The sequence below is a fragment of the Alloalcanivorax profundimaris genome (assembly GCF_015265435.1).
Classification (GTDB): domain Bacteria; phylum Pseudomonadota; class Gammaproteobacteria; order Pseudomonadales; family Alcanivoracaceae; genus Alloalcanivorax; species Alloalcanivorax profundimaris.
In genome coordinates, this window is the sequence record NZ_JABJWH010000033.1 from 6,313 (window position 1) to 63,983 (window position 57,671).

Sequence of the window (57,671 nt, forward strand, 5' to 3'; positions counted from 1 at the left end):
GACACCCAATCCCAGAACCTCATCTTTTCCCACCACCCAATCCCAGAAACCCCTCCACCCCAACCACACGACAAACACCCCCCACATCCGCTACAGTCCCCCCAACCACCAACAAACCCCAACCCAACCCACCCAACCCAAGAGCCATCAATGACCCTCACCACCCCGGCGCTCCTCTTCCCCGCCATCTCCCTTCTCCTCCTGGCCTACACCAACCGCTTTCTGGTCCTCTCCCAGATCATCCGCAAGCTCGCCGACGAGGAGAAAACCCATCACCAGGAGGTCGCCACCCGCCAGATCGAACTCCTGCACAAGCGCGTGGTGCTGACCAAATACATGCAGGTGGCCGGCGTGCTCAGCTTCCTGCTGTGCACCCTGTCCATGTTCGGGCTCTACCTGCATCTGGAGCTGGCCGGGGTGGTGCTGTTCGGCGCCAGCCTGATCTCGCTGTCCCTGTCGCTGATCTTCTCGCTGTGGGAGGTGCTGATCTCCACCAATGCGCTGAACGTGCAGGTGGCGGCGCTGGGCCAGAAGGGTGGCAATGAAGACGGCGCCGGGCGGAAGCCGCCGGGCGCCGGCTAAGGGCGTCGGAGAGGAGGCGTCAGGACAGCAGGGCGCTGCCCTCCGGCAGGGCCAGGTGCAGGGCCTTGGGCAGGACCTTCAGTTCAAAGCGGGTATCCTTGAGCGGCTCGCCGTCCAGGTTCAGGTGCATGGCCTCCGGCGTGTGGATGGTGAGCCGGTCCAGGCGGGCGCGCTCGAACAAACCCTCCTTGCCGCCGTTCTCGCCGCTGCGGAACAGGCCGCGCACGCCGCCGAGCAGATCCACCTCGGAGGGCAGGATGGCCACGTCCATGAGGCCGTCGTCGATCAGCGCCTCCGGGCACAGGCGCTGGCCGCCGCCGGCCTGGCGGCTGTTGCCGATGCCCAGGGCAAGGAATTCGCCTTTCCAGTGGAAGTCCGGGCCCTCGAATTCCCCCTCCGCGGGGCGAACCTCGGCGAAGCGGGTCAGGCCGGTGAGCAGATAGGCGGCCCCGCCGAGCAGTTCCTTGAGGTCCTCGGAGGTCTGGGTGGTGACCTCGGTGCCGAAGCCGCCGGTGGCCATGTTCAGAAAATAGCTGTCGTTAACCTGGATGACGTCCACCGGCGCCGCGGGCCGCTCCAGCAGAGCCAGAGCGTCCGCCGGCGCTTCCGGAATCCCGGCGGCGGTGGCCAGGTCGTTGGCCGTGCCCAGGGGGATTACCGCCAGGGTCAGGTCCGGCTCTCCGGAGGCCATCAGCGCCTGGGTGATGTCGCGCACCGAGCCATCGCCGCCGCCGGCGATCACCGTGCGGTAGCCCCGTTCCAGCGCCTCGCGGACATAGCGCTCGGCGTCGCCGCCTTCCCAGGTGACGCGCACGGCCAGATCCCAGCCGTCCTCCCGCCGTTGCATCACGGCCTTGCGCACCGCTTCGTTGGTGGCTTGCTTGCCGTGCAGAATCAAAAGCGCTTTACGGTCCATGTTCCGTCCTTTTCTCAGGGGCGGGCCGTCCGCCGCCGACCGGCTCAGAGTACGGATAAGCCGTGGCCGGCGCACCCTCGGAATCCGGCGGCTTTACAACAATTAACCGGCCCGGCGCCAGAATAGGGCGATCCTATCGAAAAAATAGTCCTCGAACGGCTTTACCTATTTGTGAGAATGGATATCATTTACCTATTCCCTGGTGGCCCACACAACGAGGAGGTGCCCCATGATCAAGACACTCAGTTTCGGCGTTATGCACATCAGCGTGGCTTTCCTGGTGGTCTGGGCGATGACCGGTGACTGGCGCATCGGCGGTGCCACCGCGCTGGTGGAGCCCTGCGTGAACACCGTGGCCTACCACTTCCACGAGAAGGTCTGGAAGCGTCTGGTGAACCGCAAACGCGGGCGGGACGGTTCCGACGGTGGGGCCCTGGCGGTTTGATAAACTCCTTGTTTACGCCCCGGGCGGGCTTGGTTAAGCTAGCGCCCGGGTAAACAAAACCAGGGGATAAGTAACGTGCAACGCGGAATGGACGATCTCGACGCCATACGCCAGGTGGTCAATCAGGTGCTCGAAGCCCACGCGGAAGAAGAGGGCGGACAGCGCTCCCAGGCCCGTGCCGAGATCCTTATTCATTCCATGCACGTGTTCGCCCAGCGTGGGTTGGGCCGCACCACCGTGCAGCACCTCCTGGACGCGGCCCAGGTCTCACGCCGCACTTTCTATAAGTACTTCCGCAACAAAATGGATGTGCTGGAAAGCATCTATCGCATTTTCATCGACAACATGCTGCTGCATTTCCATCAGGAAATGCGCCAGTCCCGCTCCGCCAAGGAGATCATCCGCAACACCACCAAGGTGTATTTCGATTACCACGTGAGCATGGGGCCGGTGATCAAGCTGATGATGGAGGAGGCGCGCGCCTCCAGCTCGGCGTTGGCGCCGCACCGGGTGCGGGCGCAACGGATCGCCGCGGAGGAGCTTACCGCCGAGATCAGCCGGCTCACCGGCCGCGACCTGGACCCGTTGGTAATGCGCACCATGCTGTGGATCCTGGAGAATTACTCCCTGTACATCTTCGAGGACGGTGAGTTTTCCGCCCAGCGGCTGGAGCAATGCGAGCGCGCCATGGTGGGCATTTCCGAGGCGGTACTGTTGGGCGGCAACGCCACCGCGGCGCTGCTGGAGCGTCAGGACGAGGAATAGCCCGGGTCAGGAGGCGCGCAGGCCGCGCACCAGCACAGCCATGTAGGCCAGGGCCTGCTGCTCCAGTTCCCCTTCCCCGGTGAGTACCCAGGTGTAGGTGGTGCCCACCAGCAGATTGACCATCATCAACAGGGTGTCCCGGGTGGGCAGGGCCACGAAATAGCCTTCCCGGCGCAGTTCCTCGAAGAAGGCATCCGCCACCGGCAGATTGTCGTCCACCAACCGCAGATAGCGCTCCTGGATCGGCCCCAGGAATTCTCCGGCCTCCTGGATGAGCAACCGGGAGAAGTCCCGCTCCCGTTCCAGGAAGCGCGCCACCGCCCGGCACACGTTCTCCAGGCGGGTCAGCGGCGGCGCCCCGGAAAGCAGCTCCCGCAGCACCAGATCGCGCACCGTGGTCAGATTTTCCTCCACCACGGTGAGCAGCAAGGCGTCCTTGGAGTCGAAGAAGCGGTAGATGGTCGCCTTGCCCACGCCGGCGGCGGAGGCGATGGTCTTCACCTCCGCCCGGCGGAACCCTTCCCGGGCGAACACGTCCCGGGCGGTGGCCAGAATGCGCGCGCGGCGCGGGTCGCTGGCGTCCATGGCGGCCTCACAGATACTTGATCTTCTCCAGCTGCTCTTCCAGACGGGCCAGTTGGGAGCGGTGGTCGTCGAGTTTTTCGCGTTCCTTGTTGACCACCGCCTCCGGCGCCTTGTCCACGAAGTTGGGGTTGCGCAGCTTGCCCTCGCCGCGTCCCACTTCCTTGCGCAGCTTGTCGATTTCCTTGCCGAGGCGCTCGATCTCGGCATTCTTGTCGATCAGCCCGGCCATGGGCACCAGGATCTCCATGTCGCCCACCAGGCCGGTGGCGGACGCCGGCGCGGAATCCTCCGGCGCCAGCCAGGTGATGGATTCCAGCCTCGCCAGGCGGCACAGGAAGTTGTGGTTGGCGTCCAGCCGGGCCCGGTCGCTGTCCTTGCCGTTGTGCAGATAGACTTCCAGGGCCTTGCCCGGGGGGATGCGCATCTCGCCGCGAATGTTGCGCACCGCGGTGATCACCGCCTTGATCCAGTCGATGTCGTGTTCCGCCTCGGGGTCGAGCAGGCCGGTGTCGGCGGCCGGGTAGGGCTGGCGCATTATGGTGTCGCCGGCGCGGCCGGCCAGAGGCGCCGCCTTCTGCCAGATTTCCTCGGTGATGAACGGCATGAAGGGGTGCGCCATGCGCAGAATCGCTTCCAGCACCCGCACCAGGGTACGGCGGGTACCGCGCTTCTCGGCGTCGCTGTAGTCGTCGCCGTACAGCACCGGCTTGGACAGCTCCAGGTACCAGTCGCAGTACTCATTCCAGATGAACTCGTAGGCGGCCTGGGAGGCCACGTCGAAGCGGAACTGGTCCAGCGCCTCGCCCACTTCCTGCTCGGCCCGTTGCAGGGCGCTGATGATCCAGCGATCCGCCAGGGACAGGGTCACCTCGCCACCGTTGTCGTCCAGGCCGCAATCCTGGCCTTCGGTGTTCATCAGCACGTAGCGGGCCGCGTTCCAGATCTTGTTGCAGAAATTGCGGTAGCCCTCGATGCGGCCCATGTCCCACTTGATATCGCGGCCGGTGGACGCCAGCGACAGGAAGGTGAAGCGCAGCGCGTCGGTGCCGTAGGCGTTGATACCGTCCGGGTATTCCTTGTGGGTGCGCTTGGCGATCTGCTTTTCCTTCTGCGGCTGCATCAGCCCGCGGGTGCGCTTGTCCACCAGGTTGTCCAGGTCGATGCCGTCGATCAGGTCCAGGGGGTCGAGCACGTTGCCCTTGGACTTGGACATCTTCTGGCCCTCGGAGTCGCGCACCAGCCCGTGCACGTAGACGGTCTTGAAGGGCACCTCGTCCATGAACTTGAGGGTCATCATGATCATCCGGGCGACCCAGAAGAAGATGATGTCGAAGCCGGTCACCAGCACGTCGGTGGGGTGAAAGGTCCTGAGATCCTCGGTCTGTTCCGGCCAGCCCTGGGTGGCGAAGGTCCACAGCGCGGAGCTGAACCAGGTGTCGAGCACGTCCTCGTCCTGGCTCAGCGGCGTGTCGCCCAGATTGTTCTCGGCGCGCACCTCGGCCTCGTCGCGGCCCACGTAGATATTGCCCTCGGCGTCGTACCAGGCGGGGATGCGATGCCCCCACCACAGCTGCCGGGAGATGCACCAGTCCTGAAGGTCGCGCATCCAGGAGAAGTACATGTTCTCGTAGTTTTTCGGCACGAACTGGATGGAGCCGTTCTCCACCGCCTCGATGGCGGGTTTGGCCAGGCTCTCCACGGCCACGAACCACTGGTCGGTGAGGTAGGGCTCGATGACCACGCCGGAGCGGTCGCCGCGGGGCACCTGCAGGGTGTGATCCTCCACCTTTTCCAGCAGGCCCAGGGCGTCCAGATCGTCCACCACCCGCTTGCGGGCCTCGAAACGCTCCAGGCCCCGGTAGGCCTCGGGCACCTCGTCGTTGAGGTGGGCGTCGTCGGTGAGCAGGTTGATCATCGGCAGATCGTGCCGCTTGCCCATCTCGTAGTCGTTGAAGTCGTGGGCCGGGGTGATCTTCACGCAGCCGGAGCCGAAGTCCGGATCCACGTAATCGTCGGCGATGATGGGAATGTCCCGGTCCGCCAGCGGCAGCCGGATCATCTGCCCGACCAGATCCTTGTAGCGCGGATCCTCCGGGTGCACCGCCACGGCGGTGTCGCCGAGCATGGTTTCCGGCCGGGTGGTGGCCACCACCAGATGGCCGGAGCCATCCGCCAGGGGGTAGCGGAAGTGCCACAGGTGGCCCTGCTCCTCCCGGTTTTCCACCTCCAGGTCGGAGATCGCGGTGTGCAGCGCCGGGTCCCAGTTGACCAGCCGCTTGCCCCGGTAGATCAGGTCTTCCTTGTGCAGACGCACGAACACCTCGCGCACCGCCCGGGAGAAGCCCTCGTCCATGGTGAAGCACTCGCGGCTCCAGTCCACGCTGGCGCCCATGCGCCGCAGCTGGCGGGTGATGGTGCCGCCGGACTCGCCCTTCCATTCCCAGACCTTTTCCAGGAATTTTTCGCGGCCCAGCTCGTGGCGGTTGGTGCCTTCGCCGGCCAGGCGCCGCTCCACCACCATCTGGGTGGCGATGCCGGCATGGTCGGTGCCCACCTGCCACAGGGTGTTGCGGCCCTGCATGCGCCGGTAGCGCACCAGGGTATCCATGATGGTGTCCTGGAAGGCGTGGCCCATGTGCAGGCTGCCGGTCACGTTGGGCGGCGGAATCACCATGGCAAAGGATTCGCCCTCGCCGGAGGGACGAAAATGCCCCGCCTCTTCCCAGGTCTTGTACCAGGCCTGCTCGATGCGCTCGGGTTGGTAGGTCTTGTCCATGATCTCCGCTGTCTTCACCGTCAAAAACGAAGGGCGAATTATAGCGAAGAGGGCGCGCCCCGTCGCCCATTGCGGGCAGCCGGGGCGCGGCTCACAGGCGGTGGCTCTGAATATCGAAGCCGCGGTCCCGGTAGAAGCGGAACCGGGCCCGGCCCGCCTCGCGCAAATCCGGGTCGCCGGTGATCATCTCCGCCACGCGCTGGAAGCGGGTGGCGAAGTCCGGCACCGCCGGTGCCAGGTTGATCAGCACGTCATGGTGGTCGCCGGGATCGTCGCCGTGGCCCACCACCACCGGGGAGGCGGCATCGGGCCCGGCGGGTTCGTGGGGCAGGAAGCCGGTGGCGGGCCGGCGCCAGAACGCCTCGTCCACCGCCCGCGCGTGCTCGGCGTCGCCGCAATGGATGTAGATCCGGTGGGACTGGCGCCATGCCTTGTCGGCGATGCGCCAGGCGAGGGCGGTTTGCACGCCCTCGCCGGCCCGGTCGGTGATGTAGAAGAGGATTTCGGTCAAGGCCTCAGCCCTTCTTCTTGCCGTCCGCCAGATTCATCAGGTAGCGGGTCAGCATGGGCACCGGCCGGCCGGTGCCGCCCTTGTCCTTGCCGCCGCTGACCCAGGCGGTGCCGGCGATGTCCAGGTGGGCCCACTTCACATCCCGGGCGAAGCGGTGCAGGAAGCAGGCGGCGGTGATGGAGCCGGCCTTGGGGCCGCCAATGTTTTGCATATCGGCGAAGGGGCTGTCCAACTGGCTCTGGTAGTCCTCCCACAGCGGCATGGGCCAGCCCCGGTCGCCGGTGTCCTGGCCCGCGTCCAGCAGCGCCGCGCTGAGATCGTCGTCGTTGGCGTACACCGCCTGGGCGTGGGCGCCCAGGGCCACCACGCAGGCGCCGGTGAGGGTGGCGATGTCGATCACCGTGTGCGGCTTGTGCTTCTGCTGCACGTAGGTGAGGGCGTCGCACAGCACCAGGCGGCCCTCGGCGTCGGTGTTGAGGATTTCCACGGTCTGGCCGGACAGCGTCTTGACGATGTCACCGGGGCGGGTGGCCTCGCCGTCGGGCATGTTCTCGGCGGCGGCCACCACCGCCACCAGATGGATCGGCAGGCCCAGCTCGCAAACCGTCTTGACGCTGCCGAACACGCTGGCCGCGCCGCCCATGTCGTACTTCATTTCATCCATGGTGGCGCCGGGCTTCAGGGAGATACCGCCGGTGTCGAAGGTAATGCCCTTGCCCACCAGGGACACCGGCTTGCCGGCGGCGCCCTTGTAGTCCATCACGATCAGGCAGCCCTTGCGGGCGCTGCCCCGGGCCACGGCGCAGAAGGCGCCCATGCCCATTTTCTCGGCCTGGGCGTAGCTGATCACCTTCACGGACAGCTTCTCGTATTGCTTGCCCAGGTCCCGGGCGCGCTGGGCCAGGTAGTCCGGGTGGCAATCGTTGGGCGCCATGTTGCCCAGGTCCTTGGCCAGGGCGGTGCCCTCGGCCACCGCCTTGCCGGTGGTGGCGGCCTTCTTCAGACCGTTGTTGCGCTCCGCCAGCCAGAACGTCCATTTCTTGAGTTTGGACGCCTTGGGCGGTTTGCTGCGATAGTGGTCGAACCGGTAGGCGGCTTCCTCGGCCACCCGGGTGCCCTCGCGCACCTGCCAATCCAGGTCGCGGTCCACGGTGACGCTGTCCAGTATCCAGGCGGCGTGTTTCACCGGGCCGCTTTGCAGGCTCCGGCTCACCTGGCCGACCACCTTCAGAAAGCCGCGACCGTCCAGCGGTTTGTCGCCGGCGCCCACCAGCAGCAGGCGCGCCGCCGCCAGGCCGGCGGGCTGGTGCAGCCATGCCATCTGGCCCTTGTCGCCGGAAAAATCACCGGCCTTGATGAACGCCTTCACCGCCTCGCGGGTCTCATCGGGCAGGCTCTCGGGCACGGTGGCGTCGCTGCCGAGAGGTAAAATCAGGCAATCCACCCGTAATTTGGGCAAGGCCGAATGGCCGATGGCGTACTCCATGCTGTCTCCTGAGTTACAATGCCGCACTCAATGCGTGCAGGACAGGGCCAACGTTGATACTACACCGCTATATCAATCGTCAGATCTTCATGACCACGGTACTGGTCACCTTCATTCTTGTGATGGTGCTGGTCAGTGGCCGCTTTATCAAGTACTTAGCCGAGGCCGCCGCCGGGCAGATCGCCGCCGACGCCCTGTTTCTGGTGATGGCGTTCCGGTTGCCGGAATTCCTGCAGATGATCCTGCCGCTGAGCCTGTACATCGCCATTCTACTGGTGCTCGGGCGCATGCACATGGACAACGAGATGGTGGTGCTGCGCGCCGGGGGCCAGGGCGATGGCCGGGTGGCACGCTCCATCATCGCGCCGGTGCTGGTGGCCATGGGCGTGATTGCCTTGTTCGCGCTCTATGTGACGCCCAACGGCGACGCCGAGGTGAACCGCATCTTCGAGGAACAGAAGGGGCGCTCCGCCCTGGAGCTGCTCACGCCGGGCCGCTTCCACGTCAAGGGCGACGGCGACGCCCAGCGCGCCACCTACGCGGAGAGCCTTAACCGCGAGGAAGGCGTGCTGGAAAACGTGTTCGTGGCCGACGCCAGCTTCGCCGACCAGGAGGCCGGGCGTCTGCTCACCGTGTGGGCGCGCAGCGGCCGTCTGGAACAGCAGGACGGCATCAGCTATTTGCTGCTGGAAGACGGTTACCAGTACCAGGGCAAGCCCGGCGAGGCGGATTACCGCGAGATCGCCTTCGAACAGGCCCGGGTGCGCATCGGCGAGGAGCGCTCCAGCAGCCGCCCGCCGGAAGTGCGCGGGCGCACCACCCTGGAGCTGCTCGACGAAGGCACCAACCAGGCCTGGGCGGAGCTGCAATGGCGTATCTCCCTGGTACTCACGGTGCCCATCATGTGCCTGGCGGCGATTCCGCTGGCCCGGGTCAATCCGCGCCAGGGCCGCTTTCTGCGCATGATCCCGGCGGTGCTCGGCTACATGCTCTACGTGGGCCTGCTGCTCACCATGCGCAGCTGGATGGCCGCCGTGCCCGGTAGCGAGCGGCCCTGGTTCTATTCCATGGTGTGGATACACGTGATCGCGTTGCTCGCCGTCTTCATGCTGTATTTCGGTGGCCGCCTGTTTTCCCGGAGGGCCCGTTCATGAAGCTGCTCAACGGCTATTTCTGGCGGGCGGTGCTGATTCCGTCCCTGGCCATCGTCGCCATCATCGTCGGCCTGGACTGCCTGTTCGGGTTCATCTACGAGCTGGAATTCCTGCGCGGCGACTACCAGATCCTGCAGGCGCTGCAGTTCATCCTCACCACCGTGCCGCGCCGGGTGCATGAGTACATGCCCATGGCGATCCTGCTGGGCACCCTGATCGGGCTCGGGTTGATGGCCAACAGCGGCGAGCTGTCGGTGATCCGCGCCGCCGGCGTGTCCACCCTGCAGGTGAGCTGGATGGTGCTGCGCCCGGTGATTTTCCTGATGCTGCTGTCGGTTCCGGTCGGTGAGTACCTGGCCCCGTATACCGAGCAGGTGGCGCAGAGCAACCGCTCCCTGCAGGAGGGCGGCGGCGAGGCGCTGCGCAGCGAATACGGCTTCTGGCACCGGGAAGGCGACGAATTCATCCACATTAATACGGTGCAGCCCAACGGGGTGCTCTACGGCCTCACCCGATACCGCTTCAACGACGATCACCAGCTGGAAGAGAGCCAGTTCGTGGAAAGGGCGATCTACCAGGGTGACCACTGGACGCTGCAGAACATCCAGGGCACCCGCTTCGGCGACGACCGCACCGAAACCTACACCGAAGGCGGCGGCCGCTGGGACACCAGCCTGACCCCGCAACTGCTGAGTATCGTGGTCCTGGAGCCCCGGCGGCTGGCCATGGCCAAGCTGTGGAACTACACCCGCTATATGAAAGAGCAGGGGCTGCAAAGCGCGGACTACATGCTGGCGTTCTGGCAGAAACTGCTGATGCCGGTGGCCACCATCGGCATGGTGCTGATCGCGATTTCCTTTATTTTCGGCCCCTTGCGTGAAGTCACCATGGGGCTGCGCATGGCCGCCGGCATCGTCGCCGGGCTGGCCTTCAACTACGGTCAGCAGTTTTTTGGACATCTGTCCCTGGTGTTCCGCACCGAGCCGCTGCTGGCGGCCGGATTGCCGCCACTGCTGTGCCTGGTGCTGGGTATCTGGCTGCTGCTGCGGGTGCGCTGAACGGCTGGCAATGTTGGCCGGGCTTGGTATACTCGCCGCCCGAGACAGCGGGTTCGCTGTCCAGCGGTAAGCCAAAGCCAGAGTGGTGGAATTGGTAGACACGACGGATTCAAAATCCGTTGCCCGCGAGGGCGTGCCGGTTCAAGTCCGGCCTCTGGTACCAAACATTATGTCGGGAATGGACTTCCGACGCAGCGTCGTCACTGGTGTTTCCCTTTCCGGTTTCGCTAGGGCGCCCCGTTCAAATTTCTCCTTCGACTAGCCAGTTGGGGCTGCTGCAAACATCCCCCGCTTCATCTGGCTGCAAGCCGGGCAGCCCTAATCGGTGGTTGCCCTCTCTCTTCCCTTGAACCGCGCGACTACCTTGTCAAACGAAGAATCTGATTCCGCGGAGGTTTCGGCGCCCCACCGTGTGCGCTGCTGCTTCAAAGGGCAGTGTCCTGTCTCGGCAAAGATAAAGTGGCTTTAAGAAAAAGTTCTTATTGAGTTTTGGTTGGTTAACCAATAGCATCTTTGTAAACGTATACTTTATGCTGTAGTTCTCTAGAGGAGGTTCTGATGAGTGCAGTCTCAATTCAGCCCCGTAAAGTAGATTTTGATGTGTCCTCTGTGCCGCGCCACTGGAATGGCGGTGATCCTGTGGTAACCCGTTTTTTTGACGCCTTGTCGGTGCATTTTCCCGAGGGGGAGCGGTTTTTTATCCAGTCGGTGCGCCATTTCCAGGATCAGGTGACGGACCAGCGCTTGCGTGAAGATATCCGCCATTTCATTCGTCAGGAGGGCCAGCACGGTATCGTCCATGATCGTTTCAATGACGTGATGGAGGCGCAGGGAGTCGATGTCGATCAGATTACCCGCAACCTGCGTCGTTTTATTCGTACGACACAGAAATACATGCCGGAAAAGTATCAACTGGCGATGACCGCGGCTTTCGAGCATTTTACCGCCACTCTGGGCGAGGCGATGCTCAAGGATGAAACGGATATGTTCCGAGATGCGGATCCGGTAATGCGGGCGATGTTTCTCTGGCATGGTGTGGAAGAGGTTGAGCACAAGGCAGTGGCGTACGATGTATACCGAACCGCGGCAGGCGGGGGTTATTTGACTCGCGCTTCGGCACTGGTGGTTGCCATGCTGATGGTGCACCTGGTCGTCGGACCGGTGTTCGTGAATATGTTGCGTCTTGATGGTGCGATGCGACGGCCGACGGTAGTGCTGCGTGGTCTAAACCGGCTCTACGGTCGTCGCGGTATTCTGACCCGCATGTTGCCCGAGTTTGTTGCGTGGTTCCGTCCGGGATTCCACCCCTGGGAAACGGGCATGCCGGAGAAAGTCGCGGCATGGTTGAAGGAGTACGGAGAGCATGGTGATCCGATGCGGGCATCGGCCGCCGTATATGAAACCGAGCCGGTGAGCGAGGCCGCCTGAATGGTCGGCGGAGAAGTGTCTGAAACAGCTGTAAGGCCAAAGATCGGGGCGCGTCACTGCCACAGGCCGGGCAGGCACTGTGGCAGTTCGGCCATCCGTGACTTGCTTGAGTTCCACGGCTTGGTGATGAGCGAGGCTTGCTGTTTTGGTCTTGGGGCCGGACTCGGCATTACCTATGTGGAGACTGCAGCCTCCAATACCCCTTTCATCGTGCATGTGCGTTCAATGGAATTCGAGGAAAAGGTATTCAATACTTTGGATGTTCCCTTTTCCTGGCGCAGCTATCGCGACCAACGGTCCGCTAATACGGATCTCAAACGGGTGCTGAATGAAAATCGACCGGCACTGTTGTTAACTGACATTTTCCATTTGCCCTACTTCCAAAGCAGCACACATTTTGCAGGGCACGCCATCGTGGCATGGTTATATGACGAGGAGCGGGACGAGGTGCTGGTCAGTGATACTGAACGCCCGGGATTGATCGCGGTATCTACGGCTAATTTGGCCGACGCACGCTTCTCCACCGCACCCCCTTTCATTCATAACGGAAACCTGTTTGCCCCCGAAGCTATCAAAGCCAGCATAACTCCGGAACGTATTCGGAGGGCCATCTTTGACAATGCCTATGCTCTGGCGAATGGCGATCGTTTTAGCGGTCTCGCGGCGCTGGATACTTGGATTGACGGGCTGTCACATTGGGCGGCTGACGAAAACTGGCGCTGGTCGTTGCGTTTTGCTTACCAGGTGATCGAAAAGCGCGGTACTGGGGGAGCCGGATTTCGCACCCTTTACGCCGACTTTTTGGAAGAGGCCAGTGCACGGCTTGCCGTGGTTAGAGATGCGAAGTTAGTGGAGCTCATGCGAGGCGCGGCAGCGGCTTGGTCCGGCTTGGCGGCTGTTTTGAAAATGGCTTCCGAGGCAACGACATTTCCTTCCGCCGATATTGAGTTGGCTATTAATCGGGTTAAATCACACGAGTCGCGTTATGTGAAGCGTGCACTAGATGCTCTGGGCTGATTAGACAAAAGCGAGCGGACCCGGAGCGAGACACTGGCTCTGAGTGAGCCGGGCCAATGAAAAGGGGGAAGCGATTCGATGTCAGATCGTTATTTAACCATGGCCAAGACCTTCTTTGGCACATCCCATCCCTTGTTCAACGCCTTCGGCGTGGAAGTGGAGGAAGTTGGCAAAGGGCGTGCCGCCATGAGTCTCTCGTGCCGTCCAGCGCTTTGCGATCGACACGGGGGGCTTCACCGAGGAGTTGTTGTCACGCTATTGGATACCAATTGCGGGTTGGCAATATTTTCCCGACTCGGTGACATGCGCCCGATTGCGACCATCGATCTGCGTGTGGATTTCATTCGGCCTGTACCCGCGGGGGAGGGAATCTACAGCGAGGTGGAGTGTTACGCGGTACGAGGTGATATCGCCTATGTGCGCGGACAAGGTTGCGCTTATTCCGATCATAACTTGCTGGCAACGGTATTCGGTTCGTTTGCCGTCGGTACTCTCGGGCCTGCATTCGATTCAGCCATGAAAGGGGGAGGGTAAAGTATGAAAGAGCGATCGCTTTTAAATCGCCAGATGACGGGTTGGCTGACATGGCTCTGAATAAAGCGCAAAAAGAAATGCTTGAAAATACTCCATTTGTGGAGTTTCTAGGTCTTGAGGCGCTGACCTCTGATGAGGGGTTCTCTTGCCGGTTGTGCTTTCGAGAACAGCATATCGGTAACCCTCTGTTGCGTACCTTTCATGGCGGAATCCTCGCCAGTTTTGCCGAAATAACGGCAGCTCTCTATTTGATGGAATCGCTTGATCTGGTCGAAGAGCCGTCATGCAGTAGTATGACCTTTGATTATTTACGGCCCGCGTTTGCGGGCACGATTCGTGCCGAGCCTTGTATTGTCCGTGCAGGAAGACGTTTCGTAGTCGTTTCCGTCGACGTTTATCTGGATAAAACGCTTGTGTCAATCGGGCGCTTTATCTATAGCCGCTAAGTATTTTCAACTGGGGGCTGATGATTTTTGAGCGACTTGGGAGAATACCTTGATCATATCGCAAACATTACGTCGTGCGGTCCAGCAAAATCCTGACGGCATCGCCACGATTTACAAGGATAGAAGGCGGTCATGGCGCGCTTTTGAGAATCGTGTTGCGCGCCTGGCCGCGGGCCTTCGCGCCTTGGGAGCGGAAAGCGGGAATCGCGTCGCGATCTTGTCACTCAATAGCGACCGCTACCTAGAATATTTTTACGCCGTGCCATGGGCCGGCGCGGCTCTTAATCCCGTCAATATCCGCCTGGCACCGCCAGAGATCGCGTACAGTCTGAACGATTCCGCATCGTCCATCCTGTTTGTCGATGATGCATTCAGCGACATGCTGTCAAAACTACGGCCGCTGCTTGAGACCGTTCAACATGTGGTTTTCATGGGCGACGGTAGTTTACCGGACGGGTGTGTCGACTATGAGTCGCTTATCGCTGAATCAGATCCGATGCGGGATATCAGCGAAGGAGGGAGCGAGCTTGCCGGATTGTTCTATACCGGGGGGACCACCGGGCGGTCGAAAGGCGTGATGCTGAGCCATGACAACCTTGTCTTCAATGCGCTTAATGTGGTGCCGGAAATGGATTATGCGTCCGGCACGATCTACATGCATGCGGCTCCGATGTTTCATTTGGCCGATATGGCAAGCACTTTTGCCGTGACGCTAGCTGGTGGCACGCACGGCATCGTACCTCGTTTCGATGTAGACGATGTGCTCTCTTTTATTGAGCGTGAAAGAGTTACACATGCCCTGCTCGTGCCAACGATGATCAATCTGCTGGTGTCCTCCGGAAAAATAAAGGAATTCGACGTAAGTAGCGTCAAGCGCATGCTCTATGGAGCGTCGGCCATGCCTGAGTCAGTATTGATCAGCGCCATGAAGCAGATGCCGGACGCTCTGTTCGCTCAAGGGTATGGACAGACGGAGGCGTCACCCATCATCACCGCCTTGCCACCCGATTTCCATGTGCCTGGAGGCGACAAGCTTCGAAGCGCGGGCAGGGCCGCGCTGGGAGTCGAGGTTGCCATTTTTGACAAGGATGATACCGAGCGGCCGAGATGCGAAGTTGGCGAGATCTGCGCCAGAGGTCCGAACGTCATGCTGGGTTATTGGGGAATGGAGGAAGCCTCCGCTGAGGCCCTGCGTAACGGCTGGTTGCATACCGGTGATCTCGGTTATATGGATGAAGACGGGTTTGTCTTCATCGTCGATCGCGTCAAGGACATGATCATCAGTGGTGGGGAGAATATATTTTCGGTCGAAGTTGAGAGTGCTATCTATAGTCATCCCGCGGTACAGGAATGCGCGGTGGTGGGGATTCCCCACGATGAATGGGTTGAAACGGTGCATGCAATCGTCGTGCCTCGCCAAGGCCATGTGCTCACGGAAGAAGAGCTGTTGAGCCATTGCCGGGAGTTGATTGCCGGCTACAAACTTCCCCGTAGTATCGAGTTCCGTAGTGAACCATTGCCGATAAGTGGCGCCGGCAAGATTCTCAAGAATGAGCTGCGTGCACCCTACTGGGGCCGGATGGGGCGATCGGTTACCTGATTTATCATTCTCGTCAAAACCACTTGCTTGGATGAGGAAAATTATGAATTTGCAATTTACGCAGGAAGAGCAGGAGTTTCAAAAGACGATACGCGCATGGATGCGGAAAAATATTCCTGAAGAGATTAGTCGTATTTCCGCGCTTGGCGAAATGCCGGAAAAATCGCAGCAACAGCGATGGGAGAAACGGCTCGGTAAACAGGGTTGGCTGGCGGTAACTTGGCCTGAACAATACGGAGGTCCGGGATGGACCGCCACACAACGTTATCTTTTTGATCTTGAAAGGGCCATGGCTGGGGCGCCTCCGGTAAGTCCCTTCGGTGTCGCCATGGTAGGCCCTGTGATCTACACGTTCGGATCCGCGCAACAAAAAGAGCGATGGCTGCCCGGGATAGCGAGCGGCGAGACGCTTTGGTGCCAGGGTTATTCCGAGCCCAATGCCGGATCGGACCTCGCATCCCTTAAAACCCGCGCCGAGCGCAAACGGGACCACTACCTGGTCAATGGCCAGAAGATTTGGACCACCCAAGCGCATTGGGCGGACATGATGTTTTGTCTTGTTAGAACCGACCCCGATGCCAAGAAGCAACAGGGTATCTCTTTCCTGCTAATAGATATGAACACGCCGGGTATCGAGGTTCGTCCCATTTATACCATTGATGGGCACCATCACCTCAACGAAGTGTATTTCACCGATGTCAAGGTGCCGCTGGACAATCTGGTGGGGAAGGAGGGTATGGGGTGGACGATCGCCAAGTTTTTGTTAACGCATGAACGCACAACGATCGCCGGCGTTGCCGACAGTCACTATGCATTGGCTCGCATGAAGAGGGCTATTGACGAAGCTCCTTATTACATCGATAAGAAACAGGCGCGACGACGTGTGGCCGAGTTGGAAGTCGAACTGACGGCGTTGGAGTACACCAACTTTAGGACCGTCGCCGCGACAGACGAGGGCAGACCTTTTGGACCGGAGTCTTCCGGTCTCAAGATCAAGGGTACCGAGCTACAGCAGAAAATGTCCCAAGCGATGGTCGAGATGGGCGGGTTGATGTCGCTTGTCTGGGATAGTTCATCAGCGGTGGGTAATGAAAGCTTTAATCATTCCCCTCGTCGGTACAATTTTCTTCGTGCCTGCACGATTTATGGCGGATCGAACGAGATTCAGAAGAACGTGCTTGCCAAGATGCTGTTAGGTTTATGAGAGGTCATAATGGAATTCAATCTTTCCGACAACACGACCATGGTTGCCGATACGGCACGGCGGTATCTCAAGGATCACTATGGTTTTGATACCTACATACAACAACTCAACCAACTCAATCATTGCGATCCATCACGATGGGATTTGATGCGCGAGCTAGGCTGGTTTGGTCTGCCGTTTCCTGAGTCGGTCGGAGGCTATGGCGGCGATCTGATCGACGTGGCGATGATTGTTAGGGAGGCTGGCGCCGTCTTATGTCTGGACCCCTATGTCGATCTGGTGATCGGTCCTGGAAAACTTCTCGAGTATCTGGGTACTGAGCGGGCATTGAAGGTATTGCAATCCATTGTCGATGATGATGAGAGGGTGGCATGCGCGCTCTATGACTATCACGCCGGATACAATATTTTGAAGCCATCCCTGTCGATTAACAGTGGCAAACTGTCTGGACGGAAGAATTTCGTTCCTGATGGTGGCTGCGCGAATAAGGTGCTGACGACGGCGATGCTTGGCGATGAGCTGACCTTGGTCCTTGTGCCGCTTGAAGGCTGCGAGGTGACCCGCTATCGGGGCTTGGACGGTAGCCGGCTTGCCGATGTGCTGTTCGATGACGTGGTTATTGACGAGGAGATGATTCTTTCTCGTGGCGTGAAGGTGGAGCGCGCCGTCAGCAAGGCGGTCGCCTGGCTGCAGGCGCTCGATTGCGCGCGTATGTATGGCGCCGCCAGTGCGCTTTATCAGCGCACTCTTGATTACGCAAAGACGCGGAAGCAGTTCGGTGCGCCGATCGGCAGCTTCCAGGTAATTCAACACTACCTCGTGGATATGTTCACGGATCTTCAACAGTTGGAGTCAATGCTGTTCATGGTTTCCGTCAAAGCGGATCTAGACGATACGCTTGAGCGGGAACACGCTTGTTCGACGACCAAGGCGTATTATGCCGACAAGGGGGTGAAGATCGCGCAACAGGCGATCCAGATTCACGGCGGTATCGGGGTCACCGAAGAGCTTGATATAGGCCATTACTTTCGTCTCATGACGCACTGCTCCCTAACACACGGCCATGGTGACTACCATCTTGATCGTGTCGCCGCCCTCGGAGAGGAGTTCGATCGTGGATGAATATGATTTCATCGTAGTCGGAGCGGGATCCGCCGGTTGTGTTCTGGCCAACCGACTAAGCGAGTCCGGCCGATTCTCTGTTTGCTTGCTGGAGGCGGGTCCGCACGACAACAGCGGGTTTGTCAACGTGCCGTTCGGGATGATCGGTTTGATCCGGGAGGGCAAGCGTAACTGGGGCTATCAAACAGTGGTTCAACGAGCGCTTGACAGTAGGCGGCTCTATTGGCCCCGTGGAAAAACTCTCGGTGGTAGTAGCTCGATCAACGCCATGGTTTATATTCGTGGACAACCTGAGGATTACGATGCTTGGCGGGACAGCGGGCTGAAGGGTTGGGGGTGGGATGATGTCCGGCCCATCTTCAACGCGCATGAGCACAATGAGGAGTATCCGCCTGACGCCTGGCACGGTAACGGAGGACCGCTGAACGTCACTGGGGTCAGGGATCCTAATCCGCTGACTGAGTTGTTCATTCGCGCCGGGGAAGAACTAGGCGAAAAGCGTAACGATGATTTCAATGGTGAATCGCAGCGCGGCTTCGGCCAATTCCAAGTGACGCAAAAAGATGGGCGACGCTGGAGCGCCGCGAGGGCGTTTCTTGATCCGGCGAGGAGCCGCGGTAATTTGACCATTCTGACTAATGCAATGGTTTCCCGGGTAGTGATCGAAAATGGACGTGCGGTAGCCGTCGAGTATAGCGATACGGCCGGCACATCTCACACCGTTCGGGCAAATCGAGAAGTCGTACTTTCGGGTGGGGCAATCAACTCGCCCCATTTGCTGATGCTTTCAGGCATTGGTGACCGTGACCATTTACAAAGTGTTGGCGTTGATTGTCTGGTCGACCGGCCAGAGGTGGGGTGTAATCTTCAAGACCACCTGGACATGACTATTTCGATTCACGATCGTAGCAAACAGTCAATTGGCTTCTCCCCTTACTTTCTACCGCGTTTGATGCGAGCGTTTTATGAGTACTTCCGCCATCGGCGCGGCTTTCTAGCCAGCAATGCGGCTGAGGCGGGTGCGTTTATTAATGTCGGCGAAGGGACGCGCCCGAATGTGCAGATGCATTTTCTGCCCGCATTTTTGCGCGATCATGGCAGGGAATTCACGTCAGGCTTTGGCTGCACCATTCATGTATGCCAGTTGCGGCCTAAAAGCCGCGGTTGGATTCGTCTCGCCGATAGCAACCCTCTCAGCGCCCCGCTCATCGATCCCTGTTATCTTTCCGATGCTGACGATCTTGGCGTCCTGAGAGAGGGCGTCAAACTGGCTCGGCGGGTGTTCCAGACAAAAGCTTTCGCCGAGGTTTTTGGAGGAGAAGATCTACCGGCGAGCGATGTGGTAACCGATACCCAAATTGAGGACGATATCAGGCAGCGCGCTGAAACTATTTATCATCCGGTGGGCACTTGCCGTATGGGGGTGGATGATCTGGCCGTAGTGGATGATCGGTTAAGAGTCAGGGGCGTGTTAGGATTGCGCGTTGCTGATGCGTCCGTCATGCCTTCTTTGATCAGTGGCAACACTAACGCGGCAAGCATGATGATCGGCGAGAAAGCGGCTGGTTATATCATTCAGGATCAACGATGAGACGACATTAGCGCCACCAAACGGTAGTGCTAATGTCGTCCCCAGGTCTTTTGGGGCGGCGGAATTCGGATATTAGGCCATCTTGACTTGGTCGCTCTCGGGACGGTTTCTGTAAGCTCGGTATAGTGATCCGTTTTCAGCGAACAGGCGTTGTCGCCACGTATCTTCCAGTGCCCGCGTGTCGTGATTGTCAGGATGGTAACGTCGATCAACGAACTCCGGAAGGCGGCGCATAATCCCGGAGACAAATCCCTTTGGACCGAACAGTACGTTCAATCCAATGGCATTGTCCTTGACGCTGCCCAGCTTCCCGTCCTTGGCGAGCATCCATGCCCAAGTGATCCCCAACATCGGCAAGAGCACAACCAGGGATGCCGCCGTCGCTGCGATCCGCTCACCGTGACTATTGCCGATGATTTCGTAAACGTTATAAGCAACAGATTTGTGTTCAAGCTCCTCAAGAGCATGCCATTGCCATATCTTTATCATCTCCGGGTCGGCCAGACTTTGAAACGTCTCGTCTTCCAATAGCTGCTCCGCAAGCAAGGCGGTAAAATGTTCCATGAAAGTAGTGGCGGCAAGCTGGGTTCTCTTCGGTAACATTTTCAGAATGCGGAGGCCGAATTTTACGAAGCGGTCCGGAGTGTCCATGTCGAAGCCGCTCTCGGCAAGCAATTCGTTAAGGCGGTCATGCTCGCGACCATGAATGGCTTCTTGCCCCATGAATCCGGAAATGGCCGCTCGCTGCTGCTTGTCGGTGACACGGTTTCGAAAATAACGCACCGAATCCATGAAGTAGCGCTCACCGGGTGGAAAGAACCCGGACAGCATGGCAAAGAATGTGGTTGCCGTAGCGTTGTCCGCATAGAAGTACTTTGGTGTTGTGTCCGGAAACTGGAAGTCTATGTGACGGGGTGGGATGCCCACTGACGCACCGTTCAGGACATTGGACGTCTTTGCACTAGTTCTCTTCTTTAAAGCCATGACTCGGCCCTCTTTTTGAAGTTTGATCCTGCTTATTGCGATGATTGACTAGACATTTTTTGCCGCCCCTGTCGCATTCGAAAGAACGCTTCGAGGGGCCGCTGATAGCCCGCCGGCGTCAGGTGTTGGCCGGCGTCCAGTATCGTTGCGTCATTACCTATCAAAACGCGACGTCGGTTCTTGCGAACCGCGTGGAGGATAGCGTTGGCAGCCTGTTCCGGCGTGGACCGGGCGATGCGATCGAAAAGTTCCGTAATTTCTTCCTTGCTGCCCGGGCTATGTCTTCCATATCACCCATTCGGCTATTACGCGCAATGTTGGTCTTGACGCCGCCCGGGTGCACGCAGGTTGCACTAACACAGCTTCGCTCAATGTCCAGTTCTTCGCGCAGCGACTCGGTGAACCCTCGAACAGCGAATTTCGCGGCGTTATAGGCTGATTGGGTGGTGACTCTGACCGGGTAGTCGCGCAGGTCGATGGCGATGTCTTTTAGACTGTTTTCGTCAATGTCCGACAGAGCCAAATGGCAGCCTTTCTTCGCCAGCAGCATGGCGGTCGCTCGACCTATGCCTGAACCGGCACCAGTAATCGCAGCGACTTTCCCGTAAAAACGTTTCATAATATGCTCCAACAGGTAGGCGGATCAGGCACTCAGTAACTTGCGAAATACGCGGTTCCTTCCGCGCTTGATGCCACTTCCCTCAAAACGAAGGTGGCCATCCTCGAGGTTGCCATAGCGTAATGCGGGCAGGTCACGCAAATAGTCATCAAGATTCTGCCAGGGGGTCCTGCTGCCCTGACGAGGGAGGCGGTCGTTGGCGCGAAGAACATATCCGGAACGTAAATTAAGAAAGTTCATCTGGGTCTTGCTCCCTTGTTCATCGACGGGTGTGACCACCCGGGCGTCAATATCGCGCATGTGATTCAGAAGGCGGCAGACGAATTCAGAGGCGATATCGGCCTTCAGCGTCCAAGAAGCGTTGGTGTAACCGAACACCAGGGCCATATTTGGTACCCCTTCAAGCATCAGTCCCTTGTACATCAGGGTATCCGCCACATGAACCTCACGGCCGTCGACTTCCAATCTGGCGCCACCGAACAGCTGCAAATCAAGGCCAGTGGCCGTGATCAGAACATCTGCGTCGATATGAGCGCCGGACTTCAATTGGATACCGGTTTCGGTGACCGCTTCGATGTGGTCGGTGACCACGGAGGCCTGGCCTTCGCGGATAACCTTGAAGAGATCACCCTTGGGAACGGCGCACATGCGTTCTTCCCAGGGATTGTAATGGGGTTGGAAATGCCGCATATCGACCTCCGGGCCGAGCTGCCGGCGCGCTGTCGCCAAAAGCAGGCGTCGCATCGCCTTGGGCTTACTCAGAGAAAGTCGATATACCGCTCTTTGCAACAGAATATTGCGGGTCCGGGCCAGCCGGTAAACGGCCATCTCCGGCAGAATGCGGCGCAGGTTCCTGGATATCAGATCCTGCTCCGGCACGGTGGCTACATAGGTGGGCGAGCGCTGCAGCATCACTACATGATCCGCCTTGTCGGCCATAGCCGGAACCAGCGTCACGGCAGTGGCGCCACTGCCAATAACCACCACCCGTTTGCCAGTGTAATCGTAGTTTTCCGGCCAGTGTTGCGGATGGATTACGTCACCGCGGAATTGGTTGATCCCCGGAATCTCCGGTGTGTAGCCGGAGTCGTATTTGTAGTATCCGGTGCAATGGAATACAAAGCCGGTGCTGAACTGGTGCTCTTCATCGGTTGCTTCGTCGATGGCTTTGACGATCCAGTGTTTTTTTTCGCTATGCCAGGATTGCGAGATCACTTTCAGACCGAACTGGATTCGGCGTTTCACATCGTATTCGCGTGCGGTGTCGTCAATATACCGACGGATAGAAGGGCCGTCGGCAAGCATCTTGGTATCGGTCCAGGGCCGAAAGTTATAACCCAGGGTAAACATGTCGGAATCGGAGCGGATGCCGGGATAGCGGAATAAATCCCAGGTGCCTCCGATCCGTTTGCGTCGTTCAACGATTCCAAAACGGACGTTGGGGCATTTTTCCTTTAAGTGACACGCCGCGCCAATTCCCGACAGGCCCGCACCGACGATCAGAACATCAAGATAAGGGTGTTTCATGGTGTTGCTCCGTAGTGGCAGTGCGGCACGATTCCGGCTCAGTGGCGGCTGGCCGTTCTTTCAGAAATTGCAGTACCGCCTCGGTAAAAACACTGTTACGGTCTCCCGCGACCATATGGCCGGCCTGTTTCAGAACGACATAACGTGCCTCTGGTATTAGAGTGAGCAGCTCTGTTGCGCCCCGGTCACTAAGAACATCGCTGTAGTAGCCACGTATCAAAAGCACCGGTACGTCCAACTGGCGGGCCGCCAGCTCCAGCCTTGCTCGGTCGAACATGCTCCCGGCCTTGGTTGGCGCGTTCGCGTGGTTGAGAAAAGCTGGGTCCCAGTGCCAGTAAAACCGGCCATTACCGTGTTGACGCAGGTTTTTGCGTAGCCCGGAGAGATCTTTTGATGGCGGGCGGCGCGGGTTGTAGGCGGTGATAGCATCGCGTACCTGCTCCAGCGTCTCGAATCCGTCCTGATGATGACGCATGAATTCGATGATCCGGCGGACGCCCCGAGGTTCCAATCTTGGCGCCACGTCGACCAGTACCAGTGCCTCGCAATCCAGGGAGGTGTCTTCGCCAAGCGTGAGCAAAGCGGTCAGGCCACCCATGGACGCGCCGACGATAACCGGCCGGGCCGGTAGCGAGCGAATCACCGCGCTGAGGTCCGCTGCAAGGGCTCGGGCACTGTAGTCGCCTTCTCGAGACCAGTCGCTTTCGCCGTGGCCTCGTGCGTCCAGGCTAAACGCGCAGTAGCCGGCATCGGCCAGTGCGATCGCCGTGTCGGACCAGGCATGGCGGGTCTGCCCGCCGCCGTGCAGGAGCAATACGGGGGGCGCCGTGTCTTCACCATGGCGGCTGGCCCACAGATTCAACCCCTCACTGCCAGTGAATCGCACCCGAACACTGCGTCGAAGGCCGCAATGCGCGGACGATGTCGTCGTCTGAGAGTCAGTCATAGTCAACTCTTCCGGCAATACATTTGGTCGTCCAACCAATATTACAGATTGAATATATCAACGGCAATGCTTCTCCAGCCCCTTTCAGATCAGTTTGTAACGGCCGGGGTATAACACGTTAAAAATCCTTCACCGGAAGGAACGTGAAGGTCAGGTCCACTCCCAAGGGAGGTGCTTCAAGTTCAACCGACGCCAGACCGATGCCGATCAGGTCGATGTTGGCGGGAATGGTCAGCGGGTCGGGATTGGAGACCTTGAGTATCAGTCTGCCATCGTCGACGAACCGAAGCGGTCCTTCGAGAGTGACGTTGTTAACCCGTTTGCTGCGAATATCGTGCCCAAGTTCAATAATCAGCCTGGGTTCCAGTTCAGGCGCGTCTATCAACAGGTCGAAGGTGGTGCTGAACCAGGGACCGTCCTCTGTCTCGGTGATGTAGCCTTCAATAAACGGTGAATCGCCCTCGGGTAGTAAACGCAGAACCAAGGGACCTGTCTCGAGACCAATGGTGATGAGGCCTAACGCTCTGGCTTCGAGAAAGACCTCCGTGGTGGTCAGCGTAGTTGGAAAGACGGAAACACGAACAGCGCCCGTGGTCCGATCATCCGTGTCCGGGTTATCGTCAATCAGTCTACGGTTGATGGAGACGGCGGAGTCGTATTCCCGGGGGCCGGCCTGCAACGCGCCGGTACTGACGAACGCGAAGCGTTTCTCCGGACAGTCCTCGCCAATTGAGCAGCCCAGGTTGGCGTTGGTAATCACGCCCCCGGTGTCCCGCAGCTCCAACCGCAGGTGGTTGGCGGGCGCCTTGATGACACCATTGTTGTCGGTGGCACCTTGTTCTGAATTGTCGACCTGTAGATTGGCATTTACGTCGACCGTCGGTAGGGAACGCAGGGATACGAGGGTATAACGCTGATCGTCACCGGTCACGACAAAGTGGTTTACCATATCGGGACCTCCCTCGCGCGGCGCTGGAGCCGTGTCGCTGCTCTGTGACAGTTGGCGTGTTTGCAAGGCAGCACCGTCCAGTGTGCAGATGGCGTTGTTTCCGCAGTCGGGACTGGTGGACTCCGAGCGCAACGTATAGCGATATAGCTGACCGTCTCGCCAAGGGCTGTCAGGGAAAAACTCAACCCGTTGCGCCAGCACGTCGAGGTGGCCCGGCACCGGTTGCCAATCCCCACCGGCATCGCGACGCTCGACGAAAAAAGTGTCGCCGTTGACTGTTGCCGGATCTATACGGCGGTTGAAGATGACCCGTATAGGGTACTCTCGAAAAAGCCCGACCACGGGGAACAGGGGGTCGCTTCCCTGGCCGCCCTGGCAGCGTCCGTTACGCCATTGTGATCTTTCACCGATTAGCCGGGCGTCGGTCAGAGCACAGGGGTATCCGGGGAAAACAGCGGCTACCAAGGGCGCACGAAGGCTGTCGCGGTTGTCATTCGGCAAAAACAGATCGTCAAGGCGCATATCAAGGGTGTAATCCTTGCTCAGAGGGTTGCCCGCCGTGTCCCGTAGCTGGCTGGTCAGTATGATTTCGACGTCCTGGTTGTGCTCCACGATTCCGGTGCCTTCGAGGATGACGGTGGCGCCGTCGACACGCATCGAGACGTTTTCAGGTGGTAGCGAAGTGCCGTTAACCTGGACGTTGATAGCGCCATCAAGAAACGCCGACGCGGGATCAATCGCCTTGTTAAAGTTCAGAATGACCGGATCCCCCGGGCGTGTGTTGGCCTGGAAGTCCTCACCCGGCGACCAGGATTGTAATTCCAGAGGGCGTAGATCCGGCTCAGGCATTGGCGGGTTTCGCTGCCCGGCGAAGGACTCCATGCGGAAAGATAATTGGGCACCAGCCTTTTCAAGGCCGAGAATGTCGGGGTCGACCACGGAGATCGCATCCAGCACCAGCTTGCCATCCTCGACAATGGCGAGACCGACGACCTGGATATTGAGCAGATTCTGACTGAGGGCGGCATTGGCGATGGTTCCCTCCGCGGTCATGGCCGCATCCATTCTCAGCAGTGCATAGCGAGGCGCCGTCGCCTCGGTACTGAAGGGATTGGGAATCAGATAGCCGTTGGCGTCACTGAGAAGGGTAATTTGCAGGTCGCCGGTATCGATACCGGCGGGGATTTCCCCCAGAATGTTGACATCGACCGGCGCGCCTCGCAGTACCGTGCCGGCCGGCACCCGGAGGGGGACGGCATCGGCAAAGTCTGGGACAAAGCCCAGGTCCGCGGCCAGCGAGCCCGTCAGTTCGGTAACGGCGCTGTCACCGATGATAAAGCTGTCCAATGGCACCTGATTGACCGGTCTTCCCGTCAGCTGGGATTGCAGGTCCGGCTGTTGCTCGCCTAGGGAACCGACCTTGATGACCGTGGTTTCGCGCGGCTGTGTGCCCGTGGGTGTGAACTGGCGTTCGACTTCCGGAAGTAGAGAACCATCACGACTGCGGAGCCCCGATAATGCTAACGTGTATTCCACCGAGTCCAGGTCCTGGCGCGGATCCAGTATCAAATAGCGCCCCTGCAGTAGCACGGAGGCGTCGATCAGCTGGCCCTGGTCGTCGACAAGCGTGATCTGCTTGCCATAAACGGTGGTGGCCGGGTCGAGCGGCCGGTTGAAGACCATGCGTAGCGTGCTCATATCATTTATTCTGGCATCCTCGATGCCGGCCAGCAGTGGATCGGGATCCAGAGGTGTGATGCCAAGTATCTTAAAGCCGTCACTGCCGACGGCGTCGGCGAACCCCGCATGGGCGCCCATCGTGTGAAATTGAAAATTTTTGAATACGGTATCGTCGATACGCCCCAGGCCCGCCTCGCTGACACTCAGCCGATAATGCGTATTGGGCGACAGTGAAGTCCGTGGTTTCAGTACCAGCCCCCGGCCGCCATCGATCACTTCCGGGGTAAAGGGCACGGCGTTTCCGGCGTCGTCGGCGAGCCGCAGACGGTCCTCGACATCGCCGCTCACCTCGTCACTCAGTGTGGTTGAGAAACGCAGCACGACATTGCCGCTCGTCGGCACCTCCTGCTGGCCAGGGTAGGGGTAAGCGAACACCAGTGTGTCCGAAGCGCGCCATGGATTGACGACTTTGCCTTCGTCATCGCCGCACGCACTGATCAACATCAGCCCGAACACCCAAAGGGCAAACGAAACGTACCGCGGCCGAATGTTTATTTGTTTATTCATCTCTACTCTCCTGAATTCAGCTCCGCCATCGCGGTCTAGAATTTGAGTGACAGGGAACCCGAGATGACGTGTATGTCGCCATCCACGCGAACGGTCTCGTAGGGGTTGGGATTGGTTGGCGAGTTGATGGATGTGAGGTTGAACTCTCTTTCATCAAGCTGCTGGTATTGATAAGCCAGGGACATCACAAGGGGCATATTGATTATCGGCGCGCGTTTCAGGCGGTAATCGGCGCCAACACCGACCACGATACGGTCGCTGTCGAGAAAGTTGACATCCTGGGACCGGGTCGATTGAAGTGGGGAATCCTCGACGGCCACACCCCCATAAAGTTTAAGAGCGTCCGACCACGTGTAACGGACGCCGATGCGGGGAACGGTGGTGTCATTAAAGCGCAGCCCAGCCTGGTCCCTGACCGTGTCACCGGCGAATTCACTCTCAAGATCGGACCAATACTGGCGCTCTACAGCCGCAACCAGCTCGAACTTACCTAAAGGCATCAGCAATCCGATTCCGTATACCTGGGGCTGGAACGTGTCGAGAGTGGCCAGCGCAAGATCAAGGCCCGGCTCGGGTATGACACCGGGAATCACCACGTTGGCGTCCACGCTGACGTCGTACTCCGACTCCCCTCGATAGAACAACGCCAGCTCCGGTTTAAGCGCGAAAGGCAGGCAGGCGCTCGAACCGCACAGCGTATCGCTCAGGTTGACGTTAATGCCCAGCGAGGGCGTCAATGTCGGTTCGGCTTCCAGAGAGAGCTCTTCGGAGTCGGTATTGCCGGACAGATCGGAGACCGCTTCAAGGCGGGCCTGGGCCGCCAGCGTGAGTCTTGCCGAGGCACCGATATCAACGCCGCGCAGGAGGTTGCTAACCGCCCCACCAAAAGCGAGATACAAGGGTTGCGACTCAAAACGCAGGAACTGGCCTTCCTGACTGGTATTGGCCGCGAAGGGCAGTGCGTTGGAGGCATACTCATCCACGCCGACGTTAATGCCAAGATAAATCGGTGTGTCCAAGTCCGCCGCGCCGGCGACACGGGTCTTGATACCAAGAAGCAGCAACTCCGAACTCTGGTCCGTGAGCACATCGTTTTCGCGATCGAATGGTGCGGCTCCGCCAAGTGATTCGGCACGTAACTCCTGGTGACCATGCTGAAAGACCACTGTGAGTTCACCTTCCGGCGAGCGCGCAAGTGCCGCCGGGTTGTAGTAGGTGGCCCAAGCACCGCTGTGGAAAGCGCTGAACGCCTGGGCCGAACCGGCGTGAATGGGGCCCAGGCCGTAGGTGCTTGCTGCATCGCCCGCTCCGGCCATTACCTCGCATGGGAGCAGCACGACTATCAGAACGGCCAAGACACGACGGACCCGAAGACCGGCATTGGAGAAGAAAAGGTGTTCGCGGGACTGATGGTGAGACCTGATTATCGTCATTGGGAATCATCCTTTTTGTTATTCGGGGTGGCATCTGACATGTTTTGTTTGGTCGAACAAACAATGCGTTGGACTTGGTTTTGAGGCAATACGAAAAATTGCTTATCAGTCAATGAAAATTTAAGGTTTTACGGTGTTGTCGCCGCCAGCCGCCTTCTTCCGCCCCAGCGAAAAGTCGCGCAGTTCGGTGCGTATGATGCGCTTCTGGCCTTGCCGGTCCCGGTGCGGGGGAAGTCCTCGTGGATCTGGGCCACTTTCGGCACCTTGGAGCTGCCCGGCCACTGGCGGCGTGATGCTCCGGTTTCGCGAGCAGCACACGGGCTCGGGACATCGCGCGGACAGTGGTCCTTGACCGCTCTGGGGCGGCTCTTGTTCTTGCCTATCGAAGTTAAAGCAGGATAGGGTCTTGAGCAAGCGCTTGGTTGGGAAGCAACATAGGGCTTCTTCCTTGGGGGCGCCGTCGTTGGTGCGCTCGGGAGGGTGTGGGCGAGCAAAGATCGCCGTCTTTCCGGTGCGTTCGGGGCCTTGGCCACGCCCGATTACAATCGCGGGGCCTCCAGTGCGCTCAAAAATACTATTTTGTTCTGTCGACTGTTGCGGTTTCGAATACGCCATCCGACAGAAACCGCCAGAGAAAATCGACTGATTGAGGAGAGACAGATGCGTGGATTAATGATGGACCGGCCTTTGATGATTTCCCAGATCATCGAGTACGCGGCCGCCAGCTATCCAGAGCAGGAGATCGTGTCCCGGACTCCGGAAGGCGGCCTGCACCGTTACAACTACGAAGATGCGGCCAAGCGTAGCCGCCAGTTGGCCAACGCGCTCAAGTCGCTGGGCGTCCAGGCCGGGGATCGCATCGCGACGGTGGCCTGGAACACCTATCGGCACTTGGAGCTGTATTACGCGGTCTCCGGTATTGGGGCGATCTGTCACACAATCAATCCGCGTCTGCCGGTCGAGCAGTTCGGCTACATCGTCAATCACGCCAAGGATCAGTACATTTTCCTTGATCTGACCTTCGTTCCATTGCTGGAGAAGTTGCAAGGTCTGTTTGAAGGCGTGAAGGGCTATGTCGTCATGACCGACCGCGCTCATATGCCCGAAACCTCGCTGCCCAACGTGATGTGCTACGAGGAATTGGTCGGCGAGCAGTCCGATGAAATGGCCTGGCCGGAGTTCGACGAGCATACCGCTTCGTCGCTCTGCTATACCTCCGGCACCACCGGCAATCCCAAGGGGGTGTTGTACTCGCACCGCTCGACGCTGCTGCACGCCTTCTCGGTGTTGACCATCCCCGGAATGAATCTGGGCGAGGAGAGTGCCGTGCTGCCGGTGGTGCCGATGTTCCACGTTAACGCCTGGGGCGTCCCCTACTTCGCGCCAATGGTGGGCGCGAAGATCGTCTTCCCGGGGCCGAAGCTCGATGGCGAGAGCCTGGCCGAGCTGATCAATAACGAGGGCGTCACCGAGGCCTGGGGTGTGCCCACCGTGTGGCTCGGGCTTCTTGGTCATATGCGTAAGACCGAGCAGAAGTTCACCTCGCTCAAGCGTGTTCTTATCGGCGGCTCGGCCGCGCCACGGGCGATGATGCGCGAATTCCAGGAGAAGTACGGCGTCGAAGGCTTGCAGGGCTGGGGCATGACCGAGATGAGTCCGATCGGCACGGTTTCGATGATCCGTCCCAAGGACGCCGATTTGCCGCTTGATCGGCAGTTCGACATCAAGGCCAAGCAGGGGCGTGCGGTGTTCGGGGTGGAGATGAAGATCGTCAACGACGACGGTCAAGCGCTGCCGCGGGACGGCAAGTCCTTCGGTGAGCTGCTGGTGCGCGGCCCGGCGATCATCAGCGGCTACTACGAAAACCCTGAAGCCAGCGCCAAGGCCTTCGACAGCGAGGGCTGGTTCCGCACCGGCGATGTTTCCAAGATCGATCCCGAAGGCTACATGGAGATCGTCGACCGCACCAAGGACGTGATCAAGTCCGGAGGCGAGTGGATCAGTTCCATCGATCTTGAGAACGAAGCGGTGGGGCATCCCGAGATCGCCGAGGCAGCGGTCATAGCGGTGCATCATCCGAAATGGGACGAGCGGCCGCTTCTGGTGGTGGTGCGCGAGCCGGACAGCCAGCTCGGCAAGCAGGGCGTGATCGACTATCTGAGCCAGCGGGTCGCGAAATGGTGGCTGCCGGATGACGTGGTATTCGTCGACGAACTGCCGCACGGGGCGACCGGCAAGCTACAGAAGGCCAAATTGCGCGAGCAGTTCAAGGACTATTCGTTGCCAGAGGTTGGTGGTTAAAAAAGGCCTCGATCCGCGCCTCGTCGGCGGAGTGAGCTCGCGGTACGCCAACCGGCGTTGGCTCAGGTCTTTGAACACAGCTGGAGTAGTGGAATGAAAAGCGTGCAAATCTCCAACTATCCCCACCGGATGGGGGGGCACTGCGGCTCGGGCGCACTGCGCGACCTGTTGGAATGGGCCGGGCTTGGCTGGGACGGGCCGCCGGGCGAGGGGCTCGTGTTCGGCCTCGGCGGCGGGCTGTCCTTTATGTATATGAGAGTATCCGAGCTCACGCCTCCCATCTACCTGGTAGGGCGCAACGGTGACATGGAGCTCGACTTCTGCCACCGCCTCGGCATTGAAACCGAGCGTCGCCAAACCGACGATCCCGACGAGGGTTGGCGCTGGGTCGCCGACGAAATCGACGCCGGCCGTCCCGTGATGATCTGGGCTGACATCGCCGAGCTGCCGTATCTCAGGGTACGTTTATCCAACACCCGTCATGACATCGTCGTCATCGGCTACGACGAGAGGCGCGGCGTCGCCCGGGTGGTGGACAACGATCGCGAGGAGGTGCAGGAAGTCCCCCTAAAAGCTCTGGCGCGAGCTCGTGCCTCCCATGGCTTTCCCAATCCCAATCGCCACGCGACTTACCCGATACGCTTTCCTGATCGGCTGCCTGAGCTACTGCCGGTGGCGCGCGATGCAGCGGCAAGCGCGGCGCGCAATATGCGCGGCACGGATGCGACGCTGTTCGATCCGGCGGACCTGCCCGCCGATGGTGTGGTCGCCTCCGGCCTGAAGGGCGTCAATATCTTCGTCGACGATCTGGCCACCTGGGGAGATAGCCTGACTGATGACCAGCTTAACGCATCGCTAAGGGTCTTACCGGTCTTCGTCGAGAAAGCCGGCACAGGCGGTGGCTTGTTCCGCCGCCTCGAAGCGGAATTCTGCGCCGAGGTTGCCCGCCTCACGGGCGATCGATCCTTTGCCCGTGCCGCCGACGTCCTGCTCGACTGCGCCAACGCCTGGAGCCGTCTTGCTACATATGCCGCCGCCGATCAGCTTGACTGGCGGGCGCTCGTCGCCCATGCCGAACAACTCCCGTCATCCGAGCAACGCGCGGTGCAGGCGCTGGAGGAGGCGGCAAGCCCGTAGAGTCGGCGGTGAGCGCCGGCGAGACCCGACCCGCCGCTCGCGGATGCCGTCCATGAACCACAAGGCGAGCGAGCGCGGACTCGGTTGGGGCCAATAAGCTTGGAGGAATAGGGTAAATGATCTTACACGAACCTGAACTGATCGAGGAATACTCCGATAAAGGCTACTGGGGTGACAGAACCCTGCTGGATCGCTTTGCCGCCAATCGTGCCGCCTACCCGGACCGGGAAGCGGTGGTGGATCCCCCCAATCGTGACGAACTGGTCGGCACACCGCCCCAGCGGCTCAGCTGGGCCGAGTTTGGTCGGGCCGTGGACGCCACCGCCGCCGAGCTGGCACGCCGGGGCTTCGGCAAGGACGACCTACTGGTGGCGCAGTTGCCGAACATCTGGGAGCTGGCCATGCTCTATCTGGCGGCGGCCAAGGCCGGCGGTCTGCTTTCCGCGTTGCCCCTGCAATGGCGAAGCAAGGATGTGGGCTATGTGAAAGAGATCACCGGCGCCAGATTCTACGCCTCGGTGGAAAGCTTCCACGGCTTTGATTACCGGGCCCTGGGGCAGGAGCTGGGCTTCGAGCACTACATTGGTCTGGCGGCGCTGACCGATATCGCCCATGGAGATCCGGGCCGGGTCCCGGAGGTGCCGGTGGATGCCAATGACATCTTCACCCTGTGCTGGACTTCGGGCACTGAGTCAAACCCCAAGGGCTGCCCCATGAGCCACAACAACTGGGAGTACATGACCAACCTGGTGTTCACCACCTGTGGCCTGCGCGAGGGTGACCGCATTCTGTGTGTGGCACCGCTGGTGAACATGACGGCGGTAGGGGTGAACTACCTCCCCTGGCTGGCGGCGGGGGGCACCCTGGTGCTGCATCATCCGATTACGCCGGAAATCCTGTTGCGCCAGCTGACCGAGGAGCACATCGAGTACACGATTCTGGTACCGGCAATGCTGAACATGATTGTCAAGTTGCCCAACGTGGACCAGCTGGATCTCTCCAGCGTGCGGACCATCACCACCGGTTCGGCGCCCCCCTCGGCCTGGTCGATGCAGGAGTTCAAGCGCCGCTGGGGCATCGAGATCGTCAACATCTGGGGCCAGAACGAGGGCACCAGTCTGGTAGCCGGCCCGGCCGATGTGCCGGACCTGGAGATGCGGGTGGATCACCTGCCCTGGTGGGGCAAGGCAGGAGTCCAATGGCCTTCCGGCGTCAGCGGGGTCGAGCTGAAAATTCTCGGCGATGAGGATGAGGAGATAACCGAACCAGGTGGCATCGGCGAGCTTTGCTATCGCAGCCCGGGTGTGTTCGCGGGCTACTTTCAGCGCCCGGATATTACCGCGGCTTCGTTCACTTATGACGGCTTTTTCCGCACCGGCGACCTTTTCATCGTGCGGGATGACAGGCACCTAGGGTTCTATGACCGCAAGAAGGACATCGTGATTCGGGGTGGTTACAATATCTCCAGTGTGGAGGTGGAGAACGCGGTGCTGGGCTTCGGCAAGGTACGGGACGTCGCGGTCATACCCCAACCGGACGAGATCATGGGCGAGCGGATCTGTATTTGCGTGGTGCCTGTTGACGAGGATAACCCACCGATCCTGGAGGAAATCAACGACTACTTGAGGGAGCAGGGCATGAGTGTCTACAAGCTGCCGGAAAAGATGAAACTGATCAACGCCATTCCCCGCAATCCGGTGGGCAAGATTCTGAAGAAGGAATTGCGAGCCCTGTAGCCGGTTCGCCGTCATGCCTCTCATTGGGTGTCTCCAAATGACCCCGTATTGTCAAAAAATGACCTCGCTAGGCTGCTGTCACACAACCATGGTCGGGAACAAATGGTGCTGCTGAAACTTCCACCGTTGCATAGACAGCCGGCTGGCCTAATTGCAACTGCGCATCCTGTCGGAGGAACTTTTAAGCGTTTCGACAACACCGGAATCGTCGACGAGTTTGAACGGGTTGCGGTCCAGCTTCGCGCGCGTCCGGTTCGGTGGAAACCACGGAAACGGGCGGGTTACCAACCCCGTCTCGCGCCTGCCATAACAACATAACACCAGTCAGGAGATCTTCGAAATGTCCGCTATAGCCCAGCTGAAAGCAATGCCCGAGGCCCGTGCGGCCCTCAGGGAGATTTTAGGCCAGTTTGGTTGGGGCGCGTTGGCGATTGGTGGCGTCCGGGCCGCGTGGCGTAGCCGGCTTAAGCGACAGGAGCTTCCGCGGCAATTCTTGCTTGCTCTATGGGAGCATTGGGGAGATCGTGAGGCGATTGTCGACGGTGATCGTCGGGTCACCTTCGGTCAATTCAGGGATCGAGTTCTCCGCCTGGCCAATGGCCTGCACCGGCTGGGTATCGGCGAAGGCGAGGCGGTGGCCGAGGTGATGCACAACGGCGCGCCATGGTTCGAATTGATGCTGGCTTGTACGCTCAGGGACAATCCCATGCCGATGCTCAATTGGCATCTCCAGCCCAAGGAGTTGGCGGAATGTATCAACAAGGCCTCGCCAAAGGCTCTGGTATTGGGGGGCGCCTTTGTGGAAGCGGTACAGTCGGTTCGTGATCAGTTGGCCACCGTCGAACACTTCATCGTGGTTGATGCTGACGAGTTGCCCGAGGGTATGATCGCCTACGAGTCACTGATCCGGGACAGCCGGTCCATACTCCCAAGCGGCAAGCTGGGCATGGCCCCAAAGACCTACAGCGGCGGTACCACAGGGACGCCGAAATACATCAACATCGACCGGGACCGGCTGACATCGGATTCGGCCGAGGCGCGGCGGGGCGCCTCCAAGGAGGAGGTGACCCGGTTGGGGTTGATGCAGATATCGGCCTTTCATTTCTACAAGATCGGCAAAATCCGGGATCCGATCAGCAACAACATCCGCACGCTGATTCCGGGGCCGCTGTATCATGCCGGGGTACAGATCGCGGTGTTGCCGTTCTTTCTCGGCGGCACTGCGGTGCCCATGAGCAAGTTCGATCCCGAGCTCATGCTTAAACTTATTCAGGACGAGCGTATCAACTGGACCTTCGTCGCCCCGACCATGCTCGAGCGCATCCTGGCACTGCCCGAGGCTCTGAAGTCCCAATACGACCTTTCCAGCATGCGGGTAATCATTTGCGCGGCGGCGCCTTGTCCGCCCAAGGTCAAGCGCGAGATCAACGCACTGTTCCGCCGCCAGGGAGCGTCGGATGATGTCTTCCATGAATACTACGGCGCTTCGGAGAGCGGCCTGATCAGCGTTCTCGCCAGCGAGGACTACCAGAAGAACCCGAAGCGCTACGACAGCGTTGGCAAGCTGCGGGCGGCGGAATGCCGGATCTATGACGAGGAGACCGGCACCTGGACCCCACCCGGCAAGGAAGGGAAGGTGCTCGTGCGCTCCCCGATGGCCCTTGCGCTGAACTATGTCGGCCTCAGCGAAGAGAAGATGAAGGAGAATTACATCGGGGTCGAGGGCAAGCTCTGGTACGACGATGGTCTGATTGGTTATGTGGACGAGGATGGTTTTCTGTACCTGACTTCACGGATCAAGGAAATGATCATCTCCGGCGGGGTGAATCTTTTCCCCAATGAGATCGAGACGGTTATCAAGCGGCATCCGGCGGTTCTTGACGTTGCCGTGGTGCGGGCGCCGGACAAGGACCTGGGCGAGGTGCCGGCGGCGGTAATTGAGCTCAAAGAGCACCAGCAGGCCACTCGCAAGGAGATCATCGAGCACTGCAAGACGGAGGGGTTGTACGGTTTCAAGCTGCCGAAGATCGTGGACTTTGGCGAGCTGCCCCGCAACTTGGCCGGCAAGCTGCCGAAAAAGCAGCTTGAGGAGAAATACTGGAAAGGTGTCGCCCGGCACGGTTAGCGGGCTGTTGGAAATGCCTTGCGCGCTCTGGCTGTTACCGACCTGTCAATCTTGTATAGGATCCGGCCGGTTACCGGCTGATCATGGAGAACGTCAACCACGGGCGCATCTATCGCGAGGTGGGGTCAACGCCAGCGGCGGCGGCCCCGGGGACTGGCGATATCGCCATCCGGCTGACGGAAGCCCGGTGACGTGAATCGCATTCAATCGAGCCCCCGCGCAATCAGCTCCTTCATGATCTCGTTTGTGCCGCCGTAGATCTTCTGTACCCGGGCGTCGGCGTACAAGCGCGCGATGGGATACTCGAGCATGTAGCCGTAGCCGCCGAAGAATTGAAGGCACTCGTCGACGATCTCGCACTGCTTTTGTGTGCACCACCATTTGGCCATTGAGGCCGTCTCCGCGTCGAGTGCGCCGGCGATCAGGCGCTGGATGCAGTGGTCGATGAACACTTGGCCGAGAGTCACTTCGGTGCGCCGCTCGGCGAGCCGGAAGCGCGTGTTCTGGAAGTCGAGTAGGCGCTTGCCGAAGGCCTTGCGCTCGCGCACGTAGGCCAAGGTGTGCTCCAGGGCCGCCTCGGCGGCAGCGATGGCGCCGACGCCGATGATCAAGCGCTCTCGTGGCAGTTGGTTCATAAGTTGGTAGAAACCCTGGCCCTCTTCGCCGCCGAGTAGGTTCTCGGCCGGCACCCGCAGATCATCGAAGAACAACTCAGCGGTGTCCTGGCCTTTCTGGCCGATCTTGTGCAGAAGCCGGCCGCGGCGGAAGCCGGGCTGCTCGCCCGGCTGTTCGACGACCAGCAGCGAGACGCCCCTGGCGGCCTCGGCCGGATTGGTCTTGCAGACGACGATCAGCAGGCCGCAGTGATGGCCGTTGGAGATGAAGGTTTTCGACCCGTTGACCACATAGTTCTCGCCTTGGCGTTCGGCCCGCGTGCGCACGGCCTGTAGATCCGAGCCGGTGCCCGGCTCGGTCATGGCAATGGCCCCCACCCACTCGCCGGAGGCGAGCTTGGGAAGCCAGCGATGCTTCTGCTCCGGCGTGCCGCAGCTGACGATGTAGTGGCTGACGATCTCATGAACGCCCTTGGCCCAACTGGTATTGCCGGCACGGGCCTGCTCCTGGAGGATCACGGCCTCATGGGCGAAGCTTCCCCCCGCCCCGCCGTATTTCTCCGGCACGTCGGTGCACAGGAGGCCGGCGGCGCCTGCCCTTGTCCACAGCGTGCGCTCGACGTGCTGCTGGGAGTCCCAGTGTTCTTCGAAGGGGGTGATTTCGGTGGCGATGAACTTCCGGACGTTGTCGCGGAACAGCGTTAGTTCTTCGTCCATCCAGGGTGATTGATTAAACGTCATGGTGTCCATGGCCTCACATTGAGAACCCGCCGCCACAGAGCAGCGTCTGACCGCTGATGTAGTTCGACTCCGGAGTGCAAAACAGATAGACGGCCCCGGCGGCCTCGGCCGGCGTGCCGGCGCGACCGAGCGGCACCATGGCCTCCATGGTCTTGAGCAGATCGGGGTTGACGCCCACCTTGATCTTGCGGCCTTCCACATCGATGCTCGCATCAGAGCCTGCTTCCGCCTCTGTGAGGCGCGTTTTGATCAGTCCGAAGGCCACGCAGTTGACGTTCACCTTGAGCCTGCCCCATTCCTTGGACATCGCCTTGGTCAGGCCGATCACCGCCGCCTTGGCGGCCGAATAGTTGGCCTGTCCAGCGTTGCCGCCGGTGCCGGCGATCGAGGCGATGTTGACCACCTTACGGAATACCTCGCGCCCTCCGGCGGCTTCTTTCTTGGCCTGCACGCGAAAGTATTCGGAGGCCGCGCGCAGAATGCGAAAGGGCGCCGTGGCGTGCACGTCCATGATCGCCTGCCACTGCTCATCGCTCATTTTCTGAATCACGTTGTCCCAGGTGTAGCCGGCGTTGTTGACGATGATGTCCAGACCGCCCAGCTGTTCGATTGCCGTGTTCACAAAGCGTTCGGCAAAATCCTCCTGTGTCACGCTGCCGATGCAGGCCACGGCCCTGCCGCCGGCGTCCTTGATCGCCGCGACCGTTTCCTCCGCCGGGGCGGCATCAAGATCGTTGACTACCACGCTGGCGCCTTCGGCGGCGAGTTTGAGGGCGATTTCCCGGCCTATCCCGCGCCCTGAGCCGCTGACGATGGCCACTTTATCTTGAAGTTTCATACGCAGTCCTGCTTTGTTGGTGATGGAAAGGACGTGTTTCAGGCCAGCGCCACCAGGGCGTCGCCGGCGAGCTTGACTTCACCCTGTTTATCGACCACGCCGATCTCGAGCCGGGCCAGTGTTTCGTGGCCGTCCTCGGTGATTTCAACGATCTTGCCGGTGCAACTCAGCCGTGCGCCGACTGGCGTGATGGCGGCGAAGCGGACCGAGAACCGGCGCAGCCGGGTCTGCGGTGCCCACTGGGTCAGAAAGCGGCCCAAATAGGCCATCGGCAGCATGCCGTGCGCGAACACGTCCGGCATGCCAGAGGCCTTGGCAAAGTCGATGTCAATGTGGATCGGGTTGTGGTCACCCGAGGCGCCGGCGAACAGTGCCAGCGTCGCGCGCGTGATGGGCGGAAGCTCGAGTGGCGGAAGCGCCTGGCCGACCTTGACCTGGTCACGAGTGGGGGCGTTCATGCTGCGTTCTCCTGCGGGTTGCGGACGACGATCACGCTGCGTGCCTCGAGCACGGTCTCGCCAGTCGCGTCCTTGATCAGCGAATCCTTGACGATGAATTCGAGCGCACCGCTCTTCTTGCCGTAGATGTCGCTAATCTTTGACTCGACGCTGAGCACGTCGCCGGCACATACCGGCGCGTGATAGGTGAAGCTTTGCTCGCCGTGCAGGATGCGTCCGATCGGCACGTTCAGCGTTTCGAGCAACGTGGTCATGGTTCCGGCATCGAGGTCGGCGCCCATCAGAAAGGTTGGTGGTGCCGGCAGGCTACGGTAGCCGGCTGCCCGGGCCGCAGACTCGTCGAGGTACTCGGGCCGCGTTTCGCCGGTGGCTTTGGCGAAAAAACGTAACCGCCCCTTCTCGACCTCGAAGCTGACGGTCGGCAGGCGCAGCCCGATGTGTTTAGTGTCGATCATAGTTCGTCCTCTTCAGGTGGCCTGGTACATCGTCACCACGCAGGCGCCGCCCAGGCCGAGATTGTGTTGGAGCGCAATGCGCGCGCCTTCGACCTGGCGGTCCGCGGCCTGTCCTCGCAGCTGTTGGACCAGCTCGGTGCATTGCGCCAACCCGGTGGCGCCCAATGGATGACCCTTGGAAAGCAGCCCGCCCGAGGGGTTGGTAACCACGCGCCCACCGTGGGTGTTGTCGCCGTCCTCGACCATCTGCTCGCCGCCACCTTCCGGCGCCAGCCGTAGTGCTTCATAAGTCAGCAGCTCGTTGGTGGCGAAGCAGTCGTGCAGTTCCACGGCGTCGAGCTCCTCCGGACCGATGCCAGCGGTCTCGTAAACCTGATCGGCGGCGGTGCGCGTCATGTCATAGCCGACCAGTTGCATCATGTTGCGCGCCTCGAACGTGCTCGGTGTGTCGGTGGTCATCGCCTGCGCCAGGATGCGCACTCGGTGATCGAGAGCGTTGGCCCTGGCGAAGGCTTCGGAGCAGACGATGGCCGCCGCCGCGCCGCAGGTCGGCGGGCAGGCCATCAGGCGGGTCATTGGGCCGATCAACACCGGGGAGTCCATCACTTCCTCCACTGTCACTTCCTTGCGGAACAGCGCCACCGGGTTGCGCGCGGCATGCCGGCTCGCCTTAGCGCGTATTTTGGCGAAGGTCTCCGCCTTGGTGCCGTACTTGTCCATGTGCGCCATGCCCGCGCCGCCAAAATAGCGGATCGCCAGCGGCACCTCGGGCTGTCCCACCAGGTCCTCGCAGATCCGGTCAAAGGGTTCGAAGGGGGTCGGCCGGTCGTTGTAGTAGCTGCCCAGCGCTCCCGGCTTCATTTGCTCGAAGCCCAGGGCGATCACGCAGTCGGCGGCGCCGGACTCCACCGCCTGGCGCGCCAGGAACAGGGCGGTCGAGCCGGTGGAACAATTGTTGTTGACGTTGATCACGGGAATGCCGGTCATGCCGATTGGATAGAGCGCTCGCTGGCCGCAGGTGGAATCGCCATAGACATAGCCCACTTAGGCTTGCTCCACCTTGGCGTAGTCCAGCCCGGCATCGGCCAGGGCCTGACGCGCCGCCTCGGCACCCATCTGGTAGTAGGGCGCGCTGGCGCCGGGTTTCGCGAACGGCACCATGCCGACGCCACTGATCACCGCTGTGTGTTTCATGCTTTTCTCCTTACCCTCTAGGTATCACCGTGCATTGCTTGTCGCACTGCATCCCGCACCACTTCCGGTCGCTCCATGGGCAGAAAATGGGTTGTTCCAGCCAGAACGTTCAACTCGGCGGAGGGTAGCAAGGCATGTAGGCGCCGGCGCGCCCTTGGCGAGAAGGTTGAGGCGCGTTCCGCGGCCAGTACGACCATCGGACACCGCAATCGTCGGACGGCGGGCCAGGGGTTGTGTTCGGTATGGGCAAAGGTGGTGCTTTCCCATTCCGGCGTACAGGCCAAGCGAAAACGATCATCATGGGCCACGAGGCCGTGCTCAACATAGTTTTCCAGCCATGCTTCCGGCCAGGTTCTGAAGCCACCACGGCCACGAAAGTTCTCCAGTGCGGCGGCGCGCGAGTCAAACACCCTGCGGCGACGTGCCGCTCCGGCGGCCAGTGAAAACCGCTGTGACTGGCGTAGCAGCTTGGCCGACCACAATCGCCAGCCCTGCCAGGGATCCATGATCACCGGTTCCGCCAGGATCAAGCCCCGCACCTTGTCCGGTCGTCGGGCCGCGGCCATGATACTGGTCGTGGCACCGATCGAATGACCCGCAAGCCAGACAGGCTCATCCAGACTTTCCAGCCAAGCGACAAGGTCTTCGTAGTACGTTTCCCAACCGCGGAATGTTTTAATATCGGCCGCCTCGGCGCTGGCCCCGTGGCCCCGCATATCCCAGGCCAGCACGTTGCAATCGTCAGCCAATTCGTCGAGCAGCGAGCGGTAAACCTGGCTATGGAAGCCCGTCGCATGGGCCCAATGCAGGGTGGGGCGTTCGCGCGATCCGGGCCAGCGCCACAGCGCGATTTGCCGCCCGTCCGGGGCAGTGAATCCGTCACGCTCGATCACGTCACGCGTCTCAGTAGGATTTGGGTAAGCCAAGGACATGTTCTCCGATGTAGTTGAGCAGCATTTCGTTGTTGATTGGTGCAACCTCCATTAACCGTGCCGAAGGCCATAGCGTGATGATGTCGTAGTCCCGGTCGAAACCGTAGCCGCCGTGGGTCTGCAGGGCGGCCTCGACGGCTTTGACCGCCGCGCGAGAACCCAGCAATTTCGCCATGTTGGCATGAGAACCGGCATCGCCACCGGCGTCGAACGTCGCAGCCGCGTGGATCATCATCAGCCGTGCTGCCTCCAATTCGGCCTTGGCCTCGGCCAGCCGGTGCTGTATAGCCTGATAACCCCCGATGGGGGTGCCGAAAGGTTTGCGTTCGTTGGCGTAGGCCACTGCCTTTTTGAGAGCGTAATTGCCCAGGCCCACGGACATGGCGGTGACCAGCAGGCGCTCCGAATTCAGCGCCTCGAACATTCCGGCCAGGCCCTGTCCCGGGTTGCCGATCAAGCGACCCGCGTCGAGTTTGACGTCATCGAAAAAAACCAGGTATTGCCGCTCCGGCCAACCGACGTCGATATTCAGGGGCTGTAGTTCCACGCCGGGCGCGTCGGTATCCACCACGAACAAGGACATACCCTCAGTGCGTCGTTTGACTTCGCCGGCTTTTTGGGTGCGGGCCACGACCAGCATTCGATCGGCGTCCGCCGCACCGGAAATAAAAACCTTGCGCCCGGTCAGCCGATAGCCGTCACCATCCGGTGTCGCCAGCGTGGACATCGCGAAGCTGTTGGTCCCGGCATCCGGCTCGGTGATTGCGAAGCACAGTTTCTCGGCCCCGCTGATTGTCGGCTTGACGAACCGCTCTATTTGCCCGGTTGTGCCATTGCGGATGATCGGCACTCGCGCAAACCCAGTGAGCAACAGCATGGGCAGCACCAGCCCGGCCTCGGCCAGCGTTTCCATCAGCGCGACTAGTTCCACCTGGCCGCCGCCCGAGCCCCCCAGGTCCTCGGGAATGGTGATGCCAAGCAGCCCATATTCGCCCAGCGCTTCCCAGGCCTCCTGAGGGAATCGGTGATTATCGATGCATTCGCGCATGTATTCCCGGGAAAAGCCTTCGCTCACGACGCGGGTGGCCTCGCGAATGTCACGCATGCGTTCGGCTACGCGGGCTTGGTCGAACTGGGCTTCGGACGCGATGCTCATTATCGTCTCCTCCTTGCGCTCACCCCTCCGGGGTAAATAGGTTGCGTTTGCCATCGTGGTGCACGCGGCCCGGGCGATTGAGAAATTCCTCGTTCGTCATGGCATTGAGCAGGTCCGTGTCGGTGGGAGTGTTGGCAACAAACCGCCGGCCATCGCTCAGGCGGCCCAGCACAATACCCTGGACCGGGCGGTCGGCGCGGTCGTGCATGACAGTGTAGGTCTCGATGCGGGCCTTGCCCTGCGCCTGCTCCACCAGTTCCACGACGGGGCCGGCGTCGATCTCGGCTTGCAGCCCGGCCGGATCGATCGGCCGCCAACCGCCGACGGGCGGTCTTCCGCCGTAGAGCCCCAGCGAATGCTTGCTCATGTACCAGCCCACGCCGCTGACCAATCCGTTGGTGCTTCGGTCGGCGCGGATACGGTTCATGATCTCGGCGATGGCGTGGGTGCAATAGTTGTTGCCGGGCCCGCCATGGTAAGCCAAGCCACCTGTGACGGTCAGTGGCCGGGGATCATGCACGGAGATACCCAGCGCATCGCGCGCCATCTGTACAGCGCTGGGGAAACAGCTGTACAGGTCCAGGTGATCGATCGCGTCGATCCCGAGTCCGCTGGTCGCTGCCAGCCGCTCGCCGCAGGCGGTGATCGCCGGCGAGCGGGAAAGATCCGCCCGCTGGGAGACGAACCAATGATCGTGGCCGTTTGCCGCGGCCAGGGGGTACACCCAGCGTTCAGGGTCGATGCCCAGCCGCCGGGCCTTGGCCACGGACATCATTACCAGCGCGGCGGCCTGATCCACCGCGATGAGGGCGTTCATGTGCTTGGTGTAGGGCGCGCCGACCATGCGATTTTTGGGTGAGCGCTCGGCGATATCGGCCGCCGATAAAGGGTCGCGGCGCCAGGCTCGCGGATTGTCGACCGCGACGGCGTTGAATCGGGCATAGAATTCGCCCAGCATTCGTCGGTGCTCGGCTGGGTCAAGGCCGTAGCGACCCCGCAGCGCCTGCTCGAATAACGGATAGATCTGGATGGGCAGATTGAGCCCGTGGCGTTGTTCCGCCGAATTGGTCGGCTCGCGGTCATCGCCGAGCAGTCGCGGACCCTCGCCGGTGGCGGTGTCCAGCACTCCGGACAGGCCGGCGCCCTTGCCGCGCATCTGTGTGGCAAGCGCCTCGCCGCCCGCGATCAAGATACAATCGAGACCACCGGCGGCGATGCGATCGGCATAGTAACCGACCAGCCATTGACCCATGTTCCCGCCTATGGGTGTGTAGAAGCGCTCGCCGGGGTCGATGCCCAGATGCCGCGCCAGGGTGGACGGGGCATCGGAATAAGACGGCGCCAATATGTTGAGACACGTTAACGACTGGATCTGACCCAGAACCCCGGCCACACCGCAGTCCGCCGCCGCGGCTCGGGCAGCCTCGGCGACCAGGCCTATGGGGGTGCGCTCGGTATCCGGTTCGCGCGCGCTGATCTGGCCGGCGCCGACCAGCACCGGTGTTGTTTCCTCATGAGCCGTCATCGGCGAATAACCTCCGCAACGGTATCATCTCCGGGAAAAGGCCTGCTGTTGGACGTCAGCCTTGAGTCATCTCATAGCCATCCTGCCGGATAGGCCTTTTTGAAATGGTAATGAGCCATGGGCAGGTGTTTCGCTCGCCAAAGCATCTCGAAAGAGGTAGAAGGTCGAAGCATGGGCGCGTCGCCATGATGATCGAAGTAATAGCTGTTAGAGGCCGCGCAATTGTGGTTAAGGAACACCGTCCCTTGTTGGCGTCGTTGGATATTCCGGAAGTAGCGATCGTGCACGTCTTGACGAATCTCCACGCAAGTCGCGTCCCGCTTTCGGGCGGCCTCGATGCAGCGCGCCACGTGAATCGCGTTACCCTCGACCATTTTGAAATAGGATGAACCAATCAGCGCGTATGGACCCAGCATGATGTAGAGATTGGGGTAGCCGGGAACTGTCAGGCCCTCATAGGCCTGGTAACGGTTCCGCTCCCAGAATTCGCCCAGATCCACACCGCCGCGTCCCACGACTTCATAGGAGGGCAGATTGCCCTTTTCGAAAACCTTGTAGCCGGTCGCCAGGATCAGCACATCGATCTCGTGCTCAATGCCGTCGATGGTTTCGATGCCCTTGGGAGTGATGCGTTGGATAGGGGTGGTGATCAGATCGACGTTGCTACGGCTGAAGGTGGAAAAGTAGTTGTTGGAAAATGTCGGCCGCTTACAGCCGAAGCCATATCGCGGGGTTAATTTGCCCCATAACTCCGGGTTATCGGGCAATTGCTCGCGCATGTTGTTGACGCCGGCGCGCTGGGCCCAGTGCACCAGCCAGGGAAAGCGCCGATAGTAAACCGCCGCGATGATCATCAACGATTCGGTCAGCGCATCGGTGGTGGTACGTACTCCCTGCTGGGCCAGGCTCGACCAACGAAAGGCGGTGCGCATCCAGCCGGGCATACGGACATCCGGTTTCTTGAGTACCCAGATGGGCGTGCGCTGATAGACATCCAGATGCGCCACCTGCGGGGCGATTTCGGGAATCAGCTGCACCGCGGTGGCGCCGGTACCGATCACCGCCACCCGCTTGCCGGTGAGATCCACTTTGTGGTCCCAGCGCGCGGTGTGCATGCGCTCGCCCTGAAAATCCTCGACCCCTTCGATATCCGGCATCTTCGGCGAGATCAACCCGCCGGTGGCGGACACTAGGTGGCGTGCGGTGACACATCCCTTGTCGGTTGTCACCCGCCACAAGTGCTCGCCTTCATCGAACTCGGCACGCTTCACGCTGACGCCGAAACGTATGTAGGGATAGAGGCCGTATTTGCTGGCCACACGGCGGGCGTAGTTCTGCAGCTCGTCACCCGGCGCGAAGACCCGTGACCAGTTCGGATTCTGCTCGAAGGAAAAAGAGTAGACGAAAGAAGTGATGTCCACCGCCACGCCGGGGTAGCGGTTGTCGCGCCAGGTGCCGCCGACGTCGGCGGCACGCTCGATGATTGATAAGGATTTCATGCCGCGGCTGAGAAGCTCGATGGCCGCGCCCATTCCGGCGAAGCCGGCGCCGATGATCAAAATCTCGTGGTCGGGTTCAGCGCTCCCGTGGCGCGGCGCCCGCTGGCCACGACGGCTTTGTTGAATCCGGTCCTCCGCGACATTCATAGTGGTCCTCCTTCCAGTTTTTGGCAGGTCGCTTAGCCGCTATGCGCGAGGCGCAGTTTCGTCCGTGCCACGGCCCGGGTGCATGCTACGGGCGCCGACAAATGCCGGCGCATAAAGCCGACTATTTCGGTAACGTCCTGGCGCGCCTCCGGCAACATGGAATGAAACACCGGCCACACATGTGGCATATTCCAGCGGGCGCGCAGGGTCACGGCCACGCCGGCCTGGCGCGCACGGTGCGCTACCCGATAGGCATCATCACGCAGGGCCTCGGATTCGCTCACAGTGAGCATAAGAGGCGGCAGGCCACGGAAATCGCCGTAGATCGGTGAGACATAGGGATCCCGGGGATCATGGCCGGCCAGATACAGATTGGTGGCCATCTCGATCATGCGTGGAGTCAGCATGGCATCGCTGGCCGCGTTGGCCTGGCGCGACGGTGTATCGCCAACCGCGTCGGCGCCGGGCGAGATCGACACGGCGCAGGCTGGCATGCGGGGGGAGGAATCGGGCGAGGCGGCCTGCGCATCGCGCAGCCTCAGCAGCGTGGCCAGAGTGAGGTTGCCACCCGCGGAATCTCCGATCAGGGCCAGCGGCTCGTCAGGATAGTCCTCGGCCAGCGCCCTGTAGGCATGGTGGGCATCGTCGAGGGCGGCCGGGTAGGCCGCCTCCGGCGCTAGGCGGTAGTCGATCCAGAACACGCGTGCGTTCAGTCTCTTGGCCAGCTGCCCGCAAAGCTCAGCATAAGTAGGGAAACGGCCACTGATAAAGGCGCCACCGTGGAGATACAGCACGGTGGCCGTGGGCTGACTGGGACTGACACGCACCGCCGGCACGCCGGGTGGTACGGCCGGTTCATTGCCAATGGTGGTCTTGCGCGCGGTGACTCCGGACGGCAGCCCGCCCGGCAGGCGGGCCATCGCGGCGATGCGCCGTAACCGCATCACCAACTCGTCGGGACTAGCCGGCTCGCGTTTCATCAGTAGCCGAAAACCACGGTCGGCAACTCTTGCCGAGAATGATGTCATGATTTGCCTCCTGCCGGATATCAGCCCCCGGCCAAGCGATACGCCTCGCCCAGCGCGCGAGCGTATAGCCGCGGCGCGTAGCGCTTGAACCGCCACATGAAACGCCCGTCGAACTGCGGCACCACATAAAGTTGCTTTCGATCGAGGGCGTCCAGGGTCCGGCGTGCCACCTGGTCGCTGGTGGCGAAGGTCCACTTGCGCATGGCGGCATGGGCGAAATCGCCGCGGTGCTCGGGCAGTCGCGCCTTGTCCAGAATGTTGGTGGGTACCACGGTGGGACACAGGGCCGAAACATGCACGCCGGTGCCGGTCAGCTCGGCCGCCAGAGTTTCGGAGAGTGAAAGGACCGCGGACTTGGTCACGTTATACGCACTCATCTCCGGCGCCGCGCCGAAACCGGCGGCCGAAGCCACGTTGACAATGCCGCCGTAGCCCAGTGCGCGCAGCTTGGGTGCGAAGAAGTGACAACCATGAATGACGCCCCAAAGATTGACTTTGAGGCACCAGCGCCAATCGCCAAGCGGCACTTCTCCGATGCGGCCGCCTACGCCCACCCCGGCGTTATTGACCACCAACGTCATTGGCCGTCCGAGCAGCGATTCGGCCTTGTCGGCGAGCGTGGCCATCTGCTTTTCACTACCTACGTCGCAGCGGTAGGCGACAGCCCGACCTTCGCCCAATTCCGAGAGTATGCTGGCGGTTTGCTCGGCGCGCTGGCGGTCTATATCCGCGCAGATCACTGATCCGCCACGGCGCACGATCTCATAGGCGAAGCTGCGGCCGATGCCGCTGCCCGCCCCCGTGACCAGGGCCGCCGCCCCCTCGGAGGGTTTCAGTGTTTTACGCTTGGCACCGCTCACGCCGCCGTCACTCGTTCCGCTGTTGTGTCACGCCTGTTATCGTCATGCCATTGCCGGAATGCTTGGTAAGCCTGCTGGGCATCACCGGTTTCCTCGTAGGCGCGCTTCCAGGCGTGGATGACTTCCCGGTTATCGGCGTCCCATGGATGGAAGCGGGGGGAGAGAAAAGGCAGCGTATCGATCACAAAAGCTCGGGTGAAGATTCCAGGTGCGAAGTACAACCACTTAATGGCGCGCAGTGCCGAGGGGATGTTCGTGAGCTGCCGATCTTTCCAGAGGAAATACAGCCAGTTACCGTGCACCAGAGGCAGGAAAAGGGCTGTACCCAGAGCGAGCGTCGCCATGCGGATTGCGTAAGCGCGGACGCCGCCCCCGCTTACCTCTCCGAACACGTCGAAGCTGACTGACTTGTGCTCCGTCTCCTCCACGAAGTGCCAGAACAGCATGGCGGCGACTTCCTGCCTGGTATCGTCCCACAGTTCCGGATGATCGAGCATTACCTGGGAAATCACGGCCGTGAAATGCTCGAAGTTCGCGGCCATGGCGCACTGGGTGGCGCCGCCCAGGTAGCGTTGAAGGGGCTTTCTGATCGCCTTGAACACGGCCTCCGCCCGGTCTATTGGAATGCCGTGCGCGACCATCGCTTCATTCATGGCGTCATGCTCCCGTGCATGGGAGCGTTCCTGTCGAATAAAGCTGATCGCGGCTTTGCGCACTGACGGATCGTGAAGATTCTCGAGTTGCTTACTCGTGGCCTGCATGACCCAGCGCTCGCCGTCCGGCACCGCGGCCAGGATCGCGTTCATCCAGTGAGTGATCCACGGATCGTTGTTGAACCAGTGGCGCGGCACCGTCTCCGGGCTCATGCCGAAATTCAAATCCCTGTGTTCGACTTCATCGTAACCAATCTTGCGGCTCGCGATCACCATGTCGACCTCCTGAGTAGTTCGACTGTTGAGTCACTTTATTTGGGCGATTGACCAAATGTCAAGGCCCGAAAAAGCAGTCAGTGGATATCTTCGCGCGCCGGGAAACAGATCGCGTCAGACCGGCGGGAAAAGCCGGTCGAGATACGGTACAAAAGAAAGGAAACGGAATGCCGGAGCGTGGTACCGGACCACTAGGGGGCAGGGGGTAGAGTGTGCCGGGAACCGGCGTGCTGCCGGTACTGATCGGGCGAAAGACCGAACCAGCGCTTGAAGGCACGCCTGAAATTGGCTCCGTCATGATAGTTCATCAACGCGGCGATGGCTTCGATCGAAAGCTTGCTGTCACACAGGTAGCTGATCGCTTGCCGGGATAGGATTTCGTCACGAATTTTCCTAAAACTGCTGTTTTCCTCCTTGAGCTTGCGAGCGAGAGTGCGTTTGCTCATGAAAAGGGAGGCTGCTGCTTCGTCTTCGCTGAGCGAACCGGGGGGTCTCGATAGCATCATCTTCTTAAGCCGGGTCTGGTAGCTGGGCTTGTGGTTCTGAAGCTCGGCAAGCATTGATTCACATTGCTCAAGAGCCAGGCGGTAATTTTCATGATTGGCGGAGGCGTTCGGTTCCCGGCACAGTGCCGTCGGCAGTTTTAGTGTGAACTTATCGGAGCCAAAACGAATGCGACCGGGCAAGTAGTCCGAGTACATCGCGTGGTACTCAGGTGTCCGGTGGGTAAAACAAATTTCAGCCTCATGTAGTGGGCGACCGACAACGAACTCGCCGAATTCAAGCAGCACCACGATCATGGTATCCGCCAGGCAACGCTCGATATCCGCGTCCAGCGGCACTTGGAAGTCCAGTCGGCATTCCAGGTGTTCTTCAGCTTCCTGCAGGTGTAGCTCGACGATGCTTGCCCGAGTAGGTAGGAATGTCTGAATCGCCTGTAGCGCGGTGAGCAGGTCCGGACTGCTCGAGGCGGCAAAACCGATGGCGCCGTGGGTCGCCGGGGTCAGACGCTTACCCAGCCGTAAGCCGAACTCAAACTGGCCCGACAACGCCAGTGCATTGCGTAAAATCCGCACCTGGTGAGCTGGCGTGAGCAGACTGTCCTCGCCCAGAAATTGCGCGATACCGAGACCGGTACCTTGCAGCAACGAGGGTAGCTGGCTGACGGTTAAGTCCAGCTCGCGGGCAATAAGTCGTGAATAGTTCGACGGAATGCCGCCTTCCGAGGCTTTCGGTTCACCTTTCTGCTGTGTCATTGATACGGTCCGTTGATAGGCATGCCTGTCTTTAAATGACCCCAGTGTGTCAATAAATGACCTCCCCGGCAAGCGAATCAACAACCACGATGCAGTCATTAAGTTACTTGCTGGAGAAAGGTCTTGGGTAAGATTACGTTCATTGAGCATGACAGTACCGAGCACATTGCCGAGTTTGAATCTGGTTCCTCGCTGATGCAGGTTGCTGTTAATAACGCTGTGCCCGGCATCGACGGAGACTGCGGTGGGGAATGCGCCTGCGGCACCTGCCACGTGATAGTGACCGATGAATGGTTCGGAAAGACCGGGGAAATAAATGATGCTGAAGAGCAGATGTTGTCCATGACTCCGGAGCGGGCAGAAACTTCTCGGCTGGGCTGTCAGATTCGAACCACTGAGGCGATGGACGGTATGACCGTTCTGTTGCCTGAATTTCAGATGTAGCGGGAGGTCACCATGTCAACCAAGTCAGGCACGAACGATGCCATGCAAACAAAGATGATTAATGCCACATCGAGATTGGTGCCTATGCACTTACAGATCAAGGCACTCAAATCTCTGATGAAAGCGAAGAAAAAGGCACTGGGGTCAACACGCCCACAGGTCAAGTTTCTCGAACAGCCCGTGCCTGACGTCAATACCCTGGCACTTGAGGATATTGACACCAGCAACCCTTTTCTGTATCGGCAAGATCAGTGGGGTGCCTATTTCAAGCGGTTACGTGATGAGGCACCGGTGCACTTCCAGAAAAGCAGCCAGTTCGGGCCATTCTGGTCGGTGACACGCTATGAAGACATTTTGTTCGTCGATAAGAATCACGAGCTCTTTTCCTCCGAGCCACAAATCATTCTGGGTGATCCTCCGGAAGGGTTGTCGGTGGAAATGTTCATCGCCATGGATCCGCCAAAACATGATGTGCAACGCCGGGCGGTCCAAGGTGTGGTGGCACCCCAGAATCTCAAGGAAATGGAGGGGCTGATCCGGCAGCGCGCCGCCGAGGTGCTCGACAGTCTGCCCCTGGACAAGGCTTTCAACTGGGTGCCGGCAGTGTCCAAGGAGTTGACCGGGCGTATGTTGGCAACGTTGCTGGATTTCCCTTACGAGCAGCGTCACAAGCTGGTTGATTGGTCGGACCGACTGTCCGGAGCATCTTCGGCGACTGGTGGCGAGTTTACCGACGAAGACATCATGTTTGACGATGCCGCGGACATGGCCTGGTCATTCTCGAGGCTTTGGCGAGACAAGGAGGCACGACGCAAGGCTGGCGAGCCTCCGGGTTTCGACTTGATCAGCATGCTACAGAGTAACGAGGATACCCGGGATTTGATTAACCGTCCGATGGAGTTTATCGGCAACCTGGCGCTGCTGATTGTTGGCGGCAATGACACCACCCGCAACTCCATGAGCGGCGGTGTGCTGGCCCTGAATCAGTTCCCCGAGGAATTCATCAAGCTGAAGAAAAACCCGGAATTGATTCCAAACATGGTTTCGGAAATTATCCGCTGGCAAACTCCACTCGCCCACATGCGCCGGGTTGCCACGCAGGACGTGGAGCTGCGTGGTCAGACCATTAAGAAAGGGGACCGCGTGTTGATGTGGTATGCCTCCGGTAATAGAGACGAACGAAAGTTCGAAAATCCCGACCGGCTTATTATTGATCGAAAGGACGCGCGGAATCATATTTCCTTTGGCTACGGCATTCACCGTTGCATGGGCAACCGTCTGGCTGAGTTGCAATTGCGGATTTTGTGGGAAGAGTTACTTAAGCGCTTTGATAACATAGAGGTCGTGGGTGAGCCCGAGCGTGTGCAGTCCAACTTTGTGCGGGGCTATTCCAAGCTAATGGTCAAGTTGACCGCAAAAAATTGAATTCACGTCCGGAGCCGATGTCATCCGAACAGTTCGATTATGTCGTGGTTGGGGCGGGCTCGGCCGGATGCGTCGTCGCCAACCGTCTATCCGAATGCGGCCGCCATTCGGTGCTGTTGCTCGAGGCCGGTCCGGAGAGTCGCCGCAATCCGTTCGTGAATATGCCGCTGGGCTTTCTGCAGCTGATCTTCAGTCGTCGCGTTAACTGGCAGTTCAATACCGAGCCGCAGCGGCACATGTATGGCCGTGCCTTATATCAGCCACGAGGCAAGATGGTCGGCGGGTCCAGCGGCATGAACGCGCAGGTCTACATTCGCGGACATGCCCGGGACTACGATGAGTGGGCACGGCTCGGTTGCGAGGGGTGGTCGTATGCCGATGTGTTGCCTTACTTCCGAAGATCCGAACATTTCGAGCCGGAGTTGGCGGCTCTTGAAACGGCGTTTCATGGTCGGGGTGGCCCGCTTAATGTTGCCGAGCGCCGCTATACCAATCCGCTAAGCACGGCGTTCGTCAAGGCGGCGATGCAGGCGGGCCACCGGCGCAACCCGGATTTCAACGGACGTGAACAGGAAGGCGTGGGCTACTACTATGTTTATCAGAAGGACGGCGCGCGCTGTAGCAATGCGCGTGCCTATCTCGAACCCGCGGCGTTTCGGTCCAACCTGACTGTCCGCAGCGGAGCGCACGTCACGCGTGTGTTGCTCCAGGGCGGCCATGCCACCGGTGTCGAATATCGGAGCGGGAAGGGGCTGGCTCAGGTCCGTGCCCGGCGCGAAGTAGTTCTCTGCGGCGGCGCGTTTAATTCTCCGCAGCTGCTGATGCTTTCTGGAATCGGGCCGCGCGGTGAACTGTCCCGGCACGGGATTGAATTGCGTCATGAGCTGGAGGGCGTGGGACGGAATCTGCAGGATCACATCGACGTGTTCGTGCGTGTTAGAGCGCGCGACCGCCAGAGCATTTCCATGCATCCGAGCTACTGGTTCAAGGGCCTTCGGGCCCTGCTGCAGTATCTGAGCGGTCGTCGCGGTTTACTGTCGAGTAACGGCGCCGAGGCCGGTGGGTTTATTCGTTCCCGTGCGGAAGAGCCGATCCCCGACTTGCAACTGCATTTCGGGCCGATGCTGTACGCTGATCACGGGCGGGACATGAAGACCGCGATGAGCGGTTATGGCTACATCGTGATGATTTATGGGCTCCGGCCTTTGTCGCGCGGCCACGTCGGTTTGCACAGTGCCGATCCCTTCGCGGCACCGCTGATAGACCCCAATTATATGGCTGAGCCCGCCGACGTCGAGAGACTCGTTCGGGGGGTGCGTTTAGTACGCAGGATTCTGGAGCAGCCGGCTTTCGCGTCTCACCACGAGGTCGAGATATCGCCGGGACCGACGCTGCGCGGTGACGAAGAACTCGCCAGATGGGTAAGGCGTAGCGGCGAGTCGGCCTACCACCCTGTAGGTACCTGTAAGATGGGATCGGATCCAATGGCGGTGGTCGATCCCCGACTGCGCGTGCGTGGCCTCCGGTCCCTGCGGGTGGTTGATGCTTCCGTTATGCCGACCCTGGTGGGCGGAAATACCAATCAGCCGGCGACCATGATTGGCGAGAAGGGGGCCGAGATGATTCTCGAGGATTTCAAGGTGTCCCGCGGCCGATCGCGGTATTGAGTGCGGCGTGCTCGTCCCCATGGCTTTTGTAATCGTGAAAACGGACCCCAAGGCACAGTAGAAAAGAGACAGGCTATGACGAACAATCAGAAACAAACGACGGTCATCGTTGGCGGCGGGCACGCGGCGGGAGCGCTTTTAACAACCCTGTTGCAAAAGAAATATCAGCATAAAGTGATTCTGGTGGGCGAAGAGCCCCACCCACCCTATCAGCGCCCGCCTCTGTCCAAGAATTACCTGACAGGCGAAGTTGATCAGGGTTCACTGTATTTGAAGCCAAGCTCAATATATGAAAACGCGGGTCATCAGTTGCGGCTCGGTGTGCGAGTCGTGCAAATCGATCGAAACAACAAAATCATCCGGTTGTCGGACCAGAGCACCTTGAAATACGATCAACTTGTCCTGGCCACGGGATCGCGTGTTCGGCGTTTGAATGCGCCGGGAGCGGACTTGAAAGGCATTCACTATTTGCATGATATAGCCGATGCGGATAACTTGCGCCAACAATTAGTTGCAGGGAAACGTTTGGTCATCGTGGGTGGCGGCTATATCGGTCTCGAGGTCGCCGCCAGCGCAAACAAGAGCGGCGTCGATGTCACCGTACTGGAAGCCGCTGATCGGCTTATGCAACGGGTTACTGGGCCGGAGATGTCCGCATTCTTTTACGCCAAGCATACTAACGCCGGCGTGGACGTACGTTTGAACACCGCGGTTACCGGCTTCGAAGCGGGAGAGCAAGGTTGTGTGACGGGCGTAAGATTGGCGAACGGCGGTATCGTGCCGGCCGATATCGTGCTTGTTTCCATCGGTGTTCTTCCGGAAACCGCTCTGGCCGAGGCCGCGGGCTTGCCCTGTGATGACGGTATTGTCGTTGACGAGTTTACTCGTACCGCGGATCCCGCTGTCCTGGCGATCGGCGACTGTACCCGCCACCGGAATCTGTTATTTGAAAAGATGCAACGACTTGAGTCCGTGGCGAATGCCGTCGATCAGGCTCGTACTGCGGCCGCGACGCTTATGGGTGAGCGCGTGCCCTACACAAGCGTGCCGTGGTTCTGGTCGAACCAGTTTAACGTACGCTTACAAATGGTGGGGTTATCTCAAAACCACGATCAGCGGGTGGTTCGCGGCGATCCCTCGGATGAAGCGTTTGTGGTATTCTATTTACGCGGAAGCCGGCTGGTGGCCGTTGACGCGGTAAATCTGCCCATGGCCTTCATGGTCGGGAAGAAGCTTGTATATCAAGGCAAGGACGTCGATGTTGAAGCATTGAAAGATCCGAGCACCGAATTGAAATCGTTGGTATAAGGCATGATACCGAAGCAGCATCGGCATTCGGTGTGACGCAGACCGTACACGGCCCGGACCTCCTCCCTGGCCAGCTGACCAAGGCCGGTGGTGCTTAGCCGATGACTTGTGAGAAAATCAGCGGGCCGCGCGGATCTTCGGCGTGACGAGCCATTACGGGGAAGTCGTCGGTCTGACGCAGGCAATGGACTCTCGCAATTCGGATTCGTGCCGTACCCCGAGGCCGGAGGAGAAAAACCATGAGAAAAAAGCGCCCGGCCGGTCCGGCCCGGTCTGATCGTCAGTTTGTATTGACATCCGCCGCTCGACTGTTTCGTGAGCAGGGCTATGACCGGACCACGGTGAAGGAAATCGCAAAAGCGTGTAATTTGCTGCCCGGCAGCCTTCATTACCGGTATCAGGCCAAGGAGGATATTCTTGTTGATCTGATGCGCCTTGGTTTGGAGCAAACCTCGACTGCTGTCTCCGAAGCCGTGGCCGGTGCGGCGGAACCCGTGGAGCAGTTGCGTAGAGGCATCAATGCGCACCTTCAGATGCTGGTCAGCGGCTCGGACATGGTCTATGTACTGTTGTTTGAGTGGCGTTCTCTGCGCGGCGAGGCACGCAAGGAGATGATCAAGTTGCGCGACCGTTATGAGTCCCTCTGGGCGACTATGCTCAAGTCACTGGCGGAGAAAGGGGTAATTCGAAAGGAAGTGGATCTGGATTTGCTGCGGCTTATAGGCCTCGGCGCGCTCAACTGGGTAGCCACCTGGTTTAGCGACGATGGTCGCTACACGCTAGAGGAGATAGGTGATTTTGTCTGGCGCATGATCCGCGACGCGGTGCTAAAGGAGCGCCTGCACGATGTGCGGACTGAATACGGTTGATCGGCGCCCCTATGGCTCTAACGTCAGGCCCCCGGGAGCATCGGCGCCTCGGTGAACCCAGCTCCGGCAAGGCGCGGTCTTTGGATTGATGACGAAAGAAAGTTCGCCAGAAGTGGGGCTGGGCAAGAGGCGCCCGGTGGCGGATCATTGGCGGTTTTGAATCGGTTTCTGCTACACTCGCGCATCGGGCCGAGTACCCAGCATGAAACGAAGCTCCCGCTAAACGCGGGCTTTTTATTCCGTATCCGTTCGTCGCCAGACGCTGGTCCGCCCGTCGGAGCCCCCATGATTGAAGACGCCAAACCCGCCGGTTTGCTCAAACGCTTTATGGCCCTGGTTTACGACGGCTTCCTGGTGATCGCCCTGTGGTTCGTCAGCGCCGGTCTGTTCGTGCTTCTCTATAACCATACCGGCCTGCCGGTGCAGGACATCAATGGTGTCACCCGCGCCGACCCGATGGTGCTGCGCGGCGTGCTGTTCCCGCTGCTGGTCCTGGAAACCTGGGCCTTCTACGCCTGGTTCTGGCTGCACGGCGGCCAGACCCTGGGCATGCGCGCCTGGCGCCTGCAGGTGCGCGACTACCGGGGCGGCCCCATGCGTTTCTGGCAGACGGTGGCCCGTTTCGCCGCCGCCGGGTTGTCCTGGCTGGCCCTCGGCGCCGGCTATCTGGTGGTGCTGGTGCACCCGCACCAGACCCTCCATGACCGCCTGTCGCTCACCGCCACCGTGGTGTTGCCCAAGGGCGCCAAGGCGGTCTGACCGGGGTGGAGGAATAACCGCGTGAGAGTCGACGACTTTGATTTTGACCTGCCTGAAGCGCTGATCGCCCGGCATCCCCCGGAGCGGCGCCGCGACGCCCGCCTGCTGGCGCTCACCGTGGACGCCCTGCAACACCAGCGGTTTCCCGATCTGGCCGACCACCTGCGCCCCGGCGACCTGCTGGTGTTCAACGACACCCGGGTGATTCCGGCCCGCCTGTTCGGCCACAAAAGCTCCGGCGGCCGGGTGGAAGTGCTGATCGAGCGGCTGCTGGAGGGCACCCGGGCGCTGGCCCATGTGCGCGCCTCCAAGTCGCCCAAGCCGGATACCGGCCTGGTGTTCGAGCAGGGCATCGGCGCCCGGGTCGAGGGCCGCCGTGGCGAGCTGTTCGAGCTGGATTTCACTGGCTGCGAGACCGCCCTGGAGGCGCTGGAACGCATCGGCCATGTGCCGCTGCCGCCCTACATCGACCGCCCCGACGAGGGCGCGGACCAGGAGCGCTACCAGACCGTGTACGCCCGCGAGCCCGGCGCCGTGGCGGCGCCCACCGCCGGCCTGCACTTCGACCAGCCGATGCTGGAGCAACTGCGGGCAATGGGGGTGGAGACCGGCTTCGTGACCCTGCACGTGGGCGCCGGCACCTTTCAGCCGGTGCGCGTGGAGCGGGTCGAGGATCACCCCATGCACAGCGAACGGTTCCGCGTCGAGCCCACCCTGGTGGAGCAGGTCGCCGCCACCCGCGCCCGCGGCGGCCGGGTGGTGGCGGTGGGCACCACCGCCCTGCGCACCCTGGAGGCGGCCTCCGCCGGCGGCGCGCTGGAGGCCGGTGAATCGGAAACCGACATCTTTATTTATCCGGGCTATCGGTTCCGCCAGGTGGACGCGCTGGTCACCAACTTCCATTTGCCTCGCTCCACGCTGCTGATGCTGGTGAGCGCCTTCGCCGGCCGCGAGCGGGTGCTGGCGGCGTATGAAGAGGCGATCCGTGAACGCTACCGCTTTTTCAGTTACGGCGACGCCATGTTCATTGAGAGGGCGCCCGACGCTCAGCGAGGCTTTTCATGTCCCGAATGACGTTCCAGCACCTGGTCAGTGACGGCGCCGCCCGGCGCGGGCGGCTGACCTTCCCGCGCGGCAGCGTGGAAACCCCGGCGTTCATGCCGGTGGGCACCTACGGCACGGTCAAGGGCATGCTGCCCCGGGACCTGGAAGACATCGGTGCGGAAATCTGTCTCGGCAATACCTTCCATTTGATGCTGCGCCCCGGCACCGAGGTGATCGGCGCCCACGGCGGCCTGCACGGCTTCATGCAGTGGCAGCGGCCGATCCTCACCGATTCCGGCGGCTTTCAGGTGTTCAGCCTGGGCGAGATGCGCAAGATCTCCGAGCAGGGCGTGGTATTCCAGAGCCCGATCAACGGCGACCGCATCGAACTGAATCCGGAAATCGCCATGCGCGTGCAGGCGGATCTGGACAGCGACATCTGCATGATTTTCGACGAGTGCACGCCGTACCCGGCCACCGAGACCGAGGCCGCCGACTCCATGCGCCTCTCCCTGCGCTGGGCGAAACGCTCCAAGCAGGCCCATTTCGACGATCTGGGGAACGATGCGGCCTGTTTCGGCATCGTACAGGGGGGCATGTACGACGCCCTGCGCCGCGAATCGCTGGAGGGGCTGGTGGACATCGGCTTCGACGGCTACGCCATCGGTGGGCTCAGCGTCGGCGAACCCCAGGAGGAAATGCTGCGCACCCTGGGGGAACTGACGCCGCACATGCCCGGCGAACGGCCCCGGTACCTGATGGGGGTGGGGCGCCCGGAGGACATCGTCGAGGCGGTGCGCCGTGGCGTGGACATGTTCGACTGCGTGATGCCCACCCGCAACGCCCGCAATGGCCACCTGTTCACCGCCGAAGGGGTGATCAAGATTCGCAACGCGCGGCATCGGCACGACCTGGGGTCCCTGGAAGAAGACTGCGACTGCTATACCTGCCGGCACTTCTCGCGCAGCTACCTGCATCATCTGGAACGCTGCAACGAAATGCTCGGCGCGCAGCTCAACACCATCCACAATCTGCGCTACTACCAGCGCCTGATGGCTGGATTGCGGGGGGCTATCGAAGCGGGTACATTGAGCGCCTTCATAAGTGACTTCTACGCGGCCCTGGGCCGTCCCGTACCCGCGCTTTAACGACGATAACGTGGAGTAACGTAATGAACTGGTTGATTTCTCCCGCGCACGCCCAGACCGGCGGCGGCGCCGCGCCCGGTGGTGGCGGCATCGAACTGATCATGCTGGTGGTGATGGTGGTGGTGTTCTACTTCTTCCTGATCCGGCCGCA

At 60.5% G+C, this 57,671-nt stretch carries 51 protein-coding genes and 1 tRNA gene (1 of these 52 running past the window's edge); 27 read left to right on the top strand and 25 right to left on the bottom strand.

The window, feature by feature from the left end; genetic code table 11:
• Positions 1 to 150: 150 nt before the first annotated feature.
• The gene (locus HMJ39_RS13895) at positions 151 to 582 is read left to right on the top strand and encodes a DUF2721 domain-containing protein (RefSeq protein WP_194297776.1); all 432 of its coding nucleotides are present in this window, start codon (positions 151 to 153) and stop codon (positions 580 to 582) included.
• 19 nt (positions 583 to 601) lie between these two features.
• Here the strand turns inward: HMJ39_RS13895 and yegS are convergent, their stop codons facing one another.
• On the bottom strand, positions 602 to 1,498 hold the full coding sequence (yegS, locus tag HMJ39_RS13900; protein WP_194297777.1) for a lipid kinase YegS: 897 nt from the start codon (positions 1,496 to 1,498) through the stop codon (positions 602 to 604).
• Between the two features lie 229 nt (positions 1,499 to 1,727).
• Here yegS and HMJ39_RS13905 point away from each other — a divergent pair, with 229 nt between their 5' ends.
• Both HMJ39_RS13905 and HMJ39_RS13910 read left to right on the top strand, forming a co-directional pair.
• Positions 1,728 to 1,943 carry a DUF2061 domain-containing protein gene (locus HMJ39_RS13905; protein ID WP_194297778.1) on the top strand — a complete coding sequence of 72 codons (216 nt, stop codon included), beginning with the start codon at positions 1,728 to 1,730 and terminating at the stop codon, positions 1,941 to 1,943.
• 75 nt (positions 1,944 to 2,018) lie between these two features.
• Positions 2,019 to 2,708 carry a TetR/AcrR family transcriptional regulator gene (locus HMJ39_RS13910; protein WP_323370910.1) on the top strand — a complete coding sequence of 230 codons (690 nt, stop codon included), beginning with the start codon at positions 2,019 to 2,021 and terminating at the stop codon, positions 2,706 to 2,708.
• Positions 2,709 to 2,714: 6 nt separating this feature from the next.
• On the opposite strand, the gene HMJ39_RS13915 is transcribed toward HMJ39_RS13910, so the two are convergent.
• From HMJ39_RS13915 to HMJ39_RS13930, 4 genes are all read right to left on the bottom strand, one after another.
• Positions 2,715 to 3,293, bottom strand: a complete 579-nt coding sequence (locus tag HMJ39_RS13915) for a TetR/AcrR family transcriptional regulator (RefSeq protein WP_194297779.1) — start codon at positions 3,291 to 3,293, stop codon at positions 2,715 to 2,717.
• Positions 3,294 to 3,300: 7 nt separating this feature from the next.
• On the bottom strand, positions 3,301 to 6,069 hold the full coding sequence (locus HMJ39_RS13920; RefSeq protein ID WP_194297780.1) for a valine--tRNA ligase: 2,769 nt from the start codon (positions 6,067 to 6,069) through the stop codon (positions 3,301 to 3,303).
• A gap of 91 nt (positions 6,070 to 6,160) precedes the next feature.
• A complete protein-coding gene (locus tag HMJ39_RS13925; RefSeq protein ID WP_194297781.1) occupies positions 6,161 to 6,580 on the bottom strand; it encodes a DNA polymerase III subunit chi in 420 nt (139 codons plus the stop codon).
• Between the two features lie 4 nt (positions 6,581 to 6,584).
• Positions 6,585 to 8,066, bottom strand: coding sequence for a leucyl aminopeptidase (locus HMJ39_RS13930; protein ID WP_194297782.1), 1,482 nt, complete (start codon positions 8,064 to 8,066; stop codon positions 6,585 to 6,587).
• Between the two features lie 53 nt (positions 8,067 to 8,119).
• On the opposite strand from HMJ39_RS13930, the gene lptF reads away from it, so the two are divergent.
• The 11 genes from lptF (at position 8,120) to HMJ39_RS13985 (ending at position 19,220) form a co-directional block, all read left to right on the top strand.
• Entirely contained in the window at positions 8,120 to 9,220 is a 1,101-nt protein-coding gene (lptF, locus tag HMJ39_RS13935) for an LPS export ABC transporter permease LptF (protein ID WP_194297783.1), read from the top strand.
• Positions 9,217 to 10,278 (top strand): LPS export ABC transporter permease LptG, encoded by a 1,062-nt coding sequence (gene lptG / locus HMJ39_RS13940; protein WP_194297784.1) that lies wholly within the window; start codon positions 9,217 to 9,219, stop codon positions 10,276 to 10,278. The genes lptF and lptG overlap by 4 nt, the downstream gene beginning before the upstream one ends.
• Before the next feature lie 76 nt (positions 10,279 to 10,354).
• Positions 10,355 to 10,441, top strand: a tRNA-Leu gene (locus HMJ39_RS13945).
• Positions 10,442 to 10,836: 395 nt separating this feature from the next.
• The gene (locus HMJ39_RS13950; RefSeq protein ID WP_202552919.1) at positions 10,837 to 11,706 is read left to right on the top strand and encodes a metal-dependent hydrolase; all 870 of its coding nucleotides are present in this window, start codon (positions 10,837 to 10,839) and stop codon (positions 11,704 to 11,706) included.
• Positions 11,707 to 12,723 (top strand): BtrH N-terminal domain-containing protein, encoded by a 1,017-nt coding sequence (locus HMJ39_RS13955; RefSeq protein WP_055098663.1) that lies wholly within the window; start codon positions 11,707 to 11,709, stop codon positions 12,721 to 12,723.
• Positions 12,724 to 12,801: 78 nt separating this feature from the next.
• The gene (locus tag HMJ39_RS13960) at positions 12,802 to 13,257 is read left to right on the top strand and encodes a PaaI family thioesterase (protein WP_055098664.1); all 456 of its coding nucleotides are present in this window, start codon (positions 12,802 to 12,804) and stop codon (positions 13,255 to 13,257) included.
• 50 nt (positions 13,258 to 13,307) lie between these two features.
• Positions 13,308 to 13,703: a PaaI family thioesterase gene (locus HMJ39_RS13965; RefSeq protein WP_014994391.1), complete on the top strand. Its 396-nt coding sequence runs from the start codon at positions 13,308 to 13,310 to the stop codon at positions 13,701 to 13,703.
• 49 nt (positions 13,704 to 13,752) lie between these two features.
• Entirely contained in the window at positions 13,753 to 15,303 is a 1,551-nt protein-coding gene (locus HMJ39_RS13970; RefSeq protein WP_014994392.1) for a long-chain-fatty-acid--CoA ligase, read from the top strand.
• A gap of 43 nt (positions 15,304 to 15,346) precedes the next feature.
• On the top strand, positions 15,347 to 16,507 hold the full coding sequence (locus HMJ39_RS13975; protein ID WP_161383276.1) for an acyl-CoA dehydrogenase family protein: 1,161 nt from the start codon (positions 15,347 to 15,349) through the stop codon (positions 16,505 to 16,507).
• 9 nt (positions 16,508 to 16,516) lie between these two features.
• Positions 16,517 to 17,629: an acyl-CoA dehydrogenase family protein gene (locus HMJ39_RS13980; protein WP_055098667.1), complete on the top strand. Its 1,113-nt coding sequence runs from the start codon at positions 16,517 to 16,519 to the stop codon at positions 17,627 to 17,629.
• Positions 17,622 to 19,220, top strand: a complete 1,599-nt coding sequence (locus tag HMJ39_RS13985) for a GMC family oxidoreductase (protein WP_145912183.1) — start codon at positions 17,622 to 17,624, stop codon at positions 19,218 to 19,220. Before HMJ39_RS13980 ends, HMJ39_RS13985 begins: the two co-directional genes overlap by 8 nt.
• Positions 19,221 to 19,292: 72 nt before the next feature.
• On the opposite strand, the gene HMJ39_RS13990 is transcribed toward HMJ39_RS13985, so the two are convergent.
• From HMJ39_RS13990 to HMJ39_RS14015, 6 genes are all read right to left on the bottom strand, one after another.
• Positions 19,293 to 20,204, bottom strand: a complete 912-nt coding sequence (locus tag HMJ39_RS13990; protein WP_055098669.1) for a metal-dependent hydrolase — start codon at positions 20,202 to 20,204, stop codon at positions 19,293 to 19,295.
• 160 nt (positions 20,205 to 20,364) lie between these two features.
• Entirely contained in the window at positions 20,365 to 20,823 is a 459-nt protein-coding gene (locus HMJ39_RS13995; RefSeq protein WP_055098670.1) for an SDR family NAD(P)-dependent oxidoreductase, read from the bottom strand.
• Between the two features lie 24 nt (positions 20,824 to 20,847).
• Positions 20,848 to 22,350 carry a flavin-containing monooxygenase gene (locus HMJ39_RS14000; RefSeq protein ID WP_055098671.1) on the bottom strand — a complete coding sequence of 501 codons (1,503 nt, stop codon included), beginning with the start codon at positions 22,348 to 22,350 and terminating at the stop codon, positions 20,848 to 20,850.
• Positions 22,331 to 23,296 (bottom strand): alpha/beta fold hydrolase, encoded by a 966-nt coding sequence (locus HMJ39_RS14005; protein WP_202552920.1) that lies wholly within the window; start codon positions 23,294 to 23,296, stop codon positions 22,331 to 22,333. The genes HMJ39_RS14000 and HMJ39_RS14005 overlap by 20 nt, the downstream gene beginning before the upstream one ends.
• Positions 23,297 to 23,414: 118 nt before the next feature.
• On the bottom strand, positions 23,415 to 26,492 hold the full coding sequence (locus HMJ39_RS14010; protein WP_194297785.1) for an Ig-like domain-containing protein: 3,078 nt from the start codon (positions 26,490 to 26,492) through the stop codon (positions 23,415 to 23,417).
• Between the two features lie 35 nt (positions 26,493 to 26,527).
• Positions 26,528 to 27,925 carry an OmpP1/FadL family transporter gene (locus HMJ39_RS14015; RefSeq protein WP_228462376.1) on the bottom strand — a complete coding sequence of 466 codons (1,398 nt, stop codon included), beginning with the start codon at positions 27,923 to 27,925 and terminating at the stop codon, positions 26,528 to 26,530.
• 660 nt (positions 27,926 to 28,585) lie between these two features.
• On the opposite strand from HMJ39_RS14015, the gene HMJ39_RS14020 reads away from it, so the two are divergent.
• The 4 genes from HMJ39_RS14020 (at position 28,586) to HMJ39_RS14035 (ending at position 35,224) form a co-directional block, all read left to right on the top strand.
• Entirely contained in the window at positions 28,586 to 30,226 is a 1,641-nt protein-coding gene (locus HMJ39_RS14020) for a 3-(methylthio)propionyl-CoA ligase (protein ID WP_014994403.1), read from the top strand.
• Between the two features lie 93 nt (positions 30,227 to 30,319).
• Complete coding sequence (locus tag HMJ39_RS14025; protein ID WP_014994404.1) at positions 30,320 to 31,363, top strand: BtrH N-terminal domain-containing protein; 1,044 nt, start codon at positions 30,320 to 30,322, stop codon at positions 31,361 to 31,363.
• A gap of 116 nt (positions 31,364 to 31,479) precedes the next feature.
• Positions 31,480 to 33,099, top strand: a complete 1,620-nt coding sequence (locus HMJ39_RS14030; RefSeq protein WP_014994405.1) for a class I adenylate-forming enzyme family protein — start codon at positions 31,480 to 31,482, stop codon at positions 33,097 to 33,099.
• Positions 33,100 to 33,439: 340 nt separating this feature from the next.
• Positions 33,440 to 35,224 carry an AMP-binding protein gene (locus tag HMJ39_RS14035; protein WP_194297786.1) on the top strand — a complete coding sequence of 595 codons (1,785 nt, stop codon included), beginning with the start codon at positions 33,440 to 33,442 and terminating at the stop codon, positions 35,222 to 35,224.
• 203 nt (positions 35,225 to 35,427) lie between these two features.
• Here the strand turns inward: HMJ39_RS14035 and HMJ39_RS14040 are convergent, their stop codons facing one another.
• The 14 genes from HMJ39_RS14040 to HMJ39_RS14100 form a co-directional block, all read right to left on the bottom strand.
• Positions 35,428 to 36,588, bottom strand: coding sequence for an acyl-CoA dehydrogenase family protein (locus HMJ39_RS14040; protein WP_116028218.1), 1,161 nt, complete (start codon positions 36,586 to 36,588; stop codon positions 35,428 to 35,430).
• 4 nt (positions 36,589 to 36,592) lie between these two features.
• A complete protein-coding gene (locus HMJ39_RS14045) occupies positions 36,593 to 37,417 on the bottom strand; it encodes an SDR family NAD(P)-dependent oxidoreductase (RefSeq protein WP_161383278.1) in 825 nt (274 codons plus the stop codon).
• A gap of 38 nt (positions 37,418 to 37,455) precedes the next feature.
• The gene (locus tag HMJ39_RS14050; protein WP_116028216.1) at positions 37,456 to 37,875 is read right to left on the bottom strand and encodes a MaoC family dehydratase; all 420 of its coding nucleotides are present in this window, start codon (positions 37,873 to 37,875) and stop codon (positions 37,456 to 37,458) included.
• Positions 37,872 to 38,330 (bottom strand): MaoC family dehydratase N-terminal domain-containing protein, encoded by a 459-nt coding sequence (locus HMJ39_RS14055; RefSeq protein WP_014994410.1) that lies wholly within the window; start codon positions 38,328 to 38,330, stop codon positions 37,872 to 37,874. Before HMJ39_RS14055 ends, HMJ39_RS14050 begins: the two co-directional genes overlap by 4 nt.
• 12 nt (positions 38,331 to 38,342) lie before the next feature.
• Positions 38,343 to 39,374, bottom strand: a complete 1,032-nt coding sequence (locus tag HMJ39_RS14060) for a lipid-transfer protein (RefSeq protein ID WP_256245549.1) — start codon at positions 39,372 to 39,374, stop codon at positions 38,343 to 38,345.
• Complete coding sequence (locus tag HMJ39_RS18965) at positions 39,375 to 39,524, bottom strand: hypothetical protein (RefSeq protein ID WP_228462377.1); 150 nt, start codon at positions 39,522 to 39,524, stop codon at positions 39,375 to 39,377. It abuts the gene before it with no gap.
• A 17-nt stretch (positions 39,525 to 39,541) separates the two neighbouring features.
• Positions 39,542 to 40,417: an alpha/beta fold hydrolase gene (locus HMJ39_RS14065; protein ID WP_232802237.1), complete on the bottom strand. Its 876-nt coding sequence runs from the start codon at positions 40,415 to 40,417 to the stop codon at positions 39,542 to 39,544.
• A 10-nt stretch (positions 40,418 to 40,427) separates the two neighbouring features.
• Positions 40,428 to 41,612 carry an acyl-CoA dehydrogenase family protein gene (locus HMJ39_RS14070; protein WP_161383279.1) on the bottom strand — a complete coding sequence of 395 codons (1,185 nt, stop codon included), beginning with the start codon at positions 41,610 to 41,612 and terminating at the stop codon, positions 40,428 to 40,430.
• A 19-nt stretch (positions 41,613 to 41,631) separates the two neighbouring features.
• Positions 41,632 to 43,137 carry an acetyl-CoA acetyltransferase gene (locus tag HMJ39_RS14075; protein ID WP_161383280.1) on the bottom strand — a complete coding sequence of 502 codons (1,506 nt, stop codon included), beginning with the start codon at positions 43,135 to 43,137 and terminating at the stop codon, positions 41,632 to 41,634.
• Between the two features lie 71 nt (positions 43,138 to 43,208).
• Entirely contained in the window at positions 43,209 to 44,783 is a 1,575-nt protein-coding gene (locus HMJ39_RS14080) for a flavin-containing monooxygenase (protein ID WP_194297787.1), read from the bottom strand.
• Positions 44,784 to 44,815: 32 nt separating this feature from the next.
• Positions 44,816 to 45,811, bottom strand: a complete 996-nt coding sequence (locus HMJ39_RS14085) for an alpha/beta hydrolase (protein ID WP_228462378.1) — start codon at positions 45,809 to 45,811, stop codon at positions 44,816 to 44,818.
• 20 nt (positions 45,812 to 45,831) lie between these two features.
• Positions 45,832 to 46,671 (bottom strand): SDR family NAD(P)-dependent oxidoreductase, encoded by an 840-nt coding sequence (locus tag HMJ39_RS14090; protein WP_116028213.1) that lies wholly within the window; start codon positions 46,669 to 46,671, stop codon positions 45,832 to 45,834.
• A complete protein-coding gene (locus tag HMJ39_RS14095; RefSeq protein WP_014994418.1) occupies positions 46,668 to 47,600 on the bottom strand; it encodes a metal-dependent hydrolase in 933 nt (310 codons plus the stop codon). Before HMJ39_RS14095 ends, HMJ39_RS14090 begins: the two co-directional genes overlap by 4 nt.
• A gap of 191 nt (positions 47,601 to 47,791) precedes the next feature.
• The gene (locus HMJ39_RS14100) at positions 47,792 to 48,856 is read right to left on the bottom strand and encodes an AraC family transcriptional regulator (protein ID WP_161383282.1); all 1,065 of its coding nucleotides are present in this window, start codon (positions 48,854 to 48,856) and stop codon (positions 47,792 to 47,794) included.
• Positions 48,857 to 48,979: 123 nt separating this feature from the next.
• Here HMJ39_RS14100 and HMJ39_RS14105 point away from each other — a divergent pair, with 123 nt between their 5' ends.
• The 9 genes from HMJ39_RS14105 to yajC all read left to right on the top strand — a co-directional run.
• The gene (locus HMJ39_RS14105) at positions 48,980 to 49,300 is read left to right on the top strand and encodes a 2Fe-2S iron-sulfur cluster-binding protein (protein ID WP_014994420.1); all 321 of its coding nucleotides are present in this window, start codon (positions 48,980 to 48,982) and stop codon (positions 49,298 to 49,300) included.
• Between the two features lie 12 nt (positions 49,301 to 49,312).
• The gene (locus tag HMJ39_RS14110; RefSeq protein WP_161383283.1) at positions 49,313 to 50,725 is read left to right on the top strand and encodes a cytochrome P450; all 1,413 of its coding nucleotides are present in this window, start codon (positions 49,313 to 49,315) and stop codon (positions 50,723 to 50,725) included.
• A gap of 17 nt (positions 50,726 to 50,742) precedes the next feature.
• The gene (locus tag HMJ39_RS14115) at positions 50,743 to 52,392 is read left to right on the top strand and encodes a GMC family oxidoreductase (protein WP_161383284.1); all 1,650 of its coding nucleotides are present in this window, start codon (positions 50,743 to 50,745) and stop codon (positions 52,390 to 52,392) included.
• Positions 52,393 to 52,467: 75 nt separating this feature from the next.
• A complete protein-coding gene (locus tag HMJ39_RS14120; protein ID WP_161383285.1) occupies positions 52,468 to 53,700 on the top strand; it encodes an NAD(P)/FAD-dependent oxidoreductase in 1,233 nt (410 codons plus the stop codon).
• Positions 53,701 to 53,939: 239 nt separating this feature from the next.
• Positions 53,940 to 54,569 (top strand): TetR/AcrR family transcriptional regulator, encoded by a 630-nt coding sequence (locus tag HMJ39_RS14125; protein ID WP_161383286.1) that lies wholly within the window; start codon positions 53,940 to 53,942, stop codon positions 54,567 to 54,569.
• Positions 54,570 to 54,854: 285 nt separating this feature from the next.
• Complete coding sequence (locus HMJ39_RS14130; RefSeq protein ID WP_161383287.1) at positions 54,855 to 55,328, top strand: RDD family protein; 474 nt, start codon at positions 54,855 to 54,857, stop codon at positions 55,326 to 55,328.
• 21 nt (positions 55,329 to 55,349) lie between these two features.
• The gene (gene queA, locus HMJ39_RS14135) at positions 55,350 to 56,402 is read left to right on the top strand and encodes a tRNA preQ1(34) S-adenosylmethionine ribosyltransferase-isomerase QueA (protein WP_161383288.1); all 1,053 of its coding nucleotides are present in this window, start codon (positions 55,350 to 55,352) and stop codon (positions 56,400 to 56,402) included.
• Positions 56,399 to 57,520 carry a tRNA guanosine(34) transglycosylase Tgt gene (gene tgt, locus HMJ39_RS14140; RefSeq protein ID WP_194297825.1) on the top strand — a complete coding sequence of 374 codons (1,122 nt, stop codon included), beginning with the start codon at positions 56,399 to 56,401 and terminating at the stop codon, positions 57,518 to 57,520. Before queA ends, tgt begins: the two co-directional genes overlap by 4 nt.
• 23 nt (positions 57,521 to 57,543) lie before the next feature.
• Positions 57,544 to 57,671, top strand: partial view of a preprotein translocase subunit YajC gene (yajC, locus tag HMJ39_RS14145; RefSeq protein WP_161383289.1) — the 5' end (the start) only. It continues 205 nt past the right edge of the window; 128 of the gene's 333 nt are visible here — the first part of the coding sequence; its start codon is at positions 57,544 to 57,546; the stop codon falls past the right edge of the window.

Coding starts and splice junctions, on each gene's coding strand:
- HMJ39_RS13920 (WP_194297780.1), bottom strand. CDS start 6,069: ATGGACAAGACCTACCAACCCGAGCGCATCGAGCAGGCCTGGTACAAG.
- HMJ39_RS14075 (WP_161383280.1), bottom strand. CDS start 43,137: ATGACGGCTCATGAGGAAACAACACCGGTGCTGGTCGGCGCCGGCCAG.
- HMJ39_RS18965 (WP_228462377.1), bottom strand. CDS start 39,524: ATGAAACACACAGCGGTGATCAGTGGCGTCGGCATGGTGCCGTTCGCG.
- HMJ39_RS14070 (WP_161383279.1), bottom strand. CDS start 41,612: ATGAGCATCGCGTCCGAAGCCCAGTTCGACCAAGCCCGCGTAGCCGAA.
- HMJ39_RS14005 (WP_202552920.1), bottom strand. CDS start 23,296: ATGACTGACTCTCAGACGACGACATCGTCCGCGCATTGCGGCCTTCGA.
- HMJ39_RS13905 (WP_194297778.1), top strand. CDS start 1,728: ATGATCAAGACACTCAGTTTCGGCGTTATGCACATCAGCGTGGCTTTC.
- HMJ39_RS13995 (WP_055098670.1), bottom strand. CDS start 20,823: ATGAAACGTTTTTACGGGAAAGTCGCTGCGATTACTGGTGCCGGTTCA.
- HMJ39_RS13990 (WP_055098669.1), bottom strand. CDS start 20,204: ATGGCTTTAAAGAAGAGAACTAGTGCAAAGACGTCCAATGTCCTGAAC.
- HMJ39_RS14125 (WP_161383286.1), top strand. CDS start 53,940: ATGAGAAAAAAGCGCCCGGCCGGTCCGGCCCGGTCTGATCGTCAGTTT.
- HMJ39_RS14130 (WP_161383287.1), top strand. CDS start 54,855: ATGATTGAAGACGCCAAACCCGCCGGTTTGCTCAAACGCTTTATGGCC.
- tgt (WP_194297825.1), top strand. CDS start 56,399: ATGACGTTCCAGCACCTGGTCAGTGACGGCGCCGCCCGGCGCGGGCGG.
- HMJ39_RS14110 (WP_161383283.1), top strand. CDS start 49,313: ATGTCAACCAAGTCAGGCACGAACGATGCCATGCAAACAAAGATGATT.
- HMJ39_RS14025 (WP_014994404.1), top strand. CDS start 30,320: ATGAAAAGCGTGCAAATCTCCAACTATCCCCACCGGATGGGGGGGCAC.
- HMJ39_RS14045 (WP_161383278.1), bottom strand. CDS start 37,417: ATGAAACTTCAAGATAAAGTGGCCATCGTCAGCGGCTCAGGGCGCGGG.
- HMJ39_RS14000 (WP_055098671.1), bottom strand. CDS start 22,350: ATGAAACACCCTTATCTTGATGTTCTGATCGTCGGTGCGGGCCTGTCG.
- HMJ39_RS13895 (WP_194297776.1), top strand. CDS start 151: ATGACCCTCACCACCCCGGCGCTCCTCTTCCCCGCCATCTCCCTTCTC.
- HMJ39_RS14050 (WP_116028216.1), bottom strand. CDS start 37,875: ATGAACGCCCCCACTCGTGACCAGGTCAAGGTCGGCCAGGCGCTTCCG.
- HMJ39_RS13930 (WP_194297782.1), bottom strand. CDS start 8,066: ATGGAGTACGCCATCGGCCATTCGGCCTTGCCCAAATTACGGGTGGAT.
- HMJ39_RS14020 (WP_014994403.1), top strand. CDS start 28,586: ATGCGTGGATTAATGATGGACCGGCCTTTGATGATTTCCCAGATCATC.
- lptG (WP_194297784.1), top strand. CDS start 9,217: ATGAAGCTGCTCAACGGCTATTTCTGGCGGGCGGTGCTGATTCCGTCC.
- HMJ39_RS14085 (WP_228462378.1), bottom strand. CDS start 45,811: ATGACATCATTCTCGGCAAGAGTTGCCGACCGTGGTTTTCGGCTACTG.
- HMJ39_RS13955 (WP_055098663.1), top strand. CDS start 11,707: ATGGTCGGCGGAGAAGTGTCTGAAACAGCTGTAAGGCCAAAGATCGGG.
- HMJ39_RS13950 (WP_202552919.1), top strand. CDS start 10,837: ATGAGTGCAGTCTCAATTCAGCCCCGTAAAGTAGATTTTGATGTGTCC.
- HMJ39_RS14035 (WP_194297786.1), top strand. CDS start 33,440: ATGTCCGCTATAGCCCAGCTGAAAGCAATGCCCGAGGCCCGTGCGGCC.
- HMJ39_RS14120 (WP_161383285.1), top strand. CDS start 52,468: ATGACGAACAATCAGAAACAAACGACGGTCATCGTTGGCGGCGGGCAC.
- HMJ39_RS14095 (WP_014994418.1), bottom strand. CDS start 47,600: ATGGTGATCGCGAGCCGCAAGATTGGTTACGATGAAGTCGAACACAGG.
- HMJ39_RS14040 (WP_116028218.1), bottom strand. CDS start 36,588: ATGGACACCATGACGTTTAATCAATCACCCTGGATGGACGAAGAACTA.
- HMJ39_RS14080 (WP_194297787.1), bottom strand. CDS start 44,783: ATGAATGTCGCGGAGGACCGGATTCAACAAAGCCGTCGTGGCCAGCGG.
- HMJ39_RS13960 (WP_055098664.1), top strand. CDS start 12,802: ATGTCAGATCGTTATTTAACCATGGCCAAGACCTTCTTTGGCACATCC.
- HMJ39_RS13975 (WP_161383276.1), top strand. CDS start 15,347: ATGAATTTGCAATTTACGCAGGAAGAGCAGGAGTTTCAAAAGACGATA.
- yegS (WP_194297777.1), bottom strand. CDS start 1,498: ATGGACCGTAAAGCGCTTTTGATTCTGCACGGCAAGCAAGCCACCAAC.
- HMJ39_RS14055 (WP_014994410.1), bottom strand. CDS start 38,330: ATGATCGACACTAAACACATCGGGCTGCGCCTGCCGACCGTCAGCTTC.
- HMJ39_RS13965 (WP_014994391.1), top strand. CDS start 13,308: ATGGCTCTGAATAAAGCGCAAAAAGAAATGCTTGAAAATACTCCATTT.
- HMJ39_RS13915 (WP_194297779.1), bottom strand. CDS start 3,293: ATGGACGCCAGCGACCCGCGCCGCGCGCGCATTCTGGCCACCGCCCGG.
- HMJ39_RS14015 (WP_228462376.1), bottom strand. CDS start 27,925: ATGACGATAATCAGGTCTCACCATCAGTCCCGCGAACACCTTTTCTTC.
- HMJ39_RS14010 (WP_194297785.1), bottom strand. CDS start 26,492: ATGAATAAACAAATAAACATTCGGCCGCGGTACGTTTCGTTTGCCCTT.
- HMJ39_RS13980 (WP_055098667.1), top strand. CDS start 16,517: ATGGAATTCAATCTTTCCGACAACACGACCATGGTTGCCGATACGGCA.
- HMJ39_RS14100 (WP_161383282.1), bottom strand. CDS start 48,856: ATGACACAGCAGAAAGGTGAACCGAAAGCCTCGGAAGGCGGCATTCCG.
- HMJ39_RS14115 (WP_161383284.1), top strand. CDS start 50,743: ATGTCATCCGAACAGTTCGATTATGTCGTGGTTGGGGCGGGCTCGGCC.
- HMJ39_RS14030 (WP_014994405.1), top strand. CDS start 31,480: ATGATCTTACACGAACCTGAACTGATCGAGGAATACTCCGATAAAGGC.